This window comes from Candidatus Kaelpia aquatica, assembly GCA_030765335.1.
GTDB classification, from domain to species: domain Bacteria; phylum Omnitrophota; class Gorgyraeia; order Kaelpiales; family Kaelpiaceae; genus Kaelpia; species Kaelpia aquatica.
This window is the reverse complement of record JAVCCU010000026.1, coordinates 1-57671: the sequence shown is the minus strand read 5'-3', so window position 1 is coordinate 57671 and position 57671 is coordinate 1. Positions and strand designations below refer to the sequence as shown.

Sequence of the window (57671 nt, the reverse complement as noted above, 5' to 3'; positions counted from 1 at the left end):
AACTCTAACAACACCGTCAATATTATCTATTACAGGTAAAACAGATAATTGAATTACATCTAAGAATTCACCTGTTTGAACCCTACGACATACATCCTGACTTTGAAATCCTACTTGGGATATTACTAAGGAAACTACGAAAAGAATTACTACCAAAAATCTGGAATACCTCATTGCCCTCCTCCTTTCTAGTTACTCTATAAACTCTAAACTACCAAGCCTAAAGTATTTATAACATACTTAATAAAGACTGTCAAGAATCTCTATGACTTTTTATTTCTTCCTTTATTATACTATCTGCAACTATAATCTGACCTAAAGAGATACTAGAATCATTGGTTGGAATAGACCCTGAAATATAGACTTCAAAATCCTTAGATTTAAGTCTCTCGTAGAGATTAGTAAGGAAGAATACATTTTCAAGCATATCCCCAGCTAAAGATATCTTATTTATTTTCAATCTTCTTCTTAGCCTTAGGGACACTTTGTAAACTCCTTCAACTATACTATTGTACAATTTTGCTATTATACGAGACTGGGGTATTGCTCTTTTCATATCAGCTATCGCGCTATCTAAGATAAGACTAGATAAAATCACCAGTTGATTACCTACTTCTCTGATATCTATTGGATAAGACTCTTTACAAAACTCATCCTTTACTTGACCCAACCATTCAGATTCTACGCTATAACTATTATAGATTTTAGTTAAATCACCCAAAGACTCAAAATAACCCAGGATTTTAGAAGAAAATAGGCTGGTTAAAGAGAATTCAAAATCAAAAATACCTTTACTGCTTAGTTCGTTATTCAACGCAAATCCAATTACATCTTCATCTAAATTATTTTCTAACATAGTAGAGACAACACGAGCATGATTATTCTCCATCTCTATTACTCTGGTATTTAAACTTTTAGATAGCTCCTCAGTTAAACCGCTCAAAAAAGAGTCTTCTTTTTTGCCAACTACAATAACTGAAGGCTCTATCTTAAACAACTCTAGATAATGATTTAATACCCTTTTGTAATTAATCTGGTTACTCTTTTTAGATAGGTCCCCCAAGTAAGGACTGATATAAAATTTATTATCTTTAGCTAAAGTAAAAGAAGAATCTCTACTACCGCCTAAAGCAAGAATAGAGCTAGATACCTGATATTCAAATATTAAAGAATCTGGAATATAACCCTTTGACCTTCTGATTATAAGATCCTTACTCAAACTCCCGTCTCTTGAGGTAAAGACTCTTGCTTCAGACTCTCCGGAGTAGACCCCAGCTTCTCTATCATGAGATAGAAGAGCCCAAGAAGCACCTATAAGAATCGGATCGATATCTTCTATTACTAAACATTCACAATCTTTGACTAATAATGGAAAATCAATATTTTTAAAAACCGTATAATTAAAACCTGAATAAGGAAGCTGAAATTTAAAATATTTTTTCTCATTTCTTATAGATTTTGGAATTTTAGCATCTTCCAATAGTCTTAAAACCATCTTCGGTCTGCGATGAGAGAGCAACAGCTCCCTCTCTTTTTCATTTACCCTAGCATACTCTTCAACCATCTTTATTCCTTTAACCAATAAATATGACTCTATATCTTTAAGATTGTCCTCAATGATTCCACTAGCATTATCAGAAAAAAGACTAGAACAAATCTTATACCCTGACGAATCTTTAAAAACAAGAATAGTTCCTTTTTTCAATAAATCTATAGCCTTATCCAATGCCTCTCTCTTCTCGTAATTATATTCTCTAGAGGAATCTCTATGTTGCAATCTTAATTTTGGACCACAATCCCAACAAGAGTTAATATGATTATTAAACCTTCTATCATTTGACTCCTGATACTCCTTAAGACATTTCGGGCAGAGTTCAAATTGACCCATCGTTGTATTATTTCTCTCATAAGGAAGGGCATTTAAAATAGATGAACGCAAACCACAATGACTGCAGCTTATAAAAGGATAAAAATACCTTCTATCCTTTTGATTAAACAACTCTTCTACACAATCGGGACATATTGCAATATCTGAAAAAGCTAAAGAATGCTCTACTTTTTTAAGATCAATATCTGGAATTTTAAAATCTTCATAACCAACATATTCAATCTGATCAACATCTATAGAATCAATAGTTGCAGAGTGAGGTTTATCTTCGTATATCTTAGCAACAAGATCATATATCTTATCTTTATCTCCCTCTACACTCATTAAAATACCATAAGACTCATCATTTAAAACACCTTTAATATTTCTACGCTCTGCAGCACGCTTAATAAAACTTTTAAATCCAGATCCAGCAACAGTACCCTTAATAGACACCCTAAAAGAATCATTGCTTTTGATCTTACTTTTTTTAGATTTTATTCTTAGCATAGTTAAACATCGAATATTATTCTTGCTTTATAGCCATCCTCATCTTCCTCTATTTTAAAATCACAATAAGTAGCTGCTTTAATCTCATTCTTTATCCCTTCTAAAGAATTAAGCCTCTCTCCTTTTGCTATGCAACTCAACTCTCTATCCTGTAATTTAGTTATTTTAAAGTCTGAAAATGCAATTTTCTCTACTGAGAGAAGGTAGATCAGTTCATTTAGAAATCTTATCAAGAGATCATCTCTATCTACACCTCCTATCAATAACTCTTTTTCCATGCACTGCTTTATATTATCAACTCCTAGCAAAATATCAAATAGTGCCAGAGCAGAATTAGAGTAAAGTTTTTCTAGGGATTTAGCTTCCACAACCATAGCGATATCAGCTGTATGAGGAATCAATTTATAGTACTTTCTCATTGTAGTAAAAGATGAGCCGCCGGAGGCTCGAACTCCGGACACCCGCCTTAAAAGGGCGGTGCTCTGCCAACTGAGCTAGCGGCTCATAAATCTAAATAATTTATGCTTTATCTCACAAATAACTACTTTTATCAATAAAAAACTCTAAATCACAATAGATAGGAATCTTTTTTCGGTAAAGAAGTGTCTGTTAAACCTCAAGAATCTCTTTCTCTTTAGCTTCTAATATCTGCCCTATCTTTTTTATGTGTTCATCTGTAACATGCTGTATATCTTCTTGGGCTTTAAACCTCTCGTCTTCAGTAATCTTAGAATCTTTTTCCAGCTTCTTTATCCCTTCGTTGGATTCACGCCTTACATTGCGCACTGCAATCTTACTATCCTCTGCAATCTTACTTGCAAACTTTACCAACTCCCGCCTTCTCTCTTCTGTTAAAGAAGGCAAGACTAGTCTTATTACTTTACCATCATTGTTGGGTGTTATTCCAAGGTCAGATTTCAAAAATGCTTTTTCTATATCTGATATAGCATTGACATCCCAGGGTTGGATTAAAATCATCCTTGATTCTGGTATCGAAATAGACGCAACCTGCTTTAAAGGTAGGATAGAACCATAACACTCTACCTTTATATTTTCAACCAATGCAGGTGTCGCCCGAGAAGTGCGCAGAGCGGTAAATTCCGCCTTTAAAGCCTCTATGGTCTTGTCCATTTTATGGTCTACATCTCTATGAACATCTTTTAATTCCATAATAACACTCCTTTAGCCTTTGACAACAGTGCCTATCTCAGCTCCTGTTATAACCTTCTTTAGATTACCATTCTTAAATAAATTAAAGACTATAATCGGCAATTTCTTGTCCATACAAAGCGTAATAGCAGTTGCATCCATAACTTTAAGATTTTTATTTAAAACATCGATATACTTCAACTCTTTGAACATCTTAGCAGATTTATTTTTCATAGGATCAGAATCATAAACTCCGTTCACTTTTGTTCCTTTTAAAATCGCATCAGCCCCTATCTCCATAGCCCGAAGAGCTGCAGCTGTATCGGTTGTGAAATAAGGATTACCTGTACCGCAGACAAAGATAACAATCCTGCCTTTATCGAGATGCCTCACAGCGCGTCTTCTTATATAAGGCTCCGTAAGCGAGCGCATTGTAATAGCGCTCTGAACGCGAGTAGCTACACCATCTCGTTCCAGTACATCTTGCAGTGCTAATCCATTAATTACAGTGGCCAGCATACCCATATAGTCAGCTGTTGACCTATCCATACCCTCAGAAGCTGCAATCTCTCCTCTAAAAATATTGCCACCACCTATAACAATAGCAATCTCAAGACCTAGCTTATGTACTTCTATGAGTTGAGCAGATATAGATGAGATGGAGGCTAAATCTATTCCATAGCCTTTCTCAGACTGAAGGGCTTCACCGCTTATTTTTAATACAACCCTTTTATATTTTGGTTTATTCATCCCCTATTGAGTCTATTCACCAACACTAAAACGAACAAACCTTCTTACAACTATATTCTCTCCAAACTTAGCAATTTTATCAGTTATCAAATCTTTAATTATAACGCCTTCTTCTTTAACGTAAGTTTGATCTAGAAGACATTTCTCTTTATAAAAATCCTCTATCTTACCATTTAATATCTTCTCAACAACATTGTCAGGCTTATCTTTGAACTGGGCTTTTAAGATCTCTTTCTCTTTATCGATAACATTCTGAGAGATTTCTTCTCTGCTAATATGACTAGGGCTTTTAGCTGCAATCTGCATAGCAAGATCATGCGCCAAAGCCTTAAACTCTTCATTTTTGGCAACAAAATCTGTTTCACAGCTCAATTCTACCATAACTCCTAACTTAGAACCGGCATGGATATATACTTCTACTATGCCATCTTTAACATCTCGAGAAGACTTCTTCTCTGCAACTTTAATCCCTCTCTTCCTTAAAATTTCAACAGCCTTATCTATATCACATTTAGATTCATTAAGCGCATTCTTGCAATCCATTACTCCAGCACCTGTCTTATCCCTTAAAACGCGGATATCCTCCAGAGAGAGACTCATTTATTATCCTCCTTACCGCTACTTAACTTAGAACTCTTTATCTCTTTAGAGCTTTTACTCTCTACCTTTTTTTCAAGCTCCTTTATAACATCATCTCCTATAGCTACTTTGACTTCAACATGCTCTTCTTTTTCTTTGATCTTACTTTCACTATCCGTATGGAATCTTCTGCCCTCTATAACGGCATTGGCAATATATGAAGTTATGAGCTTGCAAGATTTAATAGCATCATCATTTCCGGGGATCAGGTAATCGACAACCGCTGGGTTGCAATTAGTATCTATTATACTTACAACCGGAATATTTAATTTTTTAGCTTCTTTTACAGCTATATCCTCTCTATTAGGGTCAATAACATATATTGCATCAGGCACCCTATCCATATCAACAATGCCGCCTAAATTTTTCAAGAGCTTATTAAGCTCCTTATCTAAACCTGCCTGTTCTTTTTTTGTAACCAAAGCATATTTACCTTCTTCTTTTAAGCGCTGAATATCTTTTAACCGCGATATGGATTTTCTAACAGTTTCAAAATTGGTCAATGTCCCGCCCAGCCAACGGTTATTAACATAGAACATACCGCACCTCTTAGCTTCTTCTTCTACCATATCCTGCACCTGCCTCTTAGTTCCTACAAAAAGTATAAATCCGCCCGACGAAACAGTATCGCGAACAAACTCGCAAGCCTTAAGCAGAAGCTGGGCAGTCTTTTCAAGATCAATAATATATATCCCTCTCTTAAGACCGTATATATAAGGTTTCATCTTGGGATTCCATTTTTTCTTGGGATGCCCAAAATGTACGCCTGCTTCAAGCAGTTCTTTAATAACACCTATTGCTGCCAATTGTCATACCTCCTTATTTCAAACATAAATTTACATTTAAAGTTTATAGATTATAGTAATAAAAACAAGCTAAATCAAGCAAATATTTTACATTGAAGCCGAATCAAGAACAAATTCCCAATATATGCAGCATCAGAGAGTTACTTCTTAAGCTCTTTGCTTTTAATCTCTTTTGATAATTTAGTTATTTCAGAACGTAATTTATCCATCTTCTTACTATCGTTCCACCTAGACTTAGTTGTTGATGAAGCTGTTTTACCAAGCTGGTAATATAGGTTCTCTCTTCTCAGCTTGGCGCTTATTAATTCTAACGTTTCCTTGCTCTTATCAGAGAAAACTTTAACGTGCTTCTCGCCTTTCTTAATTAACTTAGAAGTTTCATCCATCACAATATCAAACTCACCTCTAGTGCTTTTCCAGATATCTACCATAGTGTCTTTTAAGTCCTTTTTCTTCTTCTTAGCCATAATATTCCTCCTTTTATAAGACAATTATATAGATCAGGCAGGAGCAATGCAACGGAATAACCCCGAACTTAACATTTCAAAAAATTATTTAAAATATCATGACCTGCAGAAGTCAAAATAGACTCCGGGTGAAATTGAACCCCAAAAAGCGGATATTTTTTATACTTTATCCCCATAATCTCTTTACCTTCTGTCTCTGCTGTTATTGCAAAAACTGAAGATACTGTGCTAGGCTTAACAATAAGCGAATGATACCTCGTTGCCTCAAATGGATTGGGAATATCTTTAAAGAGATCTTTACCATTATGATAGATGGGTGAGGTTTTACCATGCATGAGACATTTTGCGCGAACAATCTTAGCACCAAAAACCTCAGCTATAGCCTGGTGCCCCAAGCAGACACCTAATATAGGAACATGCTTGTAAAACTCAAGGATTACATCTTTAGATATTCCAGCGTCGTCAGGCCTACCGGGGCCAGGTGATATAACAATATGACTGGGCTTTATTCTCTTTATCTCATCAAGTGAAACCTTATCATTCCTAAATACTTTGACATTTGCTCCTAACTCACCAAGATACTGAACAAGGTTATAAGTGAAAGAATCATAATTATCAATCATTACTATCATTAACTCTAGCTCCCTGCAGCTTCTGCTAAATCAACCGCTTTATTTAAAGCCTTAGCCTTATTTATAGTCTCCTGATATTCCCGCTCTGGGACTGAATCTGCAACAATACCTGCTCCAGCCTGAATATAGACAGAATCTCCCTTTTTAATAATAGTCCTTATTGTGATGCAGGTATCCATATTGCCGGAATAAGAAAAATAACCTACAGACCCGGCATAAGGACCACGGTTCTCAGGTTCAAGCTCATCTATTATCTCCATAGCCCTTATCTTAGGAGCTCCGGAAACAGTGCCAGCAGGAAAGGCAGCTCGGATTAAATCAAACATGTCCTTACCTTTATCTAGCCTGCCTGCAACATCAGAGACAATATGCATGACATGGGAATATTTTTCAATAACCATCTCTTCTCTAACCTTAACAGTCCCATACTTACAGACTCTGCCTAAGTCATTGCGACCTAAATCAAGAAGCATAATATGCTCAGCTCTCTCTTTTTCATCAGCAAGCAGCTCTTTCTGAAGATACAAGTCTTCGCTCTCATCTCTGCCCCTCTTCCTTGTACCAGCAATAGGACGGAGCTCTGCAATATTATCTTCACAGCGAACAAAAACCTCAGGAGATGAACCTATAAGTGAATGATCTCCACAGCGAAGATAAAACATGTAAGGCGACGGATTGATAAAACGAAGCCACCTATATATCTGACTATCTTCAACCTTACTCTTGCGGCCAAATCTTTGAGATAAGACAGCTTGAATAATATCACCTTTTTTTATATACTTCTTAATCTCATCAATGCTGCCTAAGAAATCCTCTTTTTTGAAATTAGAATTGAACTTTCCTTCTTTAACATTACTTTTTAATACTTGAGGTCTTGATGCTTTAATGTTCTTAAGGAGAACCTCATGCATCTCTTCTAATCTAATGCAAGCCTTTTCATAAGAACTCTTTAAATCATCCTCTTCAATATATGCATGGGTCAAGAGTATTAATCTTTGCTTTATATGATCAAAGATATAGAGGTCTCTAATCTCCATAAGAAAAACATCGTAGAGAGATAGCCTATCCGGATTATTTTGAGGAATATTTTCAAAATATCTTACCAGATTATAAGATAGGTAGCCTACGAAACCTCCTGAAAAGCGAGGCAACTCCCTTAAAGAGACATATTTGTAACGTGAAAGCTCATTCTTTATTTCGTCTAAAACATCCGTCTTTATCTTGATAGTCTTTTTTTTACTCTCAGATAATATCTCCATCACATTGCCTTTAGACTTTATTACTTTGACAGGTGAGACCCCCACAAAAGAGTAACGAGCTATATGCTCTCCGCCGATTATAGATTCTAACAAGATAGAGTGGTTCTCTTTTTTAAACCTTTCAAGGAGAGAAAAAGGAGTACACCTATCAGAGAGAACCTCGCTATATACAGGAATGAGGTTCCCCTTTTTACTTAATTTTTTAAAATCCGGATAATCAGGCGTTATCTTCATTCTCAAAATCACCGCTCTTTAAATCAACTTTCTTATAGAAACAGCTCCAATTCCCGGTATGACATGCTCCTTTCCCAACCTGATCAACCTTAAGCAGTATAGTATCGTTATCACAATCGAGATAGACATCGCGAACCATTTGAAAGTTTCCAGACGTCTCGCCTTTTAACCAGAGCTTCTGACGAGAACGGCTATAGAAGCAGGCTTTTCCATCCTCCAACGTCTTTTTAATAGAATCACTATTCATATAAGCCATCATTAAAACATCGCCGCTTTTATAATCCTGAACTATTACTGGTATTAATTCTTGTTGATTCAATTTTAAGTCATTAAATATAGACCTCTTACTCATAAAATCCCCCTTTTAAATCTTCTAAACTTATTCTACCTTCATATAAAGCTTTACCTACTATGAGACCCTCTATTCTGGGATCTTCAACAGCTGATAGATTAACCGCGTCTTCCATACTTTTAACACCACCAGATACTATAATACTTAAATTTAAACCTCTAATACTATCCAGAAATTCTTTTAAAGACTCTACATTGATTCCTTCCAAAGTTCCATCTCTTGATATATCAGTATAAATTAAGCTCTTAAGCCCAGAATCTATAAAATCTGCGACTAAGCTCTCTGTCTCTGAGCCTATGGTCTCAGTCCAGCCGGATATCTTTATCTGCTGATCAGAAAGATCTAATCCCAAAATAAGGTGCTGAGCATATTTAGATAACATCTTTTTAAACCAGCTAGGATCTCTATATGCCTTTGTTCCTACTATAAGATACTTTATCCCCGCATTAAGATAATCTACAATTGTATCTTCGTCTCTTATCCCGCCCCCAAGCTCAACTTCTAATCCAACCTCAGATACAATCCTCTTTATTAGCTCTTTGTTAGATGAGTCTCCTTTTAAAGCTGCATCCAGATCAACAATATGAACTCTGGGTATAAAAGAATTTTTGTAATTCCAGGCAATATCTAAAGGATCATCGGAGTATATCTTACTCTGAGTAAAATCCCCTTTTATTAATCGTACAACTTTAGAATCTCTTATATCTATAGCAGGTATTAACAGCACTTACAGTTTTCCTTTCGTGGAAGGTACGCCGCTGGAATCAGGATCAATCTTAACAGCTTCTTTCAATGCTTTCGCCAGAGCTTTAAAAACAGCTTCGAATATATGATGCATGCTCTCTCCTTTAAAAACATCGACATGTAGATTGAGTCCGGATTTTTGAGCAAAACCTTCTAAAAAATGTTTAAAATCAAAAAACTCATATCCATCTAGACTTTTTAATTCAATCTCGGTCTTGATATTCAGAGAAGGTCTACTTGAAATATCTAGAACAACTCTTACTAGTGCTTCATCCATAGGAGCGTAGAATCCGAACCTTTTTATCTGATTCTTATCTCCAAGCGCCTCCCTGAAAGCCTCGCCAAGAGTTAAGCCAATATCTTCATTTACGTGGTGAATATCTACGTCTAAATCCCCTTTTGCTTTTAAATTCAAATCAAACTTGCCATGAAAAACAAAAAGTTCCAGCATATGGTTTAAAAAACCTATCCCGGTATCAATATGATATTTACCGCTTCCATCCAAATCTAAGACTATCTTTATATTAGTCTCTCTTGTCTTTCTCTCAATCTTAGAGACTCGCCTTTTTTTCTTACTTTTAAACAAAAATTTCATGACAACCTTATCTTTACAGAGTTTAAATGCTCTTTAAGGCCTTCTATCTCGGACAGAAGCTCTAAAGTAGGATAATACTTTTCCAATGCCTTTTTAGAATAATTTATAATAGATTGTGTTTTTAAGAAATCTCTCACCGAAAGTCCCGAGAAAAACCTAGCTGTTCCGTAAGTCGGCAATACGTGTGAAGGACCGGCAATATAATCGCCCACAGCTGTCGGACTATAAGGGCCCAAGAATACAGCGCCTGCATTCTTTATCCTCTTAACCAACCTGTGAGGCCTTTGGACAAGAAGTTCAAGATGTTCCGGTGCAATCTTATTTGCAACATCTATAGCCTGATCTAAGTTTTTAACTTTTATCAGATACCCTTTTGAGACTTTATCCTTTACATAATTTGCTAGAGTTTTACTAGGAGTTATCAGTATAGCAACGCCGTCTTTATGCTCTGCTTGGGCTTTTAAATCCTGGACGACATAATCACCTTTAGTAAATTTAGAGGCTATAACAACAACTTCGCTAGGCCCAGCAAGTGTGTCAATATCAACGTAACCATAGAGCTGTCTTTTAGCCTCCGTCACATATTTATTTCCAGGGCCAACTATTTTATCTACCCTAGTTACAGTTTTTGTTCCAAAGGCAAGAGCAGCTATAGCCTGAGCTCCGCCCATCTTAAAAATATTTTTGACTTTAAGCAGGCTTGCAACCACAAGTATATATGGATTAATATCGCCGTCCCGCTGTGGAGGAGAAGCAAGATATATCTCTTTAACTTGAGCAACTCTAGCCGGGAGAACGGTCATTAGAATAGTTGAGACTAAAGGAGCAGTACCTCCAGGAATATAGACACCTACTTTATCAAGAGGCTGTACTTCTTCCCCTAAGATAGCCCCTTCTTCTGTTTTAATCCTGAAAGACTTCAGGCCCTGCTGTTGGTGAAACTTTGTAATATTGTTTATAGACTGCTTGATATGGGTTACGAAAGAAGGGCTTATATTCTGAAAAGCTGCGCTTATTTCAGATTCTGTAACCTTAATGCTTCTCTGCTTTATATTAACCTTATCGAATTTTTTTGTATACTGCAGCAGCGCCCTGTCTCCATGATTACTAACTTCAGAGATAATATTAGCTACCGTATTATTTAATCTCTGATTTTTATTAAAACTTCTATTGCAGAGTTTTTCAAATTCCTTACTTGATAAACCAACACACTTCATAAATTATCTCCAATTTCCTTTCTTATTAAATCTATTGCTTCTTTTATTCTAGTAATATCTTTTCCCCCGGCTTTAACAAATTCTGCTCGACCACCGCCACCTCCATCTATCAGAGTAGAGATCTTATCGAGCATAACTCTGGCATCAAAACCTTTTCCAGCTAAATCCTTAGTTAAGCTCAAAACAAGCTTAACCTTTCCATCAATAAAAGAGTATAGCATAATAATCGTATTATTTTTAGACTTGGTTTTTATTTTATCCGACAGTAAAGAGATGTAATCAGCCTCCCCATCTATCTCTCTAACTATGAATAGTAAATCTTCTATCTTCTCAGATTTAATTATTAATCCTTCAGCCTCTTTATCAATATCTCCTTTCTCTAAATTCTTACTATGCTCTTGCGATAAGCAAACTGTTTTCATCAAACCTTCTACTTCTTTAACAACTTTAGATTCAGTAGTTGTTAATAGATCCAGCACTTGCTTTAATGTCGACTCTTTTGATTTAAAATAAGTCCGAGCTTCTCTGGCTGTTATCGCTTCCACTCTTCTAACGCCGCCTGAAGAAGAAGTCTCTGAAATTATCTTAAAGAGCCCAATATCTCCGGTATAATCAACATGTGTCCCCCCACAAAGCTCCTTGCTTACTCCTAATATATCTACTACCCTAACCTTATCACCATACTTCTCGCTAAATAAAGCCATTGCGCCTTCTTTTTTTGCCTGCTCAAAAGAAACGTTTTTTGTATTAACTTTTAAATTAGCTAATATGTGTTTATTAACCTCATTTTCAACCTCTTCAATCTCCTCGCTAGATAATGCCTTAAAATGATTGAAATCAAATCTTAGCTTATGAGGACCAACAGAAGAACCTGCCTGTTCAATATGAGCTCCAAGCACCTCTCTTAGCGCCACATGAAGAAGATGAGTTGCCGTATGGTTACGCGCTATAGCCAATCTCTGCTCTTTATCTACTATAAAAAACACCTTGCTCTTGTCTCTAATCTTGCCCTTAATTATTTTTACAAAATGCAGCACTCTATCATCTACATTCTTGACATCAAATACTTCTGCTATAAAATCTCTAGAGCTCAATTTACCCTTATCTGCAGCCTGACCACCTCCTTTACCATAGAATGGCGTCTTAGCAGTCAATATCACCGCTTCGCCGCTATCTACTTCAGTAAAAGATTCATTCAACTCCGTATTAAATATCGCTGCTATCTGAGATTCACAAATATTATCTTCATAACCAATAAAATCTGTAAGAACTACCTCTCTTAATAACTCTTTATCTTTTGAAAATATCTCATCCTTCATTTGACTGGAAGACTTAGACCTCTCTTTCTGTTTATCTAAAGCTTGATTAAAACCATTTAGATCTATTTTAAATCCTTCCTCCTGAGCAACTTTTCTGGTCAACTCATAAGGAAAACCAAATGTATCATAGAGCTTAAAAACATCTTCTCCTGCTATCCTATCTTTTTTGTCCTTTTTTAATTTATCCATTAAATCATTTAACCTCATAAGGCCTGAGTCGATAGTATTCTGAAATCTCTCCTCTTCCGACTTCACTACCGAAGATATATACTCACACCTCTTCTCCAGCTCAGGGTAGGCAGCTTTCATAACAGAAGAGACAACCGCTACAAGCTTATAGAGAAACAGGTCTTTCAACCCCATTTTGTAGCCATGCCAAACTGCCTTTCTGATAATCTTTCTTACTACATAACCCTTCTCTTCATTAGAAGGTAATACTCCTTCTGCAATAGCAAATGAAACAGCTCTTATATGATCTGCAATGGCATAAACATCTAAATCAGACCTGCTTTTAGAATTTTTAATTTGGACATCTATCTCTTTAACTATAGGTATAAATATATCTATCTTAAAATTTGTATCAACACCCTGAAGGACAGAGGCCACTCTCTCAAGACCCATTCCAGTATCAATATTTTTAGTAGGAAGCGGCTCTAAGAAACCTTCTCCATTCTTCTCTTTTCTGTTAAATTGAGTAAAGACAAGATTCCATATTTCAATAAACCTTCCGCAGTCACACCCCGGATCACAATTATCTGAAGAGCAGCCATAGCTTTCCCCTAAGTCATAGAAGATCTCAGAGCAGGGGCCGCAAAGACCATTAGGTCCGTTTTTTATTGCATCTGCAGGCCAAAAATTTTTATCAGCTGCCAGCTTTACAATCCGTTCCTGAGGGAAATTAATCTTACTGATCCAAATATTAAACGAATCTTCATCTTCCTCATAGACAGAGATCCATAGCTTATTTTTCGGAATTTTAATTATCTCAACTATAAATTCCCAGGCCCAAACTATGGCATCTTCTTTAAAATAATCACCAAAAGAAAAGTTGCCAAGCATCTCAAAGAAGGTATGATGCGATGAGGTCTTGCCTACTTTTTCAAGATCATCAGTTCTGAGGCACTTCTGAGAGCTAGCTGCTCTTTTGATATCATTTTTTGTTCCTAAAAAATAAGGTTTAAATTGATTCATCCCTGCAGAAGTAAATAGAACCGTTCTATCTCCTGAAGGAACAAGATTGTCGGAAATAAAGACTTTATGTTCCTTGTTTTTAAAAAATTCTAAAAATTTAGTGCGAATTTCGTCTGTCTTCATAATACTCTAATCACTTAAAACACTATTAACTGCTTCTCTTGAAATTGAAGACCCAAATCCTCTTCTTCCTAGATAAGCATATAGCCTACGCCTTCTTGTTAAACTATCTTTAATCTTATTCATGCTTTTCACCTTCTTTTCAGCAAGACTAAACACAATATCTTTTTCGTTTACAATGTCAAAATCCCTCAATACGCTCTCAATAATCTCTTTCGAGACCCCCTTTCTCTTAAGTTCAAGTACTGTAAAGAACTTACTTCTAAGGTTAGATGAAAGGCGATACCTCATCCAATACTTTGCAAATTCTAAATCGTTTATAAAATCGCATTGTTTTAATTTTTCTACAACTTCTTTAATGCTCTCACTATCATAACCTCGCAGAGAGAGCCTCTCTTTAATCTCTTCTTCAGAACGCGGCCGATATTTTAAAAGCATCTGAGCATACCTAAAAGAATCCACCCTACCCCTCTAGATTCAACTGCTGTCTCCGGAGATACTAGCTCTTATTTTACCATCTATCTCTTTTGCCAACTTCTTGTTCTCTTTTAAATAGACTCTGGAATTATCTTTGCCCTGGCCTAACTTCTCATCGCCATAAGATATCCAGCTACCGGATTTAACTATAATCCCTAGATCAACACCCATATCTATTAGCCCGCCTTCATAGGAGATACCTTCATCATAGATTATGTCAAATTCGGCTTTTTTAAAAGGAGGAGCAACTTTATTTTTAACTATCTTTGCTCGAACTGTATTACCAATTGGCTTATCATCTGATGTTATAACGCCCGCTCTTCTGACATCTATTCTAACAGATGAATAAAACTTAAGAGCACGACCGCCAGGTGTAGTCTCAGGGTTACCAAACATAACTCCTATCTTCTCTCTTATCTGATTAATAAAGATAACACAGGTTTTAGATTTGCTTATTGCAGCAGTGAGTTTTCTCATAGCCTGAGACATAAGACGGGCTTGTAGCCCTATAAAACTATCGCCCATATCACCCGCTATCTCAGCTTTTGGAACTAAGGCAGCAACAGAATCAATAATTATTATATCGACAGCGTTAGAGCGAACAAGATATTCCGTTATTTCTAAAGCCTGTTCCCCGGTGTCAGGCTGCGATATCAAAAGATCATCCATATTAACACCTATCTTATTTGAGTAGCCAGGATCAAGCGCATGTTCCACATCAATAAAAGCCGCAATACCTCCTGCTTCCTGAGCCTTAGCTACTATACTAAGTGCAAGAGTAGTCTTTCCGCTTGATTCTGGGCCATATATTTCAATAACCCTACCTCTTGGAACACCGCCTATGCCTAAAGCTAAATCCAAGCTTATTGAACCTGTAGATATAAAAGGGATGTCCAGTTTGACCTCTGAACCCAGCCTCATTATAGAACCCTTACCAAACTCTTTTTCAATCTGACCTAATGCCAGACCTAATGCTTTTAATTTCCCTGAATCCTGTTGAGTTTTTTTCTCTTCACTATCTACCTTTACCATAACATACCTCCTGTTATAAAAAACAACACTGTGGTTTAACAAACGCTAGATACCTATAATATCTATAATCTTCCCTATATCCGCTTCAACTTCAATTGGTTCCTGAGACTCTTTCATTGCAATATCAGGATCCTTCAATCCATGGCCTGTAAGAATAGCTACGACCTTTATATTATTACAATCTTTAAAATATCCTTCTTCAATAAGTTTTAATAACCCTGCAACGGAAGCTGCAGAAGCAGGTTCAACAAATATGCCGTCCCGGGAAGCTAAGAGCTTATAGCTATTCAATATCTCTCTATCTGTTACATCTCTTATGCAACCGCCGGATTCATCTCGAGCCTCTTCGGCCTTTTCCCAGGAAGCAGGATTTCCTATTCTAATAGCCGTTGCAATTGTTTCAGGGTTCTCTATCGGATGACCACAGACAATAGGAGCAGATCCAGATGCCTGAAAACCCATCATTTTAGGCAACTTGGTTATCTTACCTTTACTTTTATATTCCTTATAACCCTTCCAATAAGCAGTAATATTTCCAGCATTTCCAACCGGTATAAAATTAAAATCTGGACTATCACCTAAAAAATCAGAGATCTCAAAAGAACCTGTTTTCTGCCCTTCTATCCTATAGGGGTTAAGCGAATTCACAAGTGTGATAGGAAAATTATCTGTTATCTCTTTTACTATTTTTAGACAATCATCAAAGTTGCCATCTACAGCCAAAACTTGAGCACCATGAGCCAGAGCCTGAGTCAATTTGCCTTTAGCTATAGCACCATTAGGGATGAGCACCGCACATTTTAATCCACATTTTGCTGAATAAGCTGCTGCTGAAGCAGAGGTATTACCTGTTGAGGCACATATAACAGCTTTACTGCCTTCTTCTAGAGCTTTTGAAACAGCAAGCGTCATACCTCTATCTTTAAAAGATCCTGTAGGGTTAGCTCCTTCGAACTTCAAGTAAACCTGAGAACTATTCCCCAGCTCCTCAGATAAAAAGCATGAATAGAGAAGAGGTGTATTACCTTCTTGAAGAGTGACAACGGGGGTTTTATCCCCTATAGGCAAATATTCTCTATACTGATTTATAACTCCCTGCCACTTCATCTCTCTACCCTGATAGATATCGGCCTCTTAACTATAACATCTAATCTCTCTATCTTAGTTAATGCTTTTCTCATATTCTTTTCATTTGCCTTATGGGTCATCATAACTATTGGCACAGAGGAAGCTCTTGCTCTATCTTTTTGGGTTACATTTGCAATACTTATACCGTAACTAGATAAAACTCCGGAAATTTTAGCTAGAACACCAGGTTTATCAAGCGCCATAAATCTAATATAATATCTAAAATCTATATCATTAATATCCTTTAATCCTTTGATCCTTGCATCAATATAATTGTAGCTTGAAAAACCCTTCTCTCCTACAATAGCAGCTAGGCTTATTAAATCCGCTATTACAGCTGAAGTTGTAGGCTTGCTGCCCGCTCCTTTACCATAAAAGAGCATCTCTCCAGTCAAATCACCTTCAATAAAGAGTGCATTAAAAACTCCTTTTACTGAAGAGAGCATATGGTCCAGGGGAAGCAAAACAGGGTGCACTCTTGCTTCCAGAAGACCTCCAGAAGATCTCCTTGCAATCAATAAAAGTTTTATTCTATAACCTAACTCTTTAGCATATCTGATATCTAAATTTGAGATAAATGTTATTCCTTCTTTATAGATTTTAGAAAAATCTGGACTAAAACCAAACGCCAGCCTTGCTATGACAGCAAGCTTATGAGAAGAGTCTATTCCTTCTAAATCTAAACTTGGATTGCTCTCTGCATATCCTCTACCTTTAGCAATATCAAGGGCCTCTTTCATTGAAGCATTCTGTTCTTCCATAACAGTAAGAATGTAATTAGAGGTGCCATTAACTATACCTAAAATGTATTGAATATCGTTGGCTGCTAAAGAGTTAACAATATTATCTATCACAGGAATTCCGCCGCAGACAGAAGCTTCAAATTTTAAAGCCACTCCATTCTCTTTGGCTTTGATAAAAAGATTCTTTCCATCTTCAGCCAAAAGAGCCTTATTTGCAGTTATGACATGCTTCTTGCTTCTAAAAGCACCCAGTATATATTTTCTTGCATCTTTAATTCCCCCAATAAGCTCAATAACAACATCTATACTCTTATCTTTTATTATATCTTCTGCTTTAGAAGTTAGGATCTTTTTATACTTTGAGGGAACTTTCTTGGTCTCTCTCTCTGCAATTCTTGAAAGCTCGAATCTAACTCCACTCTTTTCTTTCAAATAAGCACGGTTTTTCACTAAGTATTCCGCTACTTCCTCTCCTATTGTACCAAAACCTATGAGACCTACTTTTATAATTTTCATATCAAAATTCAGCAAATAATATCAATTGATAATTATAACAAAAAGAGCTCTGCTCATATATAAAAAAATACTAGCGTCTTGTCTCTTTGGTCCATTCTCTAATTGAAGCTGTGATAAGATCAACTTTTCTTAACTCCTGTACCTCAAGCTCAATTTGACCAAAACTTATTCTATAAAACATATCTGTGAGATGGTAGAAATCTTTTGAAATACTAAAACCTTTACTGATAATTTGATGAGAAAATTCACGCGGCGTTAAATTTGGTAGCCTCTTATAGCCTGCTTTAGCTAAAAGATCTAATACCTGAAAATAGAAATTCCTAACCTTCTTCTCTTCTTTAGTAAGCTTTTTCTGGGGAAACAATCTGCGCACCTGCTGCTTCTCCTTCTTCTTTCTGATTAATTCCTTTAAAAATGTCCACAGGAGATATACTACAATAATAGTGACAAAAGATAGAGCATACGGATTTCTGTTGTTTTTAAGATGATTATAAATATTAGCACCTACACCATAAAGAAAATCTTTAATTCCTCCAAATATTCCCTTAATAAAATCCACTATTAGAGCCTGAGTATAATAAGAGAACCCAAAAACCCACTCTTTGAGCTTATCTTTCAAAATCTTAAATAATAAGCTCATCTCACCTGAAGTCAAATCATCATCAGGAATCATATCTTCAGCAGAAAGTTCTTCGATCTCAAAATCATCCTCTATAACATCTTCAACCTCTGTTAAGCTTTGATCAGCAATTAATTTTTCAAAATCATCATCAAAAAGAATATTTTCAACTAAATAATCTTCTATCTTACCTTCAATCCCCTCAGACATTAATTTATCTTCAATTATCTCAACAACATCATCAAGGGGCTCCTCTTTCAAGCTCTTTAGATCGGGCTCAAAAACAACATCTTTCTCAAAAACCTCTTCTTCTAACTCTTCAGGCAGTTCTTCTGAGGCCAGCTTTTCGTCAAAAAGAACATCTCTAACCTCTTCTAAACTAATATCTTCTTCTAAAAATACATCTTCTGCTGGCATCTCTTCTGAAATCACACCCTCTTCAAAAAGAGATCCCTCATCAATAATTTCAAGATCAGAAATAATCTCTTCTTCTCTATCTTCTGAGTCTGCACTCCCACTTATTTCTTCCTTTTCTTCAGCCGCTAAAGTATCTTTGGGCAACAAGTACGACTCAGATAAAACATCTTCCTCAGCAATCAAATTCTCAACCTGAATCTCCTGACTCGGAAGCATCTCTTCTTCTAATGGAGCGCTGTCTTCAACAACCAAACCTTCATCAGCAAGCAGATCCTCTTCTGATATCCCACTTTCACTAGAAGATAATAGCTCTTCAGAGATGTCTTCAGGCTCAGATATCTCTTCCTCTACAGAAGGACTCCCAGTAGACTCTTCCTCTATACCAGAACTATCCTCCTCAGGCTTCACTTCAAAGACATCTCCTGTTTTATCTTCCTCAAAACTCTGAACTAAAGATGTTGATCTATCTTCAAGCTCTTCGACATCATCTACCTCAATAGAGAGCCCCTCTTCTAAGAACTCCTTATCAGAGGCCTCTTCGCTTTCAGAGAGAGAATCCATTTTCTCTTCTTGTTCTTCGGCAAAACCCTCGTTTGATATCTCATCCGTAATCTCTTTTAGAGAATCCGCTTCGGTAGATCCTTCACCGTCCTGTTCTTCTTTGAGTTCTTCAGTCAGAACAGCCTCTTCTAAACCTTCGGCATCTAAGGCAAGCTTATCTTCCTCAACAATACTCTCTTCCTTTTCAATCTCAGACTCTAATCCAGTAAATTCGGCCTTGTCTTCACCTTGAGCAAAAGATAACAGATCTTCTTCTGTAGAAACAATGTCCTTAGCCATCGACTCTTCTAACTCTTCAGCAAGATCCTCTTCCTCTCCAGAAAATATAATCTCCTCAAAAACATCTTTTTCTAATTGAGGCTCTTCTTCAGCTACCCCCTCTCCAGCTGCCCCCTCTTCTGAAACACTATCCTCTTTATAAAACCAATCCTCTGTCTCTTCTTTTGCAAAGATCTCTTCAGAAACAGAATTTTTATCCAGCAAACTTTCGCTAGAGACAGCCTCCTCTTCAAAAGTAACTGCCTCTCTCTCTTCAACAGCCAGCTCTTCAGGTGAAACTTCTTCTTCCAGCTCAGAACCTGAATCAAGGCTGTCTTCAGCAGGAGCTGCTTCTTCAAAAAACTCCCCAGAAAAGACAGCCTCTTCCTTGGGAAGACTATATTGAGAGAGCTTATCTTTAAAATAGTAATCTTCTGGCAAGAGATCTTCTTCTGGAACACCCTCTTCGGTAATCCTCTCACTCTCTGAACTCTGTTTCGAATAGGCAATCTCTCCAGACCCGCTCTCAATACTACTTTCACCAGTAGAACCTTTATCCTCTGAACTTTTCTGAGGTTTTAAGACCAGTACCTTAGGTTCTTCCTCCCACTGCTCTTGAGGAAGAGCTTTAGGAGTTGCATCGCAAGGCAACCAACCTATAGTCGGAAAGAAAACCTCTATCCAGGCATGGGCATTCTTAGCATAAACTATAGAAGTCCTCTTCTGAGAATCAAATTCTCCACCTGAAAATCCTACAATAAGCCGCGTAGGAATATTGCGGTAACGCAACATCAAAGCCAGGGCTGTTGCAAAATATTCACAATCGCCAGGCTTCTTATCAAAAAGAAACTCATAGAGCGTTGGGCTCTTGCCTGTCAACCTACTATAAACGCAATGCTCTTTTAAATATTTTCTAATCGTAATTAACTCATCATAGATATTGGGAGGAGTATATTTTAAAATCTCAGAAGTTAAATCCATTAATCTTTTATCTAAATCGGGTGGAAGCTGAAGATATAGATCCATAATCTCTTTAGGATATTGCCTCGACAATGATCTTAAATAATTGGAAGGATAGCTCTTGTCGACAGAGACTACCTCATATTCATCTCCAAATTTAAGCTTTCTCTGCAAATAAATATTTTCAAAATGATCTATCTTAATCTCTTCTATACCTGAACCAGACAAACTTATGATAGGATACGACCCTAAAATAAGATTTTGAGAATAATTCCTAATATAAAATTTTTGATGGTAAAACTTATCGGGAGTCATTTTTGCAAAAAGTTCTTTTCTTAAATAAAGTGGTTTAAAATTAATCTTCTCGTCTTTAACTCTGATAGCCACAGGCTTACTGCCATACTTGATCCAGTTACTACCGTTATAATAGTTAAAAGTCTGGGCCTTAAAAAGAAATGGCTTCTCTGTCTCTACCAACATTAGAATCTTATTTTCGTTTTTTAATTCGGATATAGTTCCTAACTCAACCTCATCCGGCAAACTCATAGCTTCCTCTTTTGTCATTTCCTCTGTAAAATCAACTTCTTTTTTTAGCCTCTCAACAAGATGCATCTCTTTTTTAACTGCAAATAATGGATCTTGAGTCCTTGGTAGAACGAGAAAAACTAACCCTGTCACAAAAAAGACATTAACAGTTGTTAAGGCGCCCCATCTTGCTAAATCTAGGCGGGGTTTTATCAATTTTAAAATTTTTTCTCGTATCTGTAATTTAGGAAGCAGAAAAATAAAACCAAATACTGACAACGCTAAATAAAGAGAGAATATAACCAAGAAAAACAATTTTTCTGTAAAAATACCGCCCAGAGAAAGCTGAATAAAACTCAGGAGATAGGAGCTGAACCAGCTCTTTGCATCTTTAGAACTAAAGATGCTTATAATCTGAAAAGAGAGTATAAAATACCACACCAACCATACGATTGCCCACTCTCCAGAATTACCTGAAGTAAAAAATGCTCCAGCCCCAACAATTGAAGCAATAAACAACAGTGCTCTGGCAATATTTTTTGAAAAGTGGAATATTTTAATCAGCTGCGTCAATACAAAGCCAAAAGTAAAAATAGAACCTGCAAGAAGCAGGCTAGAGCCTACCCCTTCAATAAGCGGAAGAGCTGCTATACCGATACTTACCAGTAAAAATGAAATAATATAAAACATTTTAAGAAGATAAAAACATATGCGGCCTGCTTAACGCATCAGGTATGCTATCGCCGTGTTTTACCATATACACCCTTATACCCTCACCAGTTAGATAGGACGCTTCTCCGTTCATAAGCTGAGAGAAAACATTATAAAAATCCCCAATATTCTTATCCAGAACAGCAGCAAAAGACCTGGGATCAAATACTACAAGCACAGAATCAATACCCTGATTTGCAAGTTGTATGATTTTTTGAGTGACATCAGAGTTAAGAGATAATAAGACAAATACTGCAACAGACTCTCTTTCAATCTCAGGTATAGCAGCATCTACGAGGTCTTTGACATCTACTCTATCCGTCATACCTACCTTGGAAAGGCTATCTAATATGGGAGTCATTCGGCCATAAGCCTTCTTAAACTCAATTTTCTTTTTAATCTGATCATAGTATATAAACTTTACATGGTAGCGAGTGCTTAAAGCTTTATTGGCTATAGTTGCAACTGTTTTAATTGCATATTCAAAATTAGATTCCTCAAGTAATCCCAATACCATGTTAGAGGAACTATCTAGTACTATAGAGAGGTTTGAAAGAGTAAATTTCTCTAACTCTCTAATCATAAGCTTTCCTGTTCTAGCCGTTGCTCTCCAGTGAACATTCTTTAAGCTATCCCCATATTGATACTTTCGTATCTGTAAAAAGTTGCCGCCCATACCAGACCTATTAGAAGATGTATTTGCAAACTCCGACCTCATACCCCTATAAGATACCGCAAATTGAGGCACCTCATAAAATTCAGGATATATGGTGATTTTGGACCTGTAGGAAAAATTTACAACTCTCTTCCAAAGGCCAAGAGGAAAGCTGCTCTCTGCTTGAACAGATTCAAGATTATGGACACCTCTTGCTTTTATTTTAATAATATAATCAAACTCTAAAGTCTCCCTGCTTTTTAAGCTAGGTATAATAGGAAGCTCTACTCCAGGTATATTTTTAGTGAAACTACTATCAGTCAGCTTTATCAAATACTTAGAGAATCCTCTATTCTCTAATTTTATTCTTACTTTAAAATCTTCGTCTCTGACTGCATGGGTTGGAGCAAATCTCATAACCCTTATTCCCCTCAAAGAAAGAAAAGAGAGCAGAAAGTCAGTCAATATAAGCCCCCAAAGTCCTGAGGCTACGAGATAGATTAGATTAGACTGTAGTATGAAACCAAAAAAAGTCAAAAATACCGCTACAATCAGAGCATAGAAGCCAAGCTCTGTTAAAACGCAGTAACCCTTGTTATTAGATAGGGACGGAGATTTCATCTACTAGTTTTTTAATTATCTCCTGAGTATTTCCAATCTGAGCCTTTGCAGGTGAAGATGGTATAACCCTATGAGCAAAGACTAGCGGAGCAGCTTTCTTAACATCGTCAGGAATACAATATGTTCTCTCCTCCATTAGGGCCAGGGCTTGAGATAATCTAAATAAGTCAAGAGATGCCCTAGGGCTCACTCCTAGAATAAGCTTATCGGTTTCGCGAGTCATCTGTGCTATATTGATAACATATTCGTATATCTTGGCATCCACTTTGATGGTTCTTACAAAATTTTGAATCTCAAGAATTTCTTCTTTGGTAATTACAGGCTCGATTTTATCCAAAGGATCATCTTTCTCTCTGTCTAAAAGAATTTGAGTCTCTTGAGCTTTATCGGGATACCCCATCCCCATCTTAACTAAAAACCTGTCTAACTGTGAGATGGGAAGAAAATAGGTGCCTTCCCTCTCAACGGGGTTCTGAGTTGCTATCAAGAAAAATGGCTTATCAAGCTGAAAAGTATTGCCATCGGCAGTTACTTGAAACTCTTCCATAGGCTCTAAAAGAGCACTCTGTGTCCTAGGCGTACCGCGATTAATCTCATCAGCTATAACTATATTGGCAAATACCGGACCGGACCTAAATTCAAATTCGGAATTTTTTTGATTAAATATATAGCTGCCCGTAACATCTGAAGGAAGAAGGTCGGGCGTAAACTGTATCCTTCTAAAACTTGCTGAAAATGATTTAGCCATAGATTTAGCAAGCACAGTCTTACCTACTCCAGGAACATCCTCCATCAATAGATGACCTTCGGATAGAAATACAGCTACTGCCAGTCTAACAGCATCATGTTTTCCTAATATAACTTTTTCGATATTCTCTATCAAGCCATTAATTTTTGCAAAAACTTCTCTCTCTTCCATCTTAACCTCCTTTTATACAGTTAAATACGTGCTTTCTTACTCCTTAACATAAGATCATCTATCTCTAAATTTACCTTTTAAATCTTCGAGGTATCTCTCTATGTCATTAGAAGCAGACTTAGAAGCCAGCGCCGCAACATAAATAGCAAGAGAGTAGTGCCAGTAATCGTCAGGCCCTACTATGAGACCGGTCTTAACATCCTCTAGTCTTTGAAGCTCTCTCTTATGCTTTTTAACCACCTCATTTAAGGAGAGATTATCAATATCCAAAGAGTAAACACTATTTTGATACTTTAAAGAAGGAAAACTTACTCCTCTCAATAAAAGAAAAGTTATAGCAGAGTTATCAAATAAATTATGCTCTGATAACTCAAAGCCTTTAAATACAGGATTGTTATCCGGCAAGTATATTAAAGGCCGTGTTACCTCAACCCTACCTTTTCTGACAACAGTATCTGAACTATCAAGCATAGACTCAGAGAGCATTATATAGGAAAGCACTGTACTTGAGCTGGTATTTAAATAGCCTGCCCAACTTTTCTCTATTTCGGTATTTTTTACAGCCCTATTCCATTTTTGTTCAAAATCCATAATTTAAAACCTTTTACTTGCAACAACGTTTACAAACTTCTAAGCCGGCTTTTTGCATAAACTCTCTAAAATCATTATATCTCTTTGAGTTCCATATATATTCTACAGCATTGCTGTCTATTTTTCCAAGCTTAGTTTCCCTTAAAAATTGACAAGGTATAATATCTCCAGAAGGTGAGACAAAGGTAGAATGCCTTATAAAATGGCAGCCCTTAAAAGCCTTGCCATCGCAATACCATTTTAAAAAATCTCTCTTGTTTAAAGCTGGCTTCAAAAACAATCTGCCTTTATATTTTCTTCTTAGAATATTGATGTTATTCCAAACATACTCCAAGTCAAATTTACTGAAGCAGTGCTTCTCTAAAACAAGAGTGTGAGGTCTTAAAACAAGGCCGCCTTTCTTTTTAGCAGAACGCTTAAACTCTTCTTCTGTTAGATAATTAAGGTTTTCGATTTTAATTGAATCAACCCCCAGAGCAAAAACAGAATCACTAAATTCAAGGAGAGACTTAAAATTTAAAGGTAATAGAACTGTAGATACAATTAAATTTTTAACCATATTATCAGCCGCTATTTTTTTTATTTTTTTAACAACCACAGAATAAGAACCCGGAACTCCAGTAATGCTATCATGAATCGACTCAGACCCATAAAGAGAGAAGATGAGTGAATCTAAATTTAAAGAAGATATTTTATCTAAGTCTAACAAGTAACCATTTGTCGACACTATTACCTTAAGCCCTCTCTTCTCTATCTCCTTCAATATAGAATATATATCGTCTCTTACAAAAGGTTCTCCGCCGCCTAAAAAGATTATGGGCTTAAAAGTCTGAACCTGATCTAGAAAATCTGTAATCCCCTGAAAGCTCAGCTCAGGGGAATTAGCCTCTGAATTACCGTAATAACTACAGATTTTACACCTAAAATTACACCTAGAAGTTATTAGAAAATTTATTGATATTGGATGCTTGCTAACACCTTTTAAGAGATACCATATCGCCTCTCTTATGAATCCAAGATTTAAAATTTTAGGATAGAGTCTTATATAAAGACCTAGTTCATTAAACATTGCAACAAAAAACTATTAAATGTTTCATCTCTTCAGCATGTTAGCTGCTCTCTTACCCTCTAAAAAACACCCCTCCATAGACAGATAGCTCCAAGAACCAAACCGCCCAGCAGGATATACAGAGTTTTTTAAAAGATAATCGATAATCCCACCTCGAGCATGAGACCAATTTTTATCATAAAGTATATAAGCATATTTTATGTCATTATAATCTATAACTGGGATATTTTCTTCTTCTCCAATAATACCCAGTTTGATCAAATCAGCTTTTACCCGCTCAACCATACCTGCTTTCCCCTTATTAATAGCTGAAGGATCTGAATAAGAAATATCTATGTATATTGAACTGAAACCACTAGGTGTAGAAGAAGGGGCAAAGTTCATCGGAAACCCAATGCGATAAAAAGAGAAATTATCTTCTGGGAAATAGATCCAATCTTTATCTGATATATTGGGCCGTTTTATACCCATATTTATATTAACAACAGATATATACTTTAGCTTACTAAAAAGATTACTGATATTGTCATCTATTCCAATAATCATATCGTTTAAATCCACCATGGGAAGAGTAGAGACTAGATTATTATAGTAAATCTTTCTACCTCTAGAAGTTAGAACCCATCTCTCTTTTAAGTTTATCTTTTCTGCTTTTTCTTTGAGTGCTATATTATTACATTGCGAACTGATCTTCTTCACTAAAAGCTCTATCCCTTCATTGACAGGATAGTAAAATTTACTATGGTAGCCAAACTCTTTATGGGAATATTCAAATCCTCCTTTAACCATATCCCTAAGCTGCGGCTGAGGTATAAAACCATCTATCCATTCTAACGTAATTTTTTTAGCTGCTATATTCCAAAACTTTTCATTGTAAGGAATCATAAAGTGCTTAGAGATTCCGCTGCCAAATTTACTGTAACACCACTCTTCAAAATTACTGGGCATACTATCTTTAAAACCATTTAAGCTCAAGAGTCCCAAAAGACAATCTTTTATTACATCCCTAGGCAAGCCATAGAAATTCGCCTGAAAAGGATACTTGGTAAATACCCCATGTGAGTACACCCAAGCATTTCTCTTGTGAAGCTTAAGATTCTTCTTAAGATTACTCTCTACCCATTTTGAAAAATATGGATCCCTGCAATGCAGGAGATGAGCGCTATAGTCAAATATAAAACCTTTTTTCTTGATGGAGCGAGCTAAACCTCCAACACTATTTTCTTTTTCAAGGATTAAATAGTTCGACAAACAGCTATCTTTTTTATTACTTAAATTCTCTAGATGTAAGCCGCAGCTCAGCCCTGTTATACCTGAGCCAAGAATTAAATTGTTTACGCTTTTTTTCATTTATAGCATCGTAAAGCAATTTCAAAGAAAAGAAATATAGATATAATCAGTGCAGCGATACCTAAAAAACTCGAACCAAACTGAAGCAGTAATGCTGTAGAAGCAAAACCTGCGGATATAAGCCAGAACTTATATATTATTCTTTTCCTGGAGGCTCCATTAATATGCATAAGTATTACAAGGTGATCAGGGCTCTTTCTTAAGATAGATTTCCTTTTCCAGGCCCTCCTTATAGTAAGATATAAAAAATCAAAAATAGGAAGCCCGAATATAATAACAGGGGTTAATAAGACCATAGGTCTATCTTCTCGCGTATAACTAAACGATATAGCTAAGATAGCCATAAGCAGACCTAACGATAAGCTGCCGCTATCTCCAAGATAAGCAGATGCTTTACGGTAATTGTAAGGAAAGAAACCCAAGCAGGAGGCCAGAACAATTGCCGCAAAAAGAAGATTAAAAGGCTGGAAGTTTATCAAGCCGATTATTGTAAATGTCAAAGATATAACTATAACGCTGCCCAAAGAGAGGCCATCCATTATGTCTAAAAAATTAAACTCATTGCTTAAAATTAAAATCCAAACCAGAGAAACAAGGTAATTGAGATAACCAGGGAAATATATGATTTCGGTTTTAAAACCCATAAAAAGTGCAAGAAGTATTACAAAGATCTCGGCAATTAACTTTGGGTAAGGAGAGAGATGTTTATAATCATCGATAAAACCTAGTAGAAACATTAAGAAGAAGAGCAGGAACAGCTTCCAGACATAGTAAGTATCTCTTAAAGGAGATATTAATATTCCCAAAAGAACTGTCACTAAAATTACAACTCCACCGTGCGTAGACTGCTCCTTTCTGCCTACTTTAATTTTCTTTTTATAGAAAAAACTAGAAAAGAAAAAGGAGAATACGAAACAGACAAGCATTATGTTAAAAACTTCTACCCTATTCATTTTACTATAGAATTATATAATCTTTCGATTTTACTAATATTTTCAATATAGTCAAACCTCTTCTCGGTCTTTAAATAACTATATCCTCTAAACCCAACAGACCCTCTTAATACTTTATCATCTAATAGCCTATTCGCCAAGAGCGCTATATCGTTATATTTGAAAGGTTTGACTAAAAATCCATTCTCGCCTTGAGAGATCAAATCCTTTACTCCGTCAACCGCAGTGGCAATTACTGGGATTGATAACGACATCGCTTCTATTATTACATGTGGTTGCCCCTCAAAGATACTGGTAAGCACAAAGATATCGAAAGATTGCATTATAGCATAAGCATCCTCTCTCCAGCCTTTAAATTCAACTTTGTCCAGAATTCCGTATCTCTTTGCAATCATCTCCAGCTTCGGCCTTAACTTACCATCTCCTACTAAAACAAATCTTACATCTTTACGTATTCTGCTTAAAGATGCCACAAATTTCAGGAAATCTTCGGGCCTTTTTTGTGTTTTCAATGGAGCAACCATACCTATTGTAAAAAAATTTTTATTTTTTACAATAGGATCGACCGGGGGAATCTTAACAAGCTCATAGATAACCTCGGCTCTCTCTTCAGTGATTATTATAGAATTCTTAAGCGCCTTTTTTTTAACCTCTTCGGATACAAGTATAATCTTATCTGATATAAGAGCCGTGACTCTTTCAATCAAAATAGAACAATGTCTCAAAATAAAATTTTGATAATCATGAAAAGCAAAACCATGGACAGTATGGACAGACTTAACAGACGAGAAGAAAGCAGCCCAACGCCCTAAAATGCCAGCTTTAGAAGAGTGCGTATGAACCAGATCAAAATTGAATTCTTTTATGTAAATAAAGAGCGAGAAGAAAGCTAAGAGGTCAAAAACAGGATTTACACTTCTTTTTAAAAAACATAAACTTCTGAAATTTGGTCCTAATTTTTCTCTAAACTCTTTTAATAATCCGCCTCGAACAGAAGATAGGACAACAACATCATGGCCTCTACTTATAAGTTCTTGCGATAAAAGAAGAGTTGCTTTTTGAGCACCGCCCATCTCCAGGTGAGTAATTATTTGAAGTATTTTCACAGACTAAAAATACTTATCAAAGATTTGATAAATCTTACCTAAACCTTTTCTTGCAAAACTATACCCGTTATTTCTCTCATTAAAATCTACTTCCTCTTTAAACGAATAACTGAACATTCCAAGCACAGCTGCATAATCTGGCGATAGAGAAGAAGCTTTATCTTGCTTAATAACAACTGGTTGCTTTAAAATCTCCACCGCAATATCTTTTAAGTTCGGATATTCTAAAATGGAGCCTCCTGTTATCAATATTCCCCTTGCAAGAAGATGGAAAATCTCTTTTGAATCCATAGTCTTTTTAATGAAGTAGAGATTTTTTCTAAAACCCCTATCTATGATCTGGAGTACATTTTCAACAGAGATCTCTTTTATGCCTTCTTCACTTTGAAGCATTATGCTCTCTTTCTCTGTAACCATAGCTTCATTTAAAATCCTATCTGCCTCTATATTGTCTAAGTGGTATATCCCTTTAAATTTTTTGAAAATATCATCAAAACCGCTTTCAAAAACAATGCTATTTCTTAATATACCGCCTTTGAAGAGAACCATCTTAGCTTTAGACCACCCAAGATCTAAAAGCATTACGCCTGCCTCTTTGTCTTCTGAATTCAAATAGAGACTGGCCTTGGCTATAGCCTCTGGAATAATGGCTTCCAGCTCTATTCCTATCTCTGAAAAAATAGAAAGAATATTGTTAAAAAAGTTAACTGGGATAGTAATAGCACTGAGTAAAATCTCTACGCTTTTTGCAGCCATCCTCTCTGGGTTTACGACCCCTCTCTGCCCATCTATGATATACTCTTCAATCTGGATCAATATCTCTTTTTCTTCAAAACCGATCTTATCCTGTAAGACTTGATTCCTAAAGCGCTCTAACTCTTTATTTGAAATAGGCCGCTCGGGAATATTTCTCTGAAAAGATTCTCGTAAATGATAGAATTTACTATCCGGATGCGAACAATTAAGCAGAACTTTTTTAGGTTTACTATCATATTGTTTTTCGAAGTCTTTTATAATCTTTAAAATAGAGAAAAATAACTTTTTATAGTCAGTTATCACCCCCCCTGAATAACCTTCTACTTTAGATGTTAGAGACCCCAAAATTTTCAACTCACCAGCTATAAAATCTGCAGCAGCAAACCTCAATTTGGTAGAACCAATATCTAAAGCGTACTTAAGCATTTAAACCTCTCTTAGTTTTTAATTTCAACGCGGTATTAAGACAGCCTTATCAAATCTCAAATCTACAATAGCTGGGTTTAACTTTTTAGCTTCCATATCGTCTAAAACCAACTTTAAGCGCATCAGTTTATCTTTAAAACCACCTTTACCTAGTTTGACCTTAATATCATTAATAAGTACGAGGTTAACATCTTCAATACTATTGACATCGATATCAAAATTGATATCTCTTGTACCCAAAAGAAGATCTATCAAATTTAACAACTCTAAAGCTATGCCTATCTTAGTATTGTCAGAACTACTAGCCACCGCAACCTCACCTGGATTTACCCCTCTAATTAGAGGCAGGGATTCGATACGGAAATTACTAGGAAATGGCAATACAAAACCTTCGGCATCCAGAGGATAATAACGCCCTAAATGAACCTGAGCCACAGAAATTCTATTTGTAACATTAGCTGTAATCTTGCCTGGCATCTGCTTATGGAGGCTTAATTTAAGTATCTCCGGATGCTTCTTAAAAACCTCTTTAATTTTTACCACTGGATCTATCTTAAAAATAGAGTCTTCTTTTTTAATATTTAAATATCTAAACGCATCGTCTTTATCTAACTCTGATCCATCACTAAAAATAACGCTGACATCTTTTACTCTAAAACTAGACGAAGAGATCTTGTAATCCTGCATAATACCGAAGAACCAAACCAACAACAGAATTAAGAAAGCCCAGCTTAAAAAAAAGAGCGCGGTTTTTATTTTCTCGTAATCTATTTTCTTGAACATCTCTCTTCCTTGAAGGCAGATTCTAACATTTTTAATACTAGCTCGTCAAATTCAATTCCAGAAGCCTTGGCAGCTTTAGGCAAAAGACTGACTTTCGTAAATCCGGGAATGGTATTGACCTCCAAAACATAGGCCTCATCCTCAACTATTGAATATAGCATATCTACTCTAGAAAACATACTACATCCCATCGCCCGATGAGCCTTAAGGGCTAAACTCTGAACTCTCTCAGTTAATCCTTCATCTATATCAGCCGGAATTGAGTAGCTGCTTAAACCATCGGTATATTTAACTTCATAATTATAGATATCGCCAGAGGGAGATATTTTAATCACAGCAAGAGGTTTATCTTCTGCTATCCCAACGGTTAACTCTATTCCTTCTATAAAATCCTCAACCAAAACTCTTCCATCATAATTGAGAACCTCAGGTATAAGAGATTCTGCTTCCGTACTATTTTTGATTTTATAAACCCCTATACTTGAACCCTGAGAAGAAGGCTTTAAGATAACCGGGAATTTAAGTAGGGACCAATCCACTCTGCTCTTAGAGTCTACTATAAAATAGCGCGGTGTTGGTATAAGATTACTTTCAAAAACATCTTTCGAAGCTATCTTATCCATAGATATTTTACAGGCATGCTCACCAGATCCTGTGTAGAGATAGCTGGATTCATCCAATATTTTCTGAATATTTCCATCTTCACCAAACCATCCATGCAGCGCTATAAAGCAGACGTCTACCTTTTCTTCTTTTAAGACTCTTAGAATCCAACTTTTTAAATACTGCCTATCTTTTCTCTCTGGAACTATAATATCTATAACTTCAAAACCTCTCTCTTCTAAAATCTCTAAAATTGACTCCCCTGAAAGCAAGGATATCTCCCGCTCCGAAGAAGGCCCTCCTCTTAAAACTCCAATCCTGTATTTTTTTAAATCTACTACCATATCAGTTCAACTTCAGGCATTAACCAAACTCTCTTATCTTTCCAAACTCTTCTCTGCAAGACATCTTTCAATGACAGAATATCTTCAGAAGAGCTATTATCTAGGCTGATTAAAAAATTGGCATGCTTGTCAGATACAACTGCTCCGCCCCTCCTGTAGCCTTTAAGACCCAGAGAGTCTATTAGAATAGCTGCCTTATGTTCTGGGTGATTTTTAAAAAAACAACCGCAGGAAAGACCTCTTGCATCTTGGGTATTAAACCGCTTCTTTATATAAACTCTCATGTTTTCTTTTATCTCTGCCTTAGCCCCCAGAGTAATCTTCAAAAACACTTTGGTCAGAATAAAACTTTCCAAATTAGAACTTCGATATTTAAAATCTATCTCTTCGCGATTTAAAATCAATAATTCTCCTTTGGTATTTAAGCATTCAACCTGAACTATGTTCTCAAAAATCTCTCTTCCAAAAGCTCCCGAATTTCCAACGGCTGCTCCGGCTATAGTAGCAGGGATGCCAACCATATACTCTAACCCTCCGATTGAATTATCTATAGAGAATCTCATTAACTCAGAAATATCTACCCCTGCTCCAATATTCAAAATATCTCCCTCTCTTTTAATCTTTTTAAAGATAGCTCCGCTTAACTTTAGAACACCTATATCACTCCGCTGACTAGCAAAGACTACATTTTTTAATCTCCCAAAAACTCTATATCTTAAATATTTACTATTTAAATCTAAAATAGCATCCTTCAGCTCTTCTAGTGTTGAAATTTCAAGCAAAAAAGCAGGGCTTAGTGAATACCCGTAGCCATCAAAAATAGTGCTATCTAACATTCAACAATCCTTCACCTAATCTCTCCGAAATCTTATTTATATCCCCAGCACCTAAGATAAGAATAATATCACCCTCCCTAACTTCATTCAGCAATAGGTCTATAAGCTCATCCATCTTAGCATACTTAACATTGGAAGACCCTATATTCTCAACCAGCATCTTAGAATTTATACTGGGAACAACATCTTCAAAGGCTGAATAGATATCACTGATGTAGACCTTATCCCCGCCTTTAAAGCAGGTCTTATAATCATCCCAGAGCATCTTTGTTCTCGTATACCTATGAGGCTGAAAAACAACCAAAACCCTCAGTGGTTTTAAATATTCCCTAGCTGTCCTTATCGCTTCCTCTATCTCCTTAGGGTGGTGGGCATAATCTTCCATAAGAGTTACAGCTCTAGAACAAAACTTTAGATCATACCTTCTCTCAATACCGCAGAGACCTGAAAAAGATTCTGCAATCTTTAGAAGATCTAATTTTAAAATATCGGCAAGAGCAAATACCGCTAAACTACTAGATGCATTCTTATAGCCTATAAGAGGAACGGTATATTCGGTTATAAAGCTACCGTTTTTATAAAGTTTTATCTTTGAGAAAAAATCTCCTTTATCTACTAATTCACCTCTATAATCAGCGTTGGATCTAAATCCAAAACTAAAATACTTCACAGAGCTTAACTTTGCCAGATCTACTAAATAATCATCGTCTGCGGATATAATATTAGTTCCTTCTTTTTGCATATAGCGCCTAAACTCTTCTTTTAACTCAGAGAAATCATTATTGTAAAACTCAAGATGGTCATTATCCAAGCTGGTAAATACTTTTAAGTCAGGATCTAGAACCTTAAAACTCCTATCACTCTCATCTAATTCCAAAATATAACTTGAATCGGAGAAAATAAAATTATTATTTATCTCTTTTGATATACCTCCTAAAATCATTCCCGAATCAAAACCATAGTTTCTTAAAACAGAAGCAAGAAGATACGTCATTGTCGTCTTACCATGGGTCCCTGTAACAGCAATAGATTTCCTGCCCTTTAACATCTCAACCAAAGCAGATGTCCTGTGCAGCAGAACACACTTCTTCTCTTTGGCTTCGATATACTCAGGATTGCTCTTCCCTACAGCTGTTGAATAGACAACTATGTCTCCTTCTCTAATCCTCCCGGCTTTATGAAGAGGATATACTTCAATACCTAAGGAGTTCAGCTTTCTTTTTATTTGAATATCAGGATTTGCATCGGAACCTCGGACCTTAAAACCTCTGCTTTGGATAAGCTGGGCCAGTGAGCTCATGCCTATACCGCAGATACCAATTAGATAATAAGAAATATCCCTATTCATTTTAAAATAATATCAATAGACCTATCCGCTTTTTTGAAATCATCCTTAAGCTGCCGTAATCTATCTTTTGTCCGATTTAAACTCTCCCTATTTCTTGCCAGATATTTTATAAACCTAACAACAGCTTTCACATCTGCCAACTCCTGCCTGATAATAAAACAACATCTTTTACTCAGTATATTCCTCGCATTCTGAAGCTGATGTTCACCAGCATAAGGATAAGGAATATAGAGCGTTGGAATCTCAGAGAAAATTGATTCAACTATCACCTGAGCTCCGGCACGGGAAATAAGAAAATCAAATTCATCAATAAAAATTTCTACATCGTTGCGAAAACCATAAACTTCCACATTAATATTGCTGCTAATATGTAAACTATCAACCCTCTCTTTGACTTTATGATAAAACTTATCTCCTGCTATAAGAACAAGCTTTAAGTCTTGGCCTTTAAAGAAATCGCTTTGAATAATCTCTGTAAAAAGATTGTTTAAAAACATTGAGCCAGAGCTACCGCCTGCAAACAGAACAGAGAATAGACCTCGCTTATCTTTTACAACTACACTGCTCCTTTTTTTTATCAAAGGCATTATTCTTCTAATCTTAGGCTCTAGCTCGGGTTTTAAGGATATCTCCGGCCATAAGACTAAAATCCTGTCTATAAAATAAGCTAGTATTTTATTAGCCCGCCCCAGTGCCATGTTGGGCTCATATATAAAAGTCTTCCTCCTAAGAACCTTTGCAGCTACTATTCCAGCTAATGAATAATACCCGCCAAATCCTACAGCAATCCTGGTCTTCCTTAAAATAAAGAGCATCAAGAGATGGTTAAACATATAGAGAGACTGAATCAAAGCCAATGGTTTTGACTTAGACACCTTAAAACTTCTAATCCCTGGCTCCGCTTTAAAATTAGAAAAGTTACTTACAAATAAAATCGTCCTATAACCCTGAGACTCTAAATCTTCTTTTAAGACTAGAGCCGGATAGACATGTCCACCGCTGCCTCCTGTAAATAAAAAAACACTCTCTCTATTCATAAATAACTTCCAACCTACTGCTTAAAACAGACGATACAAAATATTATTCACTAAAACTAGATCCGCTCTTAGCTATATTTAAAATCAACCCGACTAGAACCATATTCGCTATCATAGAGGAGCCGCCATAGCTTATGAAAGGAAGAGGGCAGCCTTTGGTCGGCAACAACCCTAAGCAGACTCCAATGTTAATAGCTACTTGATAACTAAAAGAAATAATCAATCCTGTAAGCAGTAATCTTTTAAATAACCCTCCTATTCTACTCAAAATAGAAATAAAATTCCAAATCAAAAAAACATAAACTAAAAGCAGGGACAATGCTCCTAAAAAACCAAGCTCTTCTGCAACGATTGAAAATATAAAATCATTATGTGCTTGAGGAAGATAGAAGAGCTTCTGGCGCGATAAGCCTAGTCCATGACCAAATAATCTGCCTGAGCCTATAGCTATAAAAGATTGTATTAACTGAAAACCTATGCTCTCAGGATGACGCCAGGGAGCAAGAAACCCCAATACTCTTAATTTTAAATAAGGCAGCCTCCAAAATGCTATAGAAATAAAGGGTATGGCCCCTAAAAGGGTGCAGAAAAAAAACTTAAAAGGAATTCCAGTAAAGTAGAGCATAGAGATGCTGATTAAAGCTATAAAGATAGCATTCCCGAAATCAGGCTGTAGTATCAGAAGCAACATTAAAATAGCGGTAATAGAGTAAACCGGCAAACATACTCTGCTAAAATTCTTATAAAGGTATCTCTTTCTTTCTAAAAATGCTGCCAGATAGATTATATATATTATCCTCACAAACTCTATAGGCTGAATACCAAAACTACCTAACCTAAACCATCTTTGAGCACCGCCAGCACGTATGCCGAACAGAAGAACAGATACAAGCATTGCTAACCCAAAAAAGAGAAGCCCTCTGCTATGACCTGCAACTTTATTGAGGTCTACTTTATAGACGATTATGGAAGTTATTAAGCCTAGAAGCATGAACAGCAATTGACGTTTTAAGTAATAGAAACTATCTTCAAAGACCATCTCAGAATATATGCCTGAAGAACTATAAAGAAATACGGCCCCGACAGATATTAAAATAAAACTTAAAAGAATGACTCTCCATTTTAATTTTTGCATCTCTGTAAATCTCTTACTATTCTTTTAAACAAATTACCTCTCTCCTCATAACTCTTAAACATGTCAAAACTAGAACACATAGGAGAGAGCAAGACTGTATCGCCAGAAGATGCCTCCCTTAGTGATATATTAATAGCATCTTCTAAATCGTCAGCAAACTTTACAACTTCGACAAAGCCGCCTATTGCGCTGGCTATCTTCTCTTTTGCCTCGCCTATTAATACTAAAGCTTTAACTCTGCTTGAAACTTCATCTTTAACTATTCTAAAATTAGTACCTTTATCTCTTCCGCCTGCAATAAGAACCACATCGGAATCAATATTACTCAAAGCCCATTTGGTAGCATGAGGATTTGTAGCCTTAGAATCGTTTATAAATCTTACTCCAACTACACAACCAAGGTTCTCTCTCCTATGACTCAGATTCTTCAGTTTCTTAATCTCAGAGAGCAGCTGCCTGCCTTCTAACCCAAGAGCTTTCATTATAAGGTAGACTACTTTTTGGTTCTGACTCATCTTGGAGGATTTAAAAGCTGAAATATCTACAAGTTTTGCCAAAATCGAATTACCCCTCTCTCTAATCATTTTCTGAGCTAGATCAACTATTGCAATATCATCTGGACTCTGATTAGAAAAAATCTTAAACTTTGCTCCTAAATAATTATCCATACTCTTGTGTCTATCTAAATGATCCTGAGAAATATTTAAAAGAACAGCTATGTAAGGATGAAAATTGACTGTATATTCAAGCTGAAAAGAGCTAAGCTCCAAAACAACTAAATCATCTTTATCCAGATCTAATACTAAGGAAGAAAATGGAATACCTATATTGCCTGCAAGAACAGCTGAAAAGCCCATTTTATTTAAAATTCTATGAGTATAGGTCGAGACTGATGTTTTGCCATTTGTCCCGGTTATTGCAATAACTTTAGCCGGAGAGTACATCCAGGCAAGCTCTATCTCTGATATCGCAGGAATATTATGACTCTTGGCATATTTTAAAACCGGATTACTGCTGTCGATAGAAGGTGAGAGTATATATAGCGCAGCATCTCTATAAAAATCCTCATTATGCGCCCCCAGCTCTACATCAACATCAGATTCCAAGAGATAGGAAGCCTTTTTTTTCAGCTCTCTGTTGTCTGAAGATTCAGTTACCTTAACACGGAAACCTTTTCTCTTCAATAGCTGAGCAGCAGCATATCCGCTCTCACCCAGGCCTACTACGCAGAAAATATTATCCATTTCATCTCAACTTCAAAGTGAGCAAGCTCAAAAGAGCAAAAAGAATAGATATAATCCAGAAACGAACTATTATTTTAGGCTCCGCCCACCCTTTAATCTGAAAATGATGATGTATTGGAGCAAAATAAAAGACCCTCTTGCCCCGCGTTTTAAAACTTAAGACTTGAATTAAAACAGAGATAGTCTCAATTACAAAAAGACCTCCTATTATCAGCAAAAGGAGCTCTTTTTTAATAACTACTGCAACAGTAGCTATAGCACCTCCTAAAGCCATAGAGCCGCTATCACCCATAAAAATATCAGCCGGATAGGCATTGTACCAAAGAAAACCAAAGCAAGCTCCTACCAATGCAGATAGAAATACAGCAAGTTCTCCAGATCCCTCTACATAAGATATTAAAAGATAGTGACTCAACTTAAAATGGCCAGCAAGATATGCCATTATCGCAAAAGCAATTGCTGCTATTATGACAGATCCGACAGCTAAACCATCTAGACCATCGGTAAGATTTACAGCATTAGAGGTGGCTACGATAACAAGTATCACAAAAAAGATATATAGAATACCGATATTAAAAACAAAATCTTTTAAAAAAGGAATCTCTAATACCGTACTATAATCCGATCTTAGATAAAGATAACCTCCAACAATAGCACCTACCAAGGATTGAATTAATATCTTAGATTTTCTCGATATTCCTCTCTTCTGATTCTTAATTTTAGATATATCATCCCAGTAACCCAAGGCTCCCAAGGAGAGAAAAGCCAGCAAGGCAATCTGTACATAATGATTTAAGACGTCTCCAAAAACCAGAGTGGCAATAACGGTTGAGAATATTATCAGGATACCGCCTGAAGTAGGAACACCTTCCTTGTGAGCATGGTACTTATAGAGCTTTTCACATTTCTCTCTTTTTACACTTTCAACCAAACCTCTTTTAATCAGATACTGCACAAACTTTGGATAGAAGAGAACGAAAATAAAAAAAGAACATCCAGATGCAATTATTGAACGAAAAGTAATATACTGAAAAAGATTAAAACCAAAAAAAATATCTTTTAAAGGATAAATTATTCTATAGAACATTTTTAAACAATTCTCTCTTTGACTCTTTTAATAATATCATCAATATGCATGTCATGAGAAGCTTTAAAAAACAACATAGAACTCTCTTTAGAACTCTTGATAATTGCTGTGAGGTCTTCTACTAAACCCTGCTGGTCCAAAAGAAAAATCCGCTCCTCGGGAAAGCCTCCGCTCTTAAGTCCTTTAATAAAAAATTCTATATCAGAACCGTAACAGAAATAATAATCAATATCTAAATTAGCCGCAAAAATTCCAATCTCTAAATGTTTTTTCTCTGAGACTCTGCCTAACTCTGACATATCAGATAATACTGCAAACTTCAATCCACTATAATTTAAGCTTGAAATAAAATCTAAAGCTGCAGCTAAAGCCTGAGGGCTAGAATTATAGCTATCATCTATGATATCGACATTGAAAAACTTTTCATAGCTCATTCTACCGCTCAAGGGTTTGAATTCAGATAAAACTCTGGCGATAGAATCTAGACCTACGCCAAACTCCATCGCAATCAAGATTGCTGCAGATATATTGAAACCGTTTTTATATCCCAGCAAATTTGAGCTTAAACTAAGATTACCCCTATAATTCAACTTAAGACCATCTACATGTACCTTGTCTACCCTTAACCAGCAATCGTTATCTTCTTTAAAACCAAACGTTTTAAACCTAAGACCAGCTCCTACCCTACTATTTAAATTTTTAAAACAATTTTGATCTTTAGAATAGAGGGCAAGCGCTCCTTTTTTTAAAAATTCAAAAAGCTTTATTTTCTCGTTAAAAACATTCTCCTCATTTTTCAAAAATTCAAGATGAGTTGAAGATATATTGGTAATCAGACCATGGTCAGGCTTTAATACGTCCAGAAGCATGTCCATCTCACCCTCTCTTGAGATCCCTATTTCAAAAACTGCATAATCATAATCAATATTACAGTTGAGAATATTTAAAGAGAGTCCTAGAATATTGTTCTGATTAAGATAATTCTTGTAAGTAGAAAATTTGGAATTTAAAAATGCAGCTGTAAGCTCTTTGACTGTTGTCTTACCATTACTGCCTGTAACTGCAATTATAGGAAATCTAAACTTACTTCTTTTATATCTTGCCAGTTGATATATAAAATCATAAGAATCACTGACTTTAAAAAGAGATGACCTGCCGCTCTTCTTTAGATCGCTGATCGCGCTATCATCTTGATATATTACCCCCTGCGCCCCTTTTGAGACAGCCTCATCTATAAAGCTATGGCCATCAAAGTTCAGACCCTTAAGTGCAATAAATATTTCACCTGGCTGAATAGTTCTGCTATCAATTGAAAAACCGACAGCAGGCAAACTCTCTTTATTTATATCTAATAGAAAGGTGCTTAAACATTCTCTGATCTCTGAGCAGGGCAATTCAGACATTTGCCATTCTTTCCATAATCCTCATAGCTAAAGCTTTTTTAGCTACCTCTTTATCGTCAAAAGGAATAACCAGATTATCTACCAACTGATACTTTTCATGACCTTTGCCGGCTATAAGCACTATGTCGTTTTTCTGTGACTCATATACCGCTTTCTCTATAGCCTCTTTTCTGTCAGGGACTATACAGCAATCGGAACCTAATTGACCCAATCCTTTTTTTATATCTTCTATAATATTGAGCGGGTTCTCACTTCTGGGATTATCCGTTGTGACTATAATCTTATCTGCCAGACTAGAGGCAATACGTCCCATTTGAGACCTCTTATCCTTATACCTATCTCCGCCGCAACCAAAGACAACCCAGAGATTGTTTTTCTTTAAACTCTTGAACAACTTAAGCATCTCTTCTAATGCTTTTGGAGTATGGGCATAATCAATGAAAACCTTGACTTCAGAAGACCCAAACACTCTTTCCAGTCTCCCTCTAACACCCTTAAAAGATTCTATCGCATTGACGACCAATTCTTTATCCAATCCATACCTTATGGCCACACCAATAGCTGCTAAGATATTGTATATGTTGTGAATACCGATCATGGGGGTATTGAAACTGAATACTTCTCCAAAAATTTTAACTCTAAGAGAGGTGCCTTTAATATCCAGCTTGTGATCTAAAACTGCTATGTCTGCATCTTTTGAAAATCCATAACTCACTTTTTCTTGAGAAATATCTTCATATAACCGCCTACCGTAAGGATCATCCAAATTCATAACTCCGAAACCATCTTTTTTTAAGAGCTCTGTGAAGAGAATCTTCTTGGCCTGATAATAACCATCCATATCTTTATGGTAATCGAGGTGATCTTTATCTAAATTTGTAAATACAGCACTATCAAAACCTATCCCTTTAAGCCTACCCTGGATAAGACCATGAGAAGATGTTTCCATAAATACCGCATCTCCCGATAGATCCGCAACCTCTCTAATATACCTCCTAATGGTGATTGCATCGGGAGTTGTGTTAAAAGCAGGAATCTCTCTATTGCCAATCCTGTAACAGATAGTACCTATTAATCCAGTAGTTAATCCTGCTTTTTTAAAAATATGTTCTAAAATAAAACTTATAGTAGTTTTACCGTTTGTCCCTGTTATGCCTACCATATACAGTAAGTTTTCGGGGGTCTGGTAAAAATTAGAACTTACTTTTGCCAGAACAGCCTTTGGATCTTTAACTTCAATGAGTACAACTCTTCCGGAAAAAACAACCTCACTGAACCTGCCTTCCTCTACAAGTATAACCGAAGCCCCGCGCTCTATAGCATGATAAATAAAATCATGTCCATCTCTATTTTCACCTTTAATAGCCAAAAACATAAAATCCCTTTGAATTTTATTAGAATCGATGCTTATTCCTTTTAAATTTAAATTTTGAAAATTCCTGGATTGAAAATCAATTCCAGACAAAACTCTGCTTAACTGCATTAGAAACCCCTCTCTTGTTTTCAGAAACCGTTAAATATAACATTGCTTTTTCTGCTATGTTCTTAAACGCCGGAGCAGATACTACGCCGCCAAGATGTATAGGCTGCGGCTCATCTACTGTTACAACGATTACAATCTTAGGATCTTCAACTGGGAGAAAACCCATGAATGTAGCAACGTACCTATTCTTATGATATCCACCATCTTTTAAATTAGCCTTTTGGGCTGTACCTGTCTTACCGGCTATACTATAAAGACTGCTTTTAGCATGCCTGCCGGTACCGCTCTCAACCACTTCCTGCAATAGGAGCTGCATCTTATTTGCAGCCTCTAAGCTCAATACCCTCTCACCCTTAGATGGGGTCATGCTTTTTACTTTAAACCCATTCTCATCCCTCACCTCTTTGACTATATGAGGTTCCACGGAATAGCCTCCATTAGCTATTATGCTCATAATCTTACCAAGATGCAAACAATTAACAGCTACTTCTTGACCCATTGCAATAGATACTTGACTATAATCAGACCAATCACCAGGCTCCCTTAATATGCCCCCGGACTCCCCAGGCAAATCTACGCCTGTAGGCTCACCAACACCAAAAAGCCTTAAGTATTCATGGAATTCATATTTATCCATCTTCATCACTGATTTTGCCACCCCAATATTACTTGAATAGACTATTACAGACTTAAAATCTAAATCTCCATAAGCATGATAATCATGCAATATTCTCCTACCCATTTTATAGATTCCATTCTCACAATAAATTTTATCCTCCAATCTTAGGAGCCCTTGATCTAAGAGAGCGGCGGCTGTAATGACTTTCAAAACCGAACCAGGTTCAAAAAGATCTGAAATAGCAAAATTCCTCATATTGCTTAAATCCGCATCAGTTATCCTATTAGGGTTAAAGGCTGGAATATTTACAAGAGAGAGTATCTCTCCATTGTGAGGATCCATAATAACGATAGAAACCCTCTTGGCTTTATACTTCTCATAAACTTGCCTAGCTTCTTCCTGAGCATAATGTTGTAAAACCTGGTCTATTGTAAGTACTAATGTGTTGCCGTTCTTGGGAGGCATATAAGTCGTCGTGAACCCATTTAGAGTCAAATTTTTCCCATCACCTAAAGTAAGCCTATACCCTTCAGTTCCTTCTAGCATATCGTTATAATGGAACTCCAGTCCGGATATACCTCTATTGTCAATGTCAACTGCGCCCAGCACCTGAGAAGCAAGAGCATCATGGGGATATACTCTCTTTCTCTCAACTTTAATTCCTATTCCGCTTAAGTCAATCTCTTTAAGATACTCCCGAGCTTTATCATGTTCTAAGCCTCTCTTAAGCCACACAAACATGCGGTCTTTATTTAATCTTTCTGAAACTAACTTAAAATCCATATCAAGTACAGCTGCTATTTTGATAGCAGCCGCTTTTTTATCAGACACCCTGCTTGGATCAGCAAATATCGAATAAATGTTTCTATCCATAGCAAAAACCCTGCCGCAAGAATCAAAAATCTTGCCTCTCTCCCCTCTGACTATTAAATACCTCTCCTGTTGTTTGAGGGCTATTTGGTAAAACTGATCTCCTTTTATTAGCTGCAGATAAACCAACTTCCCGAGTATTAAAGCAAGAAGTAAAAAAAGAAAGAACCTGAGTCTTAAAATTTTTACATCGAGCAATTTAGTCTTAAAATTTTTTAGGGAATTTCACTAGCAAAAGATGTTCTACCGCCTACATTATACTCCTCTTCATCTCTACCTATTCTCTGATAAGGAATTCTAACCACCCTTACCGATTTAGCAAAACTAAAGTCAGGCTTTGAAACCAAAAGCTTCTCCTCCAGCATAGAGGGAGTCTCTAATCCCGCAATCTTACATGTAAGCTCTTCATTTGCTACCATCTCTGCTTTTAATGTACTCTGAAACCTTGCCTCCCAATAGTTCTCTTTGATTAAAGACATTCTCTGTTCTAAATATAAAAAACTCATTAAAGCCAGGATGAACACTCCAAAAATATTTTTTAGATAAAAAACATCACTCCTGTTCATAGCATAAATATTTTCAAAAATAAGTTTAGATCTGAATTTTTACATTTTTTACCTACACGCAATTTAGCGCTTCTCGACCTAGGGTTAATATCAACTTCCAGAGGAGAAGGAATCAGCGGCTTAGAAGTAAGAGACTGCAGATGCCCCTCTTTCTGAAAATCCCTAAAAGTACGTTTTATAATTCTATCCTCTAGGGAATGAAAACTTATCACTACTATCCTTCCCTCTGGAAGCAAAACATCTATCGCATCCTTAACTGCTGTAAAGATGCTCTCCAATTCTCTGTTGACCGCTATACGTAATGCTTGAAAAGTTCGCGTAGCGGGGCTTATCCTTTTATTTGTATAAGAGTGCGGCACTGCTTTTAAGATCACCCCTGAAAGCTCTTTGGTTGTCTCTATCGCTTTCTCTTTTCTAGCCAAGACGATCCCGCGCGCAATACGTTGATGATATCTCTCTTCTCCAAAATCTTTCAAAATCCTTGAAATCTCTCTTTCGGAATAGTAATTGACTATATCGTAAGCTATCAACTTGCTCCTGGTATCCATGCGCATATCTAGAAATGCATCTCTTTTAAAACTAAATCCTCTATCGCTTTCAAGCTGGTAAGAGGATATTCCTAGGTCAAATAAGACCGCATCCACCTTCTCTATATTTAGAGAACGGAGTATCTGTTTTATATTTGTAAAATTGTCATTAAAAATATAGAAACTGTCTTTAAATCGAGAAAGCTTCTCTTTAGCCAACTTCAAGCCTTCAGAGTCTCTATCTATTGCAATGAGCTTACCGCCTGGCAATATGCACTCTAATATTCTCTCTGAATGCCCACCCATACCAACAGTACAATCCACTACAACATCGCCTGCTTTAAGATTCATAAAATCTATAGATTCATTCAGCATAACAGGAATATGCTCGGCTCTGTTTTTCTCATCCATAATTACCTCTTTTAATAAAGTATTCATTCCTCAATAAGCTTTTCGGCTATATCTTCAAAATTCTTAAGTTGTGTTTCACAAAATTCATCCCACTTAGACTTAGCCCATACCTCTATCCTGCTTGAGACTCCTATGACAACAAGCTCCCTCTTAATTTCAGAATAATTCTTCAGATAAGATGGTATTAAAAATCTGCCTTGAGAATCAGGCATTACCTCAGTTGCTCCGGAGAAATATATCCTGTTAAAACTTCGAGCGTCTTTTTTCATAATAGAAAGAGCTTTAAACTTATCCTCTTGCCCTCTCCATTCATTCTCGGGGAAAAGAAAAAGGCATTTCTCCATACCGCGTGTAAGGTAAAACTTCTTGATTATCTTCTTCTTGGCTAATTGCCTGAATTTGGCCGGTAAGACCACTCTGCCCTTTTCATCCAGACTGTGTTCGTATTCTCCGTAAAACATATTCCACTTTGCTCCACTTTATACCACCGAGTGTATTCTATAAACAACATGGCGCCCTGTCAAGAGAAAATTAAAAGCTGGAAAAGAAAGTATAATACTATTCATGAGGAGACTGTTTCTGAATCAAATATTCAAAGAAAGAATAGAATAAATAATATTTTACTCTCTTTATAATAATTTTAAGCAATAGAAAAACACAGAGATAAGTCGTGTAGATAGTAAAACACCTGCCGCTTTCCAGAAAATAGCTTAACTACGCTCTTCTATCTTTTAAAAAACTCTTAAGCGGTGCTTCTTAAGCATTGGTTTCAAGAAATTTAGTTATTCCTTCTTTTGATTGAACACCTATAATCTGAGCAGTCGGCCTTCCCTCTTTAAAAAGAATTAGCGCCGGTATGCTCATAATTCCATAGTCAGTGGCTATCTGAGTATTATCATCAACATTTAGCTTTGAAAATTTAACCCTACCTTCAAAACCAACGGCCACTTCCTCAAGTATGGGACTGATCATTTTACAGGGCCCACACCAGGGAGCCCAAAAATCGACCAAAACAGGAGCAGATGATTCTAAGACTTCGCTTTTAAAGTTGTCTACATTTACTTCTTGCATATTAACCCTCCTTTAAAATGTTTAATCATAAGAGACCCCTTTTATCTTATCTAGATACTTCGAAACTTTAACCGCCGCATGAGCACCTTCTCCAGAAGCAGAGATAACCTGCTTAAGAGAACTACTCCTTACATCACCTGCAGTAAAAACCCCTTCTATCGAAGTTTTGAAACTATCTGCAGCAATTATATAACCTTCTGAATCTAATTGCAAAAACTCTTTCAAAAACTGAGTATTTGGAGTATAACCGGCAAAAATAAAAACACCGTCTAAATCTATCCTCTTACTATCTGCGGTTTTCAAATTCTTTACCTGAATAAAATTTACTTTAGAATCACCACCTATCTCCTCTATAGCACTATCTAAAACAAACTCCACATTAGTAAGAGCTAGAATCTTATCCTGAAGTACACCCACAGCTCTCAGCCTATCTCTACGATGTATTAAATATAGTTTCTCTACAAACTTGGAAAGAAATATAGCCTCCTCAATAGCAGAGTCACCCCCGCCCAATACAGCCACTCTCTTGCCTTTAAAGAAATTAGCATCACATGTAGCACAATATGAAACACCACGACCAATAAAAACATCCTCTCCTTTGATGCCCAATCTTCTAGGATACGCTCCCGTTGAGACTATAACACTCAACACCTCATAGTCAAAAAAAGAGGTCTTAACGATAAGATTATCTTTTTTTTCAATAGAGATAACTTCTTCGCTCTTTATTTCAACTGGATAATTCTGAAGCTGCTTTTTAAAAAGTTCGGCTAGCTTATATCCAGATATGCCTTCAGGAAAACCGGGATAATTCTCTATATTATCAGTCATAACAATCTGCCCGCCAGGAGATGTCTTTTCAAAACATAGAATATCCAACTTAGAACGAGTGAGATAGAGAGCCGCTGTCATACCGCTGGGACCTAAGCCAACAACCGCAACATCTCTCATCTTAAAACCTCCAATTGGTAAGGATGGTGTATCACCATCTGATAAGAACTTTTATATCTTTTAACCATGCCGGATACTCTTATAATCTCATCTTTTAAAACAACCATTTCTTCAATTTTTAAAGAAGGCAAACTCTTTTTGAATATAACAAATTTAAACTCAGAAGGCAAAAGAAAGAACAGAAGCTCCTCACTATTATAAACATCAATCACCACCCCTTCAACAGCAACTATCTCCCCGTCATATTCAGACAGATCGTTAGGCCCTATTATTTTTAAATCAGACCAGATACCCTTTCCACGCTCTTTAGCATCTTTAAAGCTCGAGGATAGTTGGTCTAGATATTTAAAATTGGGGAACCTTACATCTATGACAGCTAAGCCTTCGCTTAATAAAGCCTGATTTATAAAGTTATCTTCTGAAAAAACATATCCTAGTAACCTTCCATATCTATCCTTTTTCTCTCTGTCATACTCTATCCTGATCTTCTTGTTCTTAAGATTGTTCTTACTGAAAAGATAGGCTCTCTCACCCCATAAGCTCTCTTTCTCTCTCCACTCTCCATTTATGTTCATTTTTGTCTCCGGGGTATTTAGGCCAAGCAGTCTTACCATCTTTCCACTAGAGAGCAGAATGGTGTCTCCATCAATAACATCTTCAACAAAAGCTACCTTAGGATAATTAATCTGTTGATTAAAATATTGAAATAGAATAAAAAGAGCAAATGCTGCAATGATGGCTTTAAGATAAATATTTTTCACTTCTATAATTCTAAAATAACCACCTGCTCTAATACAAGAGAATTTAAAATTGCTAAAAAGATAAACCGATTGACCAATTCTTTATAAGTTAGTTATAATCCTTTAGATGAAAAAAATAAGAGTTGGAGTTATAGGCATAGGACATTTAGGGACATTTCACAGTAAGATTTACTCTCAGATTCCCGATGTAGAAGTAAGTTTTCTTTCAGATATTGATTTAGAAAAAGCACGTAGCCTAGCATCTGAATTAAAAGCTGAATATTCAGACGATTTTAGAGATGGGCTCTCTAAAGTAGACGCAGTAAGTATAGCCACTCCCACCTCAACGCATTACTCAATAGCAAAAGAGTTTCTAAGTAACGGGGTAGATGTGCTGGTAGAGAAGCCTATTACGATAAAGCTTAAAGATGCAGAGAGCCTGATCGCAATTGCCAAAAAAAACTCACGAATATTACAGGTTGGCCATGTAGAGAGGTTCAACAAGGCACTAACTGCAATAGAGGATATTCCGGGTGAAATTAAATTTATTGAATGCCACAGAATAGGCTCTTTCAGTAAAAGATCGACAGATGTTAGCGTTGTTCTTGATCTCATGATACATGATCTTGATATAATCCTTCAGTTTGTTTCTTCTAGAATAAAGAAAATTGAAGCAACAGGATTAAAAGTAATAACTGATCATCCCGACATAGCAAATGCCAGGATAACATTTAAAAATAAGACTGTGTGCAATATAACATCTTCCCGTGTATCCGATGATAGCTTACGCAAAATAAGAATTTTCAAAGAAAACTGCTACATATCTTTAGACTACCAGAATCAGGAAGTTAACATATACCGTAAGGTTAATGGAGAGATCAAAAAAAAACATATAGATATAGAAAAAGAGCAGCCTCTACAACTTGAACTCAGAAGCTTTGTAGATGCAGTCAAAAACAGGACTCAACCAGAAGTATCCGGAGAGGATGCAAGGTTAGCCTTAGAGACAGCTTTAAAAATAGAGCGAATAATCTCCCGCAACTAATATGAAGAAAATATTTGTTATAGCAGGTGAGCCTTCAGGGGATTTCCACGGCAATCTCCTAGTCAATGAAATAAAAGATAGAGACCCTGAGATTCAATTCTATGGATTAGGCGGAGATAAGATGCGCTCTGCTGGAGTATGCATATATTATGATTTGGCATCCAACGCAATAGTCGGTTTTTTTGATGTTATTAAGAAAATCTCTTTCTTTAAAAAACTATTCCATGAGATATTAGCCAAGATCAAAGAGGAACAACCAGAGGCTGTCATATTCATAGATTACCCAGGATTTAACCTCAAGCTTGTTAAGGAGGTCAAAAAACTCAATATAAAAACAATATACTACATCAGCCCTCAACTTTGGGCTTGGAGAGAGAAAAGAATAGATATTATAAAAAGATATGTCGATAAGATGTTTGTATTCTTTGAATTTGAGAGAGATTTTTATAAAAAATTCGGAGTTGAAGTTGAATTCATAGGCCACCCTTTTCTAGATACAATAAAATCTGAATTAACAGGAGATGCATTCTTAGAAAAATACCAACTAGATAAAAACAAAAGAAGGGTATTCCTTATGCCGGGTTCAAGAGAGAATGAGTTTAAAAAACATATGCCTGTAATAAAAAAATCTCTGGCCGAAATTTCAAAAAAATACGAATTAGACGCTCTACTACTAATCCCAGAACACTTAAAAAAATATTTAGATCAGAGTATCACTAATTCTTTTAAGATAATCACAGATAATGCCTACAATGCAATGTACCACTCTCACGTTGGAGTAGTAGCTTCAGGAACAGCAACTCTTGAAGCTGCCATTATAGGCAACCCATTCCTTGTAATATATAAAACATCATTGATTAACTATCTAATCCTTAAACCAATGATTAAAATAAAGCATGTTGGGATGGTCAATCTAATATTAAAAGAAGAGGCAATGCCCGAACTTATCCAATATAAATTCAACCACAAGAACCTAACAGAATATCTTGAAAAAATATTGTCGGATGAAGAATATTGTTCTAGCTTAAAAGAAAAACTTAACGACTTTAAAGGCAAGCTAGGAGACAAAGGAGCTGTAGCTAGAGCAACGAGCTCAATATTAGACTACATCTCTAAATAGGTCTTATTGAAATTCCATTCCTTTTGAGATATTCTTTAGCCTCTTTGATTGTACACTCACCATAATGAAATATTGAAGCTGCAAGAACAGCATCGCAGTCTGTAATATTGAAAGCTTGATAAAGATGTTCGAGCTCTCCAGCGCCCCCTGAAGCAATTACAGGAATATTGACTGCAGCCACTACTTTTTTAGTTAACTCTAAGTCATATCCATCTTTAGTCCCATCTCTATCCATACTGGTTAAAAGAATCTCACCTGCCCCCAGCTCTTCAATCTCTTTCACCCACTCTATAGCATCTAAACCAGATGATGTCCTTCCTCCAGTGATATAGACTTCCCACCTACCCTCTTCCTCTTTTTTAGCATCTATAGCCACGACTATACACTGACTACCAAACTCAACGGCTGACTCCTTAATTAAACCTGGACTTTTAACAGCCGCTGTATTAATAGAGACTTTATCAGCTCCGGCTTTAAGGAGTTCTCTAATATCATCAATACTCCTCACCCCACCTCCAACTGTTAAAGGGATAAAGACCTGCTCAGCTGTTTTTGTTATGATTTCAAGCATAGGGCCTCTATCTTCAAAAGAGGCAGCAATATCAAGAAATACTAGCTCATCCGCACCTTGAGCGTTATAAACCTTGGCCTGCTCTACTGGGTCTCCAGCATCTTTTAAATTAACAAAGTTTATGCCTTTAACAACCCGCCCACCTTTAACATCAAGACAGGGTATTATTCTTTTAGTCAGCATTTTAATCTCCTTTAACTATTTCAACAAAATTTGAAAATATAACCAATCCAGAATCTCCACTTTTCTCAGGATGAAACTGAACACCATAAATATTATCTTTATTTACAGCTGCAGCAATACTCTTTCCATAATCAACTTCTGCAATAATAATATCCTTATTATCAGGCAAAACAAAAAAAGAATGAACAAAATAGAAATAATCTCTATCTGAAATATTTTTAAATAACCTAAAATCTTTATCTGGCTTCTTACCTGTATAGCTAACATCATTCCATCCCATATGAGGGGTCTTAACTCCTCTAGAGAATCCCATAACCTTCCCAGATAAAATATCAAGCCCCTTGAAGCTTCCGTGTTCCTCGCTCTCTGTAAATAACAACTGAAGTCCTAAGCATATTCCAAGAAAAGGTATTCCTTCTTTAATCCTCCCTTTTAAAATATCTATCAAATCAAACTTCTTGATATTTTCCATCCCCTTTCCAAAAGCACCTACGCCTGGAAAGACAATGCCAGAAGCTCTAGATATAACCTCTCTATCATTGCTTACCTTAATTCCAACCCCCCGAGATTCAGAAACTCTCTCTAAAGCTTTGGATACGCTGTGTAAGTTACCCATGTTGTAATCAATCACGGTAATATATTTCATAATTTAAGATATTATATAATAAAATCTAGGTTGACAAGAATAAACAATAAATTTAATATAAAACAAATGATACGAAAACTGAACATACTGTCGATAGCATTCCTTTTAGCAATATACTTGGCTATTCTAAATTTTATAAACCTAATATCTGCTGAACAATCCAAAGTTGCTAATATTTTAGCAAGCTTGGCTAAAAATAAAATAGATATACAAAGAAATACTCATTTAATAGTAGAAGAATTCGATGATTCCAGAGTAGTAAAAATAGATTTTTGGAAATTGGACCCTGAGAGCTTAGAGCAGGGAGAACATGTAGGGACCGCATTGTTAAAACGGGGTAATTTAATAGTTAATGTTAAGGAAGAAAGCCTGCGTAACATTTTAAACTCACCTTATACTCCTATTGGAGAGCTCAGCGAAGAAGGTACAGCTAGAGACTGGAAGATAGAATATCAACCCGGCTCAGTATCTCACCTTAAATCTATCGCTCAAGAAGCTTGGCGATGGAACTATTTATCTAAGACAGAGGTTCCCTCTCTATATAAAGACCTATCTAAATAAAAACAAAGCCGGAGAAGGGATTCGAACCCTTGGCCTGAGCTTTACGAAAGCCCTGCTCTACTGACTGAGCTACCCCGGCAAAAATCACACCTAATCTATAGCTATAAACATCTGCAAAAGACTGTAAATACGGATTATAGCACATAAAGAAACACCTGTAAGGTAAGAAAGGTACTATCTCAATGACAATTTATTTAGAAGGTTACATGCTTATAGCTCTCTTCATATTAAAACCTCCTTGTTTTATATTGCTCATTCTATCATTACAATCTCTTTCTTAAAAAAATATAAATAGAAACTATCTAAATTAAGTTAATAAACAATAATTAACTGATGACAAATTACTTTAAGTAAGTATTTTATATAGAATAAGCTGATAGAGAGAATAGAAACTAAACTTCTAGCAGCAGTATTAAACGGCAATAGCATGCGTCCCTGGATAAGAAAAGGTGATACTTTATTTATTCAACCTGTAGGTTGGCAAAATATTAGACCAGGCAATATAGTAGTATATAAAAATCAAAAAGGTAGTTGGATAGCACGTAGGGTTATACGGAAAAATAAAAACGCTCTTCTGATCAAGACTGACGCTTACCTACATTATAAAATCAACGAAACAATACCCAAAAATGAAATTATAGGTCGTGTAGAATTTGTTAAAAAGAGCAACGGAGAGATATTAAACATGTACAAAACACAATTCGTTTATTATATAATTAGATATGTTGTGCCAATATGGTGACTCGCATATCTCTGCTTAAGACATAAAAATCCCTATCTAATCTTAACAAAAACAATATCGAAAATAAAAACCTACATTTAAAATCTAAAATCTAAAAATAAAAAATGCCGAGACCCAGAATCGTTCTCTAATATTTTGTAAGTGGTTATGCTACTATAGGGTTTGAACATCTTCGGCTTCATTTTGTGACGTTAGCGTGACGTTAGTATCTTATCTTAGGAATAAAACTTACTTTAAAATACTCGTCTCTAATAATGTTTTCGGGCGAGCGACGGAATTTGAACCCGCGACAACTTGAGCCACAGTCAAGTGCATGTCTGGATTATTTAAATTAATTAGTTGTTAGTGTTTGATTATCAACAAGTTAGGAGAGTTATATTCTGATTGGTAATTTTTGCAGTGCCATTGTGCCCTTTTTGTGTCCCTTGGAAACCACTTTGACTTGTGAAAGTTAAGGAACGAAAGGAGTATGGGGTTGTGATAAAACCATCTCACTTAAATCAACTACCATAGCTCCAGAAAGAAGATGTAGATCCATCGAGCCGTTTGTTGTAACTCGAAAAGGATTCTGCTGAACACAATATCTTTCTAATTTAATACGAAATTCAGAAGGATTTCCAATTATTCCACCGCCATAATTTATTCCTAAATCGATATTATAACCTATGCCTTCCAAATCAGTATCTTCGTATATCTCATTTTTGAAGGTTTCTAGATATCCCGATTGAAAAAAACCTCGTATTTCATCAAAAGAATCAACATTCCATTTTCCGCCATTAGCTACTATTTCAATATTTCTCTCTATGTATATTATTAGTTTATCAATAACTTCTTTTGCATCATCTCTCATAAGAATAGTTTGTCCAACCTCATCGTTGAATGGTAATCTTTTTAACTCCTCAACTAAGAAAGTAAGGAGTGCACCATTGGGCTCTTGTAATAAATAATATCCCTCCATCCCTGGTATTATTGGTTCAACATTGCTTAACACCTGCAAGGCTGTTTTAGGGAAATCGGAATCATGAGGCAAGCCTACCTTATCTTGTGAAGAAAGATTAAAAATTAAGCTAGAAACTATTTTTGGTTTTCCATTCCAATGCCTATATGCCCATTCACGAAATAGAAGTATCTTTTTTTTAGCTAACAAAGCTTCCTCTTCAAAAAATGAATCAGCAGCTAAAATTTCTGGCATTGATTCTAATGTATCATCATAGCTATTAATCCTACCTATGGTTCTTCCTAATAAATGCTCCCGAAAATAAAGGCCCTCAAGCTGTGTCAATGTTTGGCCTATATATTGATGTACAAAATGATCCGGATTAAGGTCATTGTATTCTTCTAAAAGTTCTTGGATTGTCATTTTAGAAATCCTTACGCAATACTCAATTTCATCTAACTTTAAACTCGGCCCCCATTCAGAATGTAGAACCCAAGTCTTAGGATTTTGAACTTCTTTAAAGAATCTATGCTGGAGTGAATCTGGCTCATAATTAGACATAACATAGTCGTACATTCCTGAATACCACTGTACTACCTCAGTTATTTCAGCTACTCGTCCCTCTTGAGGAGTAATAATCCTCCTCGCATCTGCAGGATTGGATAAGAGCAGGCTAATTGCTGCTAAAATTAAAATTGGTAATTTAATTAATTTCATATCTTTCCATTAAATAAACTATAACTGTATCTAAAACTTTATTTATATAATCAATCTCTTCTTGTGTTGTAAATGTTCTGGGGTCTTCGGGAGATAAATCTTCATGAGCAGAGAAATTCCATTCTTTATTTTTAAACTCTCTAACGAGAGCTTCCATTTCATCGCCAACAATAATACCTTCTCTTAGTGCTCTCTGTAGTCTAAGAGATATACCAATAATGACTCGTCCTCTGGCCTTATGCTTTGCATCAGAAGGAAGAAATTCATCTACAAGAACATCGTCATAAGCCTTTATACTTCTAAACTCTGATAAAGTATGCTTAGGAAGATTTCCTGATAACGTCGCTTCGTATCTTATAGCTAAGCTTGGAAGGACTTCTGCCTCGCCATCTCTTACATTACCAAGTAATTCTATTATGTTTTGTGCCCATGAGAGACTATATCCATAACCCATGGCATTGTTTACTTGTTCAAGATAGGTAACAACTTTTTCTAATACCTCATTCATATAAGTTATTTCATCTAGAGTAGTCCACTTTCTTCTGTCAATTTTCGGAAGTTTTTTACCGGCATTAAATTTACGAGCTTTAAATTCATCTACAAGCTTTTGTATCCTTTCGCCTGCAAGAACTCCTTCTTTAAGTGCAAGTCCCAGTTCAAAACGAAGAATCGCTATAAAACTTGTTCTTGCTTTAAAATCCAACTCTGGAGTATTTGATTGAATTAACTCACTTGGACGTTCATCGCTAGCACTTTTCCGAAATCTAAATCTATCTAGCCAGTACTCATGCCGTGCGCCAGAAAGAATTGATGCATATATTGTTCTTTCAAAAGAGTTAGCTTTAATCTGGTCCTCATTTCCCTGAGCAATATGTTGCTCCATCTGCCTATCTAATTCAATGATAGCGTGCATAAATCCACAGGCCTCCTCTATGCTATATCCATAACTCGTGGCACTGTTTATCTGTTCAAGGTAGATAATGACTTCATCTAACAGAGAGTCTACGTATTCTATATCTTCCTTGGTAGTCCGCTCTCCTCTGTCGAAACCCCACTCTCGCTCGTCGAATTCATTAATTTTTTGGATAAGAACATCTCTTTTTATAATTTCTTCATTAACAGCTCTGTCTAATATACCTAAGACTGCTTGGAAATAATTAATTCTAACTTTATATCCATAATTAAATGAAGAAAGAATTGGTGTTGGCATATCTTCAATGTATTCGTATCGTAAATGTCTAAACATCGCTATGTAATAACCAACCTTATCACCTTTTGCTTTTAATCTCTGTGCCTCTTGGTAAAGCGGCATACTATGCGCCCAATCATGGCTTAAGTTAATTATTTTTACTGTCCCTATCCTCCTCGCATCTGCAGGATAAGAAAATAAAATAGTCCCCACTATAAATAAAATAATCATCTTAACAAGCGTATTTTTCATAATGCCTCTTAAAAATCTTACGGACTACTTACTATTGGAAGTCTGATAACTACGCAAGTGCCTTCGTTTAACTCTGATACAATAGTCATAAATCCATGTAAATTCGACGCAATAATATTGTATGCTAAATCAAGACCTACCCCTGTTCCTTCTATCTCACCAACATTACCAGCTCTAAAACCTCTATGCTCAACCTTATAAATATCTTCCTTGGGTATTCCGATACCTGTATCTCCGACGATAATTTCCAAATAATCACAAGTAGGAGTTCCTGATAATCCTACTATATCACCGATTTCACCATGCTCTTGAGTTACTGCTACTCTTACAGCACCTTGAGGAGTGTATTTTATAGCATTCTCTATAAGAGTATCGACTATAAAAGCTATTTGATTTAGATCGCAATTTATAATCGCATCCTCAACACCAATTGCAATTTTATAATCAAGCCCTTTCTGCTCTACTTGACCTCTAAAATATTCAATTCTTTCTTTAAGCACTGGCGTAATATCTTGGGGTGAAAAATCTATCCCCATTTTGACTAAATCAATATAAGTATTGAGATCATTAAACGCTTGGTATGATTCAGGGCTTTCTAAATTTGCAAAAACACGCAATATATTTAAAAAATGCTCTTCATGTTCAGCGTTATCTAAACCTCCATTCCGCATTCCCTCCAAATATTTTGGCAAATAATCAATTGTTGCATTAAGCTTAAAGTTTAACTCATCCACACCACCCCTATGTTTTACCATTGTGCTCTGTAAGCAGAAACCAGCCCACTCTTTAAACAATGCACTGCGTATCTGACGAAAAACATCTAGTCTCTCTCTTATTAACGCTTCTAGTCTTTGTGAATCTTGATCGCTAAATTCACCTCCTTGATTTATTCCAGCTTCAGTTCTACCAACAATTAAATATTGGATAAAATCTTCAAACACCAACTTTTTTGCGTCTAAAGTTAAATGCCCTTGATAATGAGCTCCTGAATGTATGCCCAGCGATTGAAGTACTTCCTGGCCTTTTAAAGCTTTGCTTTCTAAGTCTGTACTATCCATAGTTGAGCCTTTTTCTAGAGAACGAAAATAATAGCCTATGTCTTCTAATCCCTCAATAAATTGAGCGTGTTCTAAATCGGACAACCCTAAGGAAAACGTAACATTAAAACTAAAGTCTCCACCAAATCCAATCATAATTTTATCAGTCTCCATCTCATGAGCAATATCTTGTAAAAATTCATCAACCATTTGACGTAACGGATCTGCTTCAAAACCAATATACCCACTTAAAGCATTTATCCTGTTTATTGCATCCTTAATGGTTTTATTTGCTTCCTGAATATCACTCCAGACTTTTTCTTCAAAAGCATCAAGCCCTTCAGTTTCATAAATTAAAAGACCCTCTCTTGTAGTTTCAATCAAGCGTGGAAAATTATCCCGAATAGTTACTATGCTACCCAACAACACTTGCTGTGCTTCAGAAACTGATAATCTCTGAACAGAGGATTTTAAAGTATCCTTTTTTATCCGTCGTGCCTGAGCAGGACAAGAAAACAAAACAACCCCCATTATGAATAAAATAATCCCCTTGGTCTTTAGGTTTACCATATTTTGTACCAATTCCCCTCTTTATAAAGTATGCCATATATATAGTAATAGTCAAATTGAGAGGGTTAATTAAGATTAAAGGGAGAGCCTTCTCGCCACAGTCAAGTGTATGTCTGGATTATTTAAATTAATGCGTTGCTAGTGCTTGAATAGCAATGGTTTATAAGCAGTAGATTTTAAGTGGTAATTTTTGCAATGCCATTGTGGTTATTTTGTGGCTGTTTGAAACCACCTTACACCCAGAATTGGTGTCCAAATTGTGTCGGGCAATAGAGGGTAATACTCGGAATTGAGGCAAATAGAAGTGGGTCGATAATTGCTTTATTTTAAAGATGAGCTAAAACACAGATTAAAACTTATATCTCCTTATCCATCTCTTCAAGATGAGCAGTTTCAAATATTTGAATCATTTCTCTACGTAATCCAATATCAATTCCAAATAAATTTTCAACCAAAACTTTTATCTGTGTAAAAAGTGACGCGACATCTTTTACAAACACTAAATTTCCATTGGAAGTTTTAACTTGAGCATTTTCAAAATCTATTATCCTAACTTCACGAGCATCTGAATTAACAATAATATTAAACTCACCCCAGTCACTATAATCAAATCCATTTTTCTCTAATACAGCAGTTAAATATCCTAACTCTGCAAATAGCCAGCTATAATTATCCCTAGAAACAATCCAATCTTCGTGAAGAACTAAATCTGATAATTCTGTTCCTTCAAAGTGACTAGAAACTACATATCCCAGAGGAATATAACAGCTTTCCGGTGCAATACCCAGCTCGCTTGCTCTTT

The 57671-nt window shown here is 36.1% G+C and carries 54 protein-coding genes and 2 tRNA genes (1 of these 56 running past the window's edge); 3 read left to right on the top strand and 53 right to left on the bottom strand.

Translation table 11 applies throughout. The features are described 5' to 3' along the window. From P9X27_04845 to P9X27_04620, 46 genes are all read right to left on the bottom strand, one after another. Positions 1 to 174, bottom strand: part of the annotated coding region (locus P9X27_04845; protein ID MDP8253711.1) for a hypothetical protein (this coding region is incomplete at its 3' end). 2435 nt of the annotated region lie to the left of the window's left edge; 174 of its 2609 annotated nt are in view. A 79-nt stretch (positions 175 to 253) separates the two neighbouring features. Continuing rightward, the gene (locus tag P9X27_04840; GenBank protein MDP8253710.1) at positions 254 to 2377 is read right to left on the bottom strand and encodes an acylphosphatase; all 2124 of its coding nucleotides are present in this window, start codon (positions 2375 to 2377) and stop codon (positions 254 to 256) included. Between the two features lie 2 nt (positions 2378 to 2379). Next, on the bottom strand, positions 2380 to 2796 hold the full coding sequence (locus P9X27_04835) for an archease (protein ID MDP8253709.1): 417 nt from the start codon (positions 2794 to 2796) through the stop codon (positions 2380 to 2382). Between the two features lie 12 nt (positions 2797 to 2808). After that, a tRNA-Lys gene (locus P9X27_04830) sits at positions 2809 to 2881 on the bottom strand. Positions 2882 to 2986: 105 nt separating this feature from the next. Continuing rightward, positions 2987 to 3547: a ribosome recycling factor gene (frr, locus tag P9X27_04825; GenBank protein MDP8253708.1), complete on the bottom strand. Its 561-nt coding sequence runs from the start codon at positions 3545 to 3547 to the stop codon at positions 2987 to 2989. A gap of 12 nt (positions 3548 to 3559) precedes the next feature. Continuing rightward, positions 3560 to 4276, bottom strand: a complete 717-nt coding sequence (gene pyrH, locus P9X27_04820; protein ID MDP8253707.1) for a UMP kinase — start codon at positions 4274 to 4276, stop codon at positions 3560 to 3562. A 12-nt stretch (positions 4277 to 4288) separates the two neighbouring features. Then, positions 4289 to 4876 carry a translation elongation factor Ts gene (gene tsf, locus P9X27_04815; GenBank protein ID MDP8253706.1) on the bottom strand — a complete coding sequence of 196 codons (588 nt, stop codon included), beginning with the start codon at positions 4874 to 4876 and terminating at the stop codon, positions 4289 to 4291. After that, positions 4873 to 5721, bottom strand: coding sequence for a 30S ribosomal protein S2 (rpsB, locus tag P9X27_04810; GenBank protein MDP8253705.1), 849 nt, complete (start codon positions 5719 to 5721; stop codon positions 4873 to 4875). The genes tsf and rpsB overlap by 4 nt, the downstream gene beginning before the upstream one ends. 140 nt (positions 5722 to 5861) lie before the next feature. Next, entirely contained in the window at positions 5862 to 6188 is a 327-nt protein-coding gene (locus P9X27_04805; protein MDP8253704.1) for a hypothetical protein, read from the bottom strand. A gap of 68 nt (positions 6189 to 6256) precedes the next feature. Continuing rightward, positions 6257 to 6820 (bottom strand): aminodeoxychorismate/anthranilate synthase component II, encoded by a 564-nt coding sequence (locus P9X27_04800; protein MDP8253703.1) that lies wholly within the window; start codon positions 6818 to 6820, stop codon positions 6257 to 6259. Positions 6821 to 6825: 5 nt separating this feature from the next. Next, on the bottom strand, positions 6826 to 8313 hold the full coding sequence (gene trpE / locus P9X27_04795; protein MDP8253702.1) for an anthranilate synthase component I: 1488 nt from the start codon (positions 8311 to 8313) through the stop codon (positions 6826 to 6828). Beyond that, a complete protein-coding gene (gene hisI / locus P9X27_04790) occupies positions 8297 to 8665 on the bottom strand; it encodes a phosphoribosyl-AMP cyclohydrolase (GenBank protein ID MDP8253701.1) in 369 nt (122 codons plus the stop codon). The genes trpE and hisI overlap by 17 nt, the downstream gene beginning before the upstream one ends. Then, positions 8658 to 9392 (bottom strand): 1-(5-phosphoribosyl)-5-[(5-phosphoribosylamino)methylideneamino]imidazole-4-carboxamide isomerase, encoded by a 735-nt coding sequence (hisA, locus tag P9X27_04785; protein ID MDP8253700.1) that lies wholly within the window; start codon positions 9390 to 9392, stop codon positions 8658 to 8660. Before hisA ends, hisI begins: the two co-directional genes overlap by 8 nt. Continuing rightward, positions 9393 to 10004, bottom strand: a complete 612-nt coding sequence (gene hisB / locus P9X27_04780; GenBank protein MDP8253699.1) for an imidazoleglycerol-phosphate dehydratase HisB — start codon at positions 10002 to 10004, stop codon at positions 9393 to 9395. Further along, positions 10001 to 11221, bottom strand: coding sequence for a histidinol dehydrogenase (gene hisD, locus P9X27_04775; GenBank protein ID MDP8253698.1), 1221 nt, complete (start codon positions 11219 to 11221; stop codon positions 10001 to 10003). The genes hisB and hisD overlap by 4 nt, the downstream gene beginning before the upstream one ends. Next, on the bottom strand, positions 11218 to 13854 hold the full coding sequence (gene alaS / locus P9X27_04770) for an alanine--tRNA ligase (protein MDP8253697.1): 2637 nt from the start codon (positions 13852 to 13854) through the stop codon (positions 11218 to 11220). Before alaS ends, hisD begins: the two co-directional genes overlap by 4 nt. 6 nt (positions 13855 to 13860) lie before the next feature. Further along, positions 13861 to 14313: a regulatory protein RecX gene (locus P9X27_04765; protein ID MDP8253696.1), complete on the bottom strand. Its 453-nt coding sequence runs from the start codon at positions 14311 to 14313 to the stop codon at positions 13861 to 13863. A 15-nt stretch (positions 14314 to 14328) separates the two neighbouring features. Next, positions 14329 to 15360: a recombinase RecA gene (recA, locus tag P9X27_04760; protein ID MDP8253695.1), complete on the bottom strand. Its 1032-nt coding sequence runs from the start codon at positions 15358 to 15360 to the stop codon at positions 14329 to 14331. A 45-nt stretch (positions 15361 to 15405) separates the two neighbouring features. Beyond that, positions 15406 to 16467, bottom strand: coding sequence for a threonine synthase (thrC, locus tag P9X27_04755; GenBank protein MDP8253694.1), 1062 nt, complete (start codon positions 16465 to 16467; stop codon positions 15406 to 15408). Further along, complete coding sequence (locus P9X27_04750; GenBank protein ID MDP8253693.1) at positions 16464 to 17747, bottom strand: homoserine dehydrogenase; 1284 nt, start codon at positions 17745 to 17747, stop codon at positions 16464 to 16466. Before P9X27_04750 ends, thrC begins: the two co-directional genes overlap by 4 nt. A 70-nt stretch (positions 17748 to 17817) precedes the next feature. Continuing rightward, the gene (locus P9X27_04745; protein MDP8253692.1) at positions 17818 to 21777 is read right to left on the bottom strand and encodes a transglutaminaseTgpA domain-containing protein; all 3960 of its coding nucleotides are present in this window, start codon (positions 21775 to 21777) and stop codon (positions 17818 to 17820) included. A 1-nt stretch (position 21778) separates the two neighbouring features. Further along, the gene (locus P9X27_04740; GenBank protein ID MDP8253691.1) at positions 21779 to 23074 is read right to left on the bottom strand and encodes a DUF58 domain-containing protein; all 1296 of its coding nucleotides are present in this window, start codon (positions 23072 to 23074) and stop codon (positions 21779 to 21781) included. After that, on the bottom strand, positions 23052 to 23993 hold the full coding sequence (locus P9X27_04735; GenBank protein ID MDP8253690.1) for a MoxR family ATPase: 942 nt from the start codon (positions 23991 to 23993) through the stop codon (positions 23052 to 23054). Before P9X27_04735 ends, P9X27_04740 begins: the two co-directional genes overlap by 23 nt. Positions 23994 to 24047: 54 nt before the next feature. After that, positions 24048 to 24584, bottom strand: a complete 537-nt coding sequence (locus P9X27_04730) for a hypothetical protein (protein ID MDP8253689.1) — start codon at positions 24582 to 24584, stop codon at positions 24048 to 24050. A 13-nt stretch (positions 24585 to 24597) separates the two neighbouring features. Further along, positions 24598 to 25653 (bottom strand): radical SAM protein, encoded by a 1056-nt coding sequence (locus P9X27_04725; protein MDP8253688.1) that lies wholly within the window; start codon positions 25651 to 25653, stop codon positions 24598 to 24600. Between the two features lie 24 nt (positions 25654 to 25677). Continuing rightward, positions 25678 to 27003, bottom strand: coding sequence for an FAD-dependent oxidoreductase (locus tag P9X27_04720; protein MDP8253687.1), 1326 nt, complete (start codon positions 27001 to 27003; stop codon positions 25678 to 25680). Then, complete coding sequence (locus tag P9X27_04715; GenBank protein MDP8253686.1) at positions 27000 to 27956, bottom strand: MraY family glycosyltransferase; 957 nt, start codon at positions 27954 to 27956, stop codon at positions 27000 to 27002. The genes P9X27_04720 and P9X27_04715 overlap by 4 nt, the downstream gene beginning before the upstream one ends. Beyond that, a complete protein-coding gene (locus P9X27_04710; protein MDP8253685.1) occupies positions 27953 to 29062 on the bottom strand; it encodes a glycosyltransferase family 4 protein in 1110 nt (369 codons plus the stop codon). Before P9X27_04710 ends, P9X27_04715 begins: the two co-directional genes overlap by 4 nt. Before the next feature lie 3 nt (positions 29063 to 29065). Then, positions 29066 to 30244 carry a hypothetical protein gene (locus tag P9X27_04705; protein MDP8253684.1) on the bottom strand — a complete coding sequence of 393 codons (1179 nt, stop codon included), beginning with the start codon at positions 30242 to 30244 and terminating at the stop codon, positions 29066 to 29068. A gap of 24 nt (positions 30245 to 30268) precedes the next feature. Continuing rightward, the gene (locus P9X27_04700) at positions 30269 to 31027 is read right to left on the bottom strand and encodes a cell division protein FtsQ/DivIB (GenBank protein MDP8253683.1); all 759 of its coding nucleotides are present in this window, start codon (positions 31025 to 31027) and stop codon (positions 30269 to 30271) included. Further along, positions 31012 to 31974, bottom strand: a complete 963-nt coding sequence (locus P9X27_04695) for a D-alanine--D-alanine ligase (GenBank protein ID MDP8253682.1) — start codon at positions 31972 to 31974, stop codon at positions 31012 to 31014. Before P9X27_04695 ends, P9X27_04700 begins: the two co-directional genes overlap by 16 nt. Continuing rightward, a complete protein-coding gene (gene murB / locus P9X27_04690; protein MDP8253681.1) occupies positions 31968 to 32810 on the bottom strand; it encodes a UDP-N-acetylmuramate dehydrogenase in 843 nt (280 codons plus the stop codon). The genes P9X27_04695 and murB overlap by 7 nt, the downstream gene beginning before the upstream one ends. Continuing rightward, positions 32800 to 34158, bottom strand: coding sequence for a UDP-N-acetylmuramate--L-alanine ligase (murC, locus tag P9X27_04685; protein MDP8253680.1), 1359 nt, complete (start codon positions 34156 to 34158; stop codon positions 32800 to 32802). The genes murB and murC overlap by 11 nt, the downstream gene beginning before the upstream one ends. Continuing rightward, positions 34155 to 35195: a UDP-N-acetylglucosamine--N-acetylmuramyl-(pentapeptide) pyrophosphoryl-undecaprenol N-acetylglucosamine transferase gene (locus tag P9X27_04680; protein ID MDP8253679.1), complete on the bottom strand. Its 1041-nt coding sequence runs from the start codon at positions 35193 to 35195 to the stop codon at positions 34155 to 34157. The genes murC and P9X27_04680 overlap by 4 nt, the downstream gene beginning before the upstream one ends. A gap of 43 nt (positions 35196 to 35238) precedes the next feature. Next, positions 35239 to 36330, bottom strand: a complete 1092-nt coding sequence (gene ftsW, locus P9X27_04675) for a putative lipid II flippase FtsW (GenBank protein MDP8253678.1) — start codon at positions 36328 to 36330, stop codon at positions 35239 to 35241. Continuing rightward, positions 36318 to 37574 (bottom strand): UDP-N-acetylmuramoyl-L-alanine--D-glutamate ligase, encoded by a 1257-nt coding sequence (gene murD, locus P9X27_04670; protein MDP8253677.1) that lies wholly within the window; start codon positions 37572 to 37574, stop codon positions 36318 to 36320. The genes ftsW and murD overlap by 13 nt, the downstream gene beginning before the upstream one ends. Position 37575: 1 nt before the next feature. Beyond that, complete coding sequence (gene mraY, locus P9X27_04665) at positions 37576 to 38661, bottom strand: phospho-N-acetylmuramoyl-pentapeptide-transferase (protein ID MDP8253676.1); 1086 nt, start codon at positions 38659 to 38661, stop codon at positions 37576 to 37578. A 2-nt stretch (positions 38662 to 38663) separates the two neighbouring features. Continuing rightward, on the bottom strand, positions 38664 to 40064 hold the full coding sequence (gene murF, locus P9X27_04660; protein MDP8253675.1) for a UDP-N-acetylmuramoyl-tripeptide--D-alanyl-D-alanine ligase: 1401 nt from the start codon (positions 40062 to 40064) through the stop codon (positions 38664 to 38666). Beyond that, positions 40057 to 41547, bottom strand: a complete 1491-nt coding sequence (locus tag P9X27_04655) for a UDP-N-acetylmuramoyl-L-alanyl-D-glutamate--2,6-diaminopimelate ligase (protein MDP8253674.1) — start codon at positions 41545 to 41547, stop codon at positions 40057 to 40059. The genes murF and P9X27_04655 overlap by 8 nt, the downstream gene beginning before the upstream one ends. Then, entirely contained in the window at positions 41516 to 43165 is a 1650-nt protein-coding gene (locus tag P9X27_04650; protein MDP8253673.1) for a penicillin-binding protein 2, read from the bottom strand. Before P9X27_04650 ends, P9X27_04655 begins: the two co-directional genes overlap by 32 nt. An 86-nt stretch (positions 43166 to 43251) precedes the next feature. After that, positions 43252 to 43542, bottom strand: coding sequence for a hypothetical protein (locus tag P9X27_04645; GenBank protein ID MDP8253672.1), 291 nt, complete (start codon positions 43540 to 43542; stop codon positions 43252 to 43254). A 56-nt stretch (positions 43543 to 43598) separates the two neighbouring features. After that, a complete protein-coding gene (rsmH, locus tag P9X27_04640) occupies positions 43599 to 44567 on the bottom strand; it encodes a 16S rRNA (cytosine(1402)-N(4))-methyltransferase RsmH (protein ID MDP8253671.1) in 969 nt (322 codons plus the stop codon). Continuing rightward, positions 44564 to 45001 carry a division/cell wall cluster transcriptional repressor MraZ gene (mraZ, locus tag P9X27_04635; protein MDP8253670.1) on the bottom strand — a complete coding sequence of 146 codons (438 nt, stop codon included), beginning with the start codon at positions 44999 to 45001 and terminating at the stop codon, positions 44564 to 44566. The genes rsmH and mraZ overlap by 4 nt, the downstream gene beginning before the upstream one ends. Positions 45002 to 45296: 295 nt before the next feature. Continuing rightward, positions 45297 to 45611 carry a thioredoxin gene (trxA, locus tag P9X27_04630; protein ID MDP8253669.1) on the bottom strand — a complete coding sequence of 105 codons (315 nt, stop codon included), beginning with the start codon at positions 45609 to 45611 and terminating at the stop codon, positions 45297 to 45299. Between the two features lie 21 nt (positions 45612 to 45632). Further along, the gene (trxB, locus tag P9X27_04625) at positions 45633 to 46559 is read right to left on the bottom strand and encodes a thioredoxin-disulfide reductase (protein MDP8253668.1); all 927 of its coding nucleotides are present in this window, start codon (positions 46557 to 46559) and stop codon (positions 45633 to 45635) included. Next, positions 46556 to 47320, bottom strand: a complete 765-nt coding sequence (locus P9X27_04620) for a thermonuclease family protein (GenBank protein MDP8253667.1) — start codon at positions 47318 to 47320, stop codon at positions 46556 to 46558. The genes trxB and P9X27_04620 overlap by 4 nt, the downstream gene beginning before the upstream one ends. Before the next feature lie 106 nt (positions 47321 to 47426). On the opposite strand from P9X27_04620, the gene P9X27_04615 reads away from it, so the two are divergent. Together P9X27_04615 and lpxB are read left to right on the top strand one after the other, a co-directional pair. After that, positions 47427 to 48344, top strand: coding sequence for a Gfo/Idh/MocA family oxidoreductase (locus P9X27_04615; protein MDP8253666.1), 918 nt, complete (start codon positions 47427 to 47429; stop codon positions 48342 to 48344). 1 nt (position 48345) lies between these two features. Beyond that, the gene (gene lpxB / locus P9X27_04610; GenBank protein MDP8253665.1) at positions 48346 to 49464 is read left to right on the top strand and encodes a lipid-A-disaccharide synthase; all 1119 of its coding nucleotides are present in this window, start codon (positions 48346 to 48348) and stop codon (positions 49462 to 49464) included. Here lpxB and hisF read toward each other — a convergent pair. Together hisF and hisH are read right to left on the bottom strand one after the other, a co-directional pair. Beyond that, positions 49457 to 50218: an imidazole glycerol phosphate synthase subunit HisF gene (gene hisF, locus P9X27_04605; GenBank protein MDP8253664.1), complete on the bottom strand. Its 762-nt coding sequence runs from the start codon at positions 50216 to 50218 to the stop codon at positions 49457 to 49459. The genes lpxB and hisF overlap by 8 nt on opposite strands. Before the next feature lies 1 nt (position 50219). Continuing rightward, positions 50220 to 50864 (bottom strand): imidazole glycerol phosphate synthase subunit HisH, encoded by a 645-nt coding sequence (gene hisH / locus P9X27_04600; protein MDP8253663.1) that lies wholly within the window; start codon positions 50862 to 50864, stop codon positions 50220 to 50222. Between the two features lie 66 nt (positions 50865 to 50930). Here hisH and P9X27_04595 point away from each other — a divergent pair, with 66 nt between their 5' ends. After that, positions 50931 to 51425, top strand: coding sequence for a hypothetical protein (locus tag P9X27_04595; protein ID MDP8253662.1), 495 nt, complete (start codon positions 50931 to 50933; stop codon positions 51423 to 51425). 6 nt (positions 51426 to 51431) lie between these two features. Here P9X27_04595 and P9X27_04590 read toward each other — a convergent pair. The 5 genes from P9X27_04590 to P9X27_04570 form a co-directional block, all read right to left on the bottom strand. After that, positions 51432 to 51504: transfer RNA gene (locus tag P9X27_04590), tRNA-Thr, on the bottom strand. 1114 nt (positions 51505 to 52618) lie between these two features. Beyond that, positions 52619 to 53821, bottom strand: coding sequence for a hypothetical protein (locus P9X27_04585; protein ID MDP8253661.1), 1203 nt, complete (start codon positions 53819 to 53821; stop codon positions 52619 to 52621). Further along, positions 53808 to 55262, bottom strand: coding sequence for a hypothetical protein (locus P9X27_04580; GenBank protein ID MDP8253660.1), 1455 nt, complete (start codon positions 55260 to 55262; stop codon positions 53808 to 53810). Before P9X27_04580 ends, P9X27_04585 begins: the two co-directional genes overlap by 14 nt. Before the next feature lie 17 nt (positions 55263 to 55279). After that, the gene (locus tag P9X27_04575) at positions 55280 to 56869 is read right to left on the bottom strand and encodes a HAMP domain-containing sensor histidine kinase (protein MDP8253659.1); all 1590 of its coding nucleotides are present in this window, start codon (positions 56867 to 56869) and stop codon (positions 55280 to 55282) included. Positions 56870 to 57225: 356 nt separating this feature from the next. Further along, positions 57226 to 57671 (bottom strand): hypothetical protein (locus P9X27_04570; GenBank protein ID MDP8253658.1); only part of this gene is annotated, 446 nt, incomplete at its 5' end.

Bases quoted from the DNA above. Each gene is read 5' to 3' on its own strand.
- P9X27_04680 (MDP8253679.1), bottom strand. From the start codon at position 35,195: ATGAATAGAGAGAGTGTTTTTTTATTTACAGGAGGCAGCGGTGGACAT.
- P9X27_04655 (MDP8253674.1), bottom strand. From the start codon at position 41,547: ATGCAGTTAAGCAGAGTTTTGTCTGGAATTGATTTTCAATCCAGGAAT.
- P9X27_04715 (MDP8253686.1), bottom strand. From the start codon at position 27,956: ATGAATAGGGTAGAAGTTTTTAACATAATGCTTGTCTGTTTCGTATTC.
- murD (MDP8253677.1), bottom strand. From the start codon at position 37,574: ATGGATAATATTTTCTGCGTAGTAGGCCTGGGTGAGAGCGGATATGCT.
- P9X27_04835 (MDP8253709.1), bottom strand. From the start codon at position 2,796: ATGAGAAAGTACTATAAATTGATTCCTCATACAGCTGATATCGCTATG.
- P9X27_04575 (MDP8253659.1), bottom strand. From the start codon at position 56,869: ATGGTAAACCTAAAGACCAAGGGGATTATTTTATTCATAATGGGGGTT.
- mraY (MDP8253676.1), bottom strand. From the start codon at position 38,661: ATGTTCTATAGAATAATTTATCCTTTAAAAGATATTTTTTTTGGTTTT.
- trpE (MDP8253702.1), bottom strand. From the start codon at position 8,313: ATGAAGATAACGCCTGATTATCCGGATTTTAAAAAATTAAGTAAAAAG.
- P9X27_04735 (MDP8253690.1), bottom strand. From the start codon at position 23,993: ATGGAAGAGAGAGAAGTTTTTGCAAAAATTAATGGCTTGATAGAGAAT.
- hisI (MDP8253701.1), bottom strand. From the start codon at position 8,665: ATGAGTAAGAGGTCTATATTTAATGACTTAAAATTGAATCAACAAGAA.
- recA (MDP8253695.1), bottom strand. From the start codon at position 15,360: ATGGTAAAGGTAGATAGTGAAGAGAAAAAAACTCAACAGGATTCAGGG.
- lpxB (MDP8253665.1), top strand. From the start codon at position 48,346: ATGAAGAAAATATTTGTTATAGCAGGTGAGCCTTCAGGGGATTTCCAC.
- thrC (MDP8253694.1), bottom strand. From the start codon at position 16,467: ATGAAGTGGCAGGGAGTTATAAATCAGTATAGAGAATATTTGCCTATA.
- P9X27_04725 (MDP8253688.1), bottom strand. From the start codon at position 25,653: ATGTTTAATGAACTAGGTCTTTATATAAGACTCTATCCTAAAATTTTA.
- P9X27_04585 (MDP8253661.1), bottom strand. From the start codon at position 53,821: ATGAAATTAATTAAATTACCAATTTTAATTTTAGCAGCAATTAGCCTG.
- hisD (MDP8253698.1), bottom strand. From the start codon at position 11,221: ATGAAGTGTGTTGGTTTATCAAGTAAGGAATTTGAAAAACTCTGCAAT.
- P9X27_04645 (MDP8253672.1), bottom strand. From the start codon at position 43,542: ATGAGTTTTTTATATTTAGAACAGAGAATGTCTTTAATCAAAGAGAAC.
- murF (MDP8253675.1), bottom strand. From the start codon at position 40,064: ATGTCTGAATTGCCCTGCTCAGAGATCAGAGAATGTTTAAGCACCTTT.
- P9X27_04800 (MDP8253703.1), bottom strand. From the start codon at position 6,820: ATGATAGTAATGATTGATAATTATGATTCTTTCACTTATAACCTTGTT.
- P9X27_04695 (MDP8253682.1), bottom strand. From the start codon at position 31,974: ATGGTAGTAGATTTAAAAAAATACAGGATTGGAGTTTTAAGAGGAGGG.
- tsf (MDP8253706.1), bottom strand. From the start codon at position 4,876: ATGAGTCTCTCTCTGGAGGATATCCGCGTTTTAAGGGATAAGACAGGT.
- P9X27_04745 (MDP8253692.1), bottom strand. From the start codon at position 21,777: ATGTTTTATATTATTTCATTTTTACTGGTAAGTATCGGTATAGCAGCT.
- P9X27_04705 (MDP8253684.1), bottom strand. From the start codon at position 30,244: ATGCTTAAGTACGCTTTAGATATTGGTTCTACCAAATTGAGGTTTGCT.
- hisH (MDP8253663.1), bottom strand. From the start codon at position 50,864: ATGAAATATATTACCGTGATTGATTACAACATGGGTAACTTACACAGC.
- P9X27_04840 (MDP8253710.1), bottom strand. From the start codon at position 2,377: ATGCTAAGAATAAAATCTAAAAAAAGTAAGATCAAAAGCAATGATTCT.
- P9X27_04720 (MDP8253687.1), bottom strand. From the start codon at position 27,003: ATGAAAAAAAGCGTAAACAATTTAATTCTTGGCTCAGGTATAACAGGG.
- rsmH (MDP8253671.1), bottom strand. From the start codon at position 44,567: ATGAATACTTTATTAAAAGAGGTAATTATGGATGAGAAAAACAGAGCC.
- ftsW (MDP8253678.1), bottom strand. From the start codon at position 36,330: ATGCAAAAATTAAAATGGAGAGTCATTCTTTTAAGTTTTATTTTAATA.
- alaS (MDP8253697.1), bottom strand. From the start codon at position 13,854: ATGAAGACAGACGAAATTCGCACTAAATTTTTAGAATTTTTTAAAAAC.
- P9X27_04580 (MDP8253660.1), bottom strand. From the start codon at position 55,262: ATGAAAAATACGCTTGTTAAGATGATTATTTTATTTATAGTGGGGACT.
- mraZ (MDP8253670.1), bottom strand. From the start codon at position 45,001: ATGTTTTACGGAGAATACGAACACAGTCTGGATGAAAAGGGCAGAGTG.
- P9X27_04740 (MDP8253691.1), bottom strand. From the start codon at position 23,074: ATGAAATCTCCGTCCCTATCTAATAACAAGGGTTACTGCGTTTTAACA.
- frr (MDP8253708.1), bottom strand. From the start codon at position 3,547: ATGGAATTAAAAGATGTTCATAGAGATGTAGACCATAAAATGGACAAG.
- P9X27_04750 (MDP8253693.1), bottom strand. From the start codon at position 17,747: ATGAAAATTATAAAAGTAGGTCTCATAGGTTTTGGTACAATAGGAGAG.
- P9X27_04615 (MDP8253666.1), top strand. From the start codon at position 47,427: ATGAAAAAAATAAGAGTTGGAGTTATAGGCATAGGACATTTAGGGACA.
- hisF (MDP8253664.1), bottom strand. From the start codon at position 50,218: ATGCTGACTAAAAGAATAATACCCTGTCTTGATGTTAAAGGTGGGCGG.
- P9X27_04730 (MDP8253689.1), bottom strand. From the start codon at position 24,584: ATGGATTTTGAACAAAAATGGAATAGGGCTGTAAAAAATACCGAAATA.
- P9X27_04595 (MDP8253662.1), top strand. From the start codon at position 50,931: ATGATACGAAAACTGAACATACTGTCGATAGCATTCCTTTTAGCAATA.
- trxA (MDP8253669.1), bottom strand. From the start codon at position 45,611: ATGCAAGAAGTAAATGTAGACAACTTTAAAAGCGAAGTCTTAGAATCA.
- pyrH (MDP8253707.1), bottom strand. From the start codon at position 4,276: ATGAATAAACCAAAATATAAAAGGGTTGTATTAAAAATAAGCGGTGAA.
- hisB (MDP8253699.1), bottom strand. From the start codon at position 10,004: ATGAAATTTTTGTTTAAAAGTAAGAAAAAAAGGCGAGTCTCTAAGATT.
- P9X27_04805 (MDP8253704.1), bottom strand. From the start codon at position 6,188: ATGGCTAAGAAGAAGAAAAAGGACTTAAAAGACACTATGGTAGATATC.
- P9X27_04700 (MDP8253683.1), bottom strand. From the start codon at position 31,027: ATGTTCAAGAAAATAGATTACGAGAAAATAAAAACCGCGCTCTTTTTT.
- murC (MDP8253680.1), bottom strand. From the start codon at position 34,158: ATGAATAGGGATATTTCTTATTATCTAATTGGTATCTGCGGTATAGGC.
- trxB (MDP8253668.1), bottom strand. From the start codon at position 46,559: ATGAGAGATGTTGCGGTTGTTGGCTTAGGTCCCAGCGGTATGACAGCG.
- murB (MDP8253681.1), bottom strand. From the start codon at position 32,810: ATGTTAGATAGCACTATTTTTGATGGCTACGGGTATTCACTAAGCCCT.